We start from the raw sequence: 55216 nt of genomic DNA, 5'->3' as shown, positions 1-55216 counted from the left end.
TGATGTTCCTCGGCGAGCGTTTCGGCATTTCCCTCGAAGGCGACGATTTCGATTTCCAGGAACTGGCGACACCCGAAAGCCTCGTCCGCTTCGTTTCGCGGATGCGGATGTGACCGCGGCGCCCATCCTCCTCCACCATCTCCTCGTACCCCATGCCGAAAGCGGGCGGTGCGCGCTGGTCCACGGGGAAAGAACGCTCGATTATCGGGGCTTTAACATTGCGGTGGATCGCTTCGCATCGGCGCTGCTTGCGGCAGGGCTCGAGCGCGGGGATCGCGCCGCGATCTTCCTGCCGCGCGGCATGGAGGAATGCATCGCCATTTTCGCGGTAAGCCGCGCCAAGGGCGTCTTCGTGCCGGTCAACCCGCTGTTGCGGGGCCGGCAGATCAGCCACATCGTCGCCGATTGCGCCGCCCGCCTCGTCATCACCAGCCGCGCGCTTGCGCCGATGGTTGCCGAATGCCTTGAAGAGGCAAGCGGCGCGCGCATTCTCCTCGTCGAGGAGATGGCGGAGGCGGAGACGGTGCCGCTGAAGGACGGCAATATCGGCGAGGACCTCGCGGCGATCCTCTACACGTCCGGCTCGACCGGACGGCCGAAGGGCGTGATGGTGTCGCACCGCAATCTCCTCGCCGGCGCGCGCATCGTGCGCACCTATCTTGCCATCACGCCGGAGGAACGCATCCTTTCCCTCCTGCCGTTCAGTTTCGACTACGGCCTCAACCAGCTCCTGACCGCGGTGGAGCAGGGGGCGGTGACCGTCATCCTGACCTTCCGTTTCGGCGACGAGATCGTTCGCGCGCTGCGCGACCACGAGATCACCGCCCTTGCCGGCGTGCCGACCATCTGGGCGATCCTGACGAAGGCCGCGCCGCTTCTGCACAGGACCGCCTTGCCGCATCTGCGCTACATCACCAATTCCGGCGGCGCGGTGCCCTCGCAGACGGTGGCCGATCTCAGGCGGATGCTGCCGCAGACGAATGTCGTCCTGATGTACGGCCTGACGGAAGCCTTCCGCTCGACCTATCTGCCGCCGGAGGAACTGGACCGCCGCCCGACCTCCATCGGCAAGGCGATCCCGGAATGCGAGATCTTCATCGTGACGGAGGACGGCCGGCGCGCGAAGCCGGGCGAGCCCGGCATTCTCGTTCACCGCGGGCCGACCGTTTCCCTCGGCTACTGGAACCGGCCCGAGGAAACGGCAAGGGTGCTTCGCCAGAACCCCTTCCGGCCGCGGGACGAGGGCGGCGATATCGTCTGCTATTCCGGCGATCTGGCGGTGGAGGACGAGGACGGCTTCTTCAGCTTCATCGGCCGCAACGATGCGATGATCAAGTCCTCGGGCTACCGCATCAGCCCGTCCGAGGTCGAGGAAGCGATCATGAGCACCGGGCGCTTCCGCCAGGTCGCCGTCATCGGCCTGCCGGATGACTTTGCCGGGCAGAAGCTCCATGCGGTGGCCGTGGCGCTGGAGCCGGATGTCGACGTCGCGGCGGTGTTGCAGGCGGTCGCGGGCATGCTCGCGGCCTATATGGTGCCGCGGGACCTGGAACTGGTCGAGGCTCTCCCGGTGACGCCGAACGGCAAGGTGGACTACCGGAACCTTGTGAGGGAGCGCACGGAAAATGGCTGATCCCGCGGTCAAGGTGACGCGCCACGGCTATGCGCTTGCAGATGAGCTTTTCCAGGTGCGGGGCGACGACCTCCATGTCGGCGGCCTTTCCGTGCGCGAGATCGTCTCGCAACTGGGCTCGCCCGCCTATATCTATGACGGCGCCGTCATGCGCCGGGCCTATCGCCGGCTGGCCGCCGTGCTCGACGGTTTTGCCGCCATCTACTATTCGGCCAAGGCCAATCCGGCCCGCGGCGTCATCCGCCTGTTCATCGAGGAGGGCGCCGGCGTCGAGATCGCCTCGCTCGGCGAATACCATGCGGCCATCGCCGCCGGCGCGAAGCCGGAGCAGATCCTCTTCGCCGGGCCCGGCAAGCGCCATGCGGAACTTGCGGCGGTGATCGAGGGCGGCATCGGCGAGATCCATATCGAGGGGCTGGACGAGATCGCGCGGCTCCGCGCGATCGGCCGGCCCGTCCGTGCGTCGCTGCGCATCAATCCGGTCCCGGCCGTCCAGGTGGGCGCCATGCGCATGGGCGGCAAGGCGACCGCCTTCGGCTTCGACGAGGAGGACCTCGATGCGGCGATCGCCGCCGTTGCGGCCGTGCCGAACATCGAGCTCGTCGGCATCCATGTCTATGGCGGCACGCAGATCCTCGATGCGGCGGCGCTGATCGAAAGCTGGCGGCACGCCATCACGCTGGCCGCGCGCGTTGCCCGCACGATCGGAAGGCCGCTCGCCACGATCGATCTCGGCGGTGGCCTCGGCATCCCCTACTACGAGGGCGACAGGCCGCTCGATCTCGATGCCGTTGCCGCCGCCATTCCCGACCTTGCGGCATCGATGCGCTCCGAACCGCTGCTGGCCGGGGCGCGCGCCGTCGTCGAGCCGGGGCGCTTCCTTGCCGGACCGGCGGGCCTCTATGTCAGCGAGATCAACGCGGTCAAGACGTCCCGCGGCGTGCGCTTCCTCGTGCTGGAAGGCGGCATGAACCATCATCTGGCGGCCTCGGGCAATCTCGGCCAGGTCATCAAGCGCAACTATCCGGTCGTCGCCCCCGCGCATATGACTGCCACGCCGGACCAGCCGGCCACGGTGGTCGGTCCGCTCTGCACCCCGCTCGATACGCTTGCGCGCGACACGGGCCTGCCGGCGCTTGCCGCCGGGGACCTCGTGGCCGTGCTGCAATCCGGCGCCTACGGCCTGACGGCGAGCCCGGGGCATTTCCTCTCCCATCCGGCCCCGGCGGAAGCGCTCGTGGAAGACGGCCGGATCGAGCGCATCGCGCGGTGAGGGGGCGTTACAGCTCTTCCAGCGTATCGCCGAAGCGCTCGATGCCGCGCAGGCGCGTGCGGCCGGCGGCGCCGGCGCGTTCGATGGCGCGCGTCGTGATGAGGTGGCAGACCGCCATGACCGAGACGTGGTTGAACAGCGGCCCCGGCGCCAGCGTCTGACAGCGGAAATGCCAGGTGGCGCTCGCCCGGTGGGTGACGCCTTCATCCGTGAGATAGAGCAGCTTGGCGCCGCTCTTCTCGATCGCCGTAAGGATCGTTTCCATCTGCGCCACGCGGCGGCGCAGGCCGAAGACGATGGCGACGTCCTTCTCCGTCACGCTGACGAGATGTTCGCCGAGCGTCTGGCCGGCGCCGGGAATGGCGACGATGTCCTCCACCACCTGCGTCATCTGCCATTGCAGGTATTCGGCAAAGGCGTGGCTGCTGCGAAAGCCCAGAACCCAGGTCTTGCGTGCGCCAAGGATCGCATCGGCGATCGCATCCACCTGCGCGTCGGTGATCGTGGAAAACGTGCCTTCGAGATTGGCGATGCCCTGCGCGACATGGGCGCCGACGGATTGGGCGCCAGCGGCATCCGAGGAGGTGGACAGGAACAGGCGCGAGCCGGTCTCCCGCTCGTCGCGCGCATGGCGACGCGCTTCCTCGTAGTTCTCATAGCCGAGCCGGCGGACGAACCGCGTCACGGTTGCATTGGAGACCTGGGCCAGCTTGGCAAGCTCCGAGGCCGAATAGCTCGCCAGCTCCCCCGGGAAGTCGCAGACGAAATCGCCGAGCCGCCGCTCCGCCGGATGCAGGTCGTCGAGCGCATCACGCACGCGAAACAGGAACGAACGATCCGTAGAGCCCATCGGAACCACCGCCTTTCACTTCGAAATCAAGCTTGTAACGGACTTGCCGGACTTCGCAAGAATGCCGTTTGGACACGGACACAAAGTTTCTTGAAAAACAGATTTCATATGTGTATTATAAGAAAATGAATTTTCATGCTGATGCCAAGAGGAGGAGACCATGGCAGCAGAAGGTATGGTGCAGTCCGGCACGTCATCGCCGGCCATCCGGCAACTGGAAGGCGCGCTCACCCGCATCGGGGTGACGCGCGCGCACAAGCAGATCATCGCGCTGGTGCTGATCGGCTGCCTGTTCGACAGTTTCGAGCAGAACACGATCGGCGTGTCCGGCCCGCTCCTGAGGGAGCACTGGGGCCTGACGGGCACGGATATCGGCCTGCTGAACACGATCACCTTCGGCAGCGCGGCCATCGGCCGCCTGCTTTCCGGCATCCTCGGCGACCGCTACGGCCGCCGCGTCATGCTGACTATCAACCTGCTGCTGTTCTCGCTGGGTTCGGCGGCCTGCGCGCTGGCGCCGGACTTCATGTTCCTGTGCATCGCCCGCGCCATCGTCGGCTTCGGCGTCGGCGGCGAGATTTCCACCGCCGTCACCATGCTGTCGGAATTCTGCTCGCCGAAGTTCCGCGGAACGGCGGCCGGGCTCGTCAATGTCGGCGCGGGCGGTTTCGGCAACTTCCTTGCCCCCGTCTACGGCCTGATGATCTTCAGCATCTTCCCGGGCGAGGATAGCTGGCGCTGGCTCTTCGCCTCGCTGGCGCTGCCGGCGCTGCTGGTCGTCTTCTACCGCCGCTATGTGCCGGAAACGCCGCGTTTCCTCGCCTCGCAAGGGCGGATCGACGAGGCGAACAAGGTGCTGTCGGTGCTGGAATCCGGTTCGCTCCGGCCGAAGAACCTCGTGGTGCGGGAATATCTCTCGAAGGAGAACGAAAAGGATGCGCCCCGCGCCAAGGGTGCCTGGAAGGAGCTCTTCCGCGCGCCGTTCCTCGGCCGCATCGTCCCGGTGTCCATCGCCATCCTGATGAGCTATGGCGCCCAGCTTTCCGTCCTGACCCTGATGCCGGTGATCTTCGTCTCGATGGGCTACACGCTGCAGGGCAGCCTGCTCTACAGCATGATCATCCAGAGCGGCAGCGTTCTCGGCGCCATCGCGGCCTCGATGTTCGGCTACTACTTCCCGCGCAAGCGCGTCCTGACCGTCGGCGCCATCTGCGCCTGCCTTGCCGCGCTCGCCATCATGTATCTCGGCACCACCATCCATCTGGTGCTGTTCTTCGGCGCGCTCTTCCAGTTCTTCGTGCTTCTCTTGAACACGTCGATCTGGATCTATGCGCCGGAACTCTTCCCGACCCGCATCCGCGCCTTCGGCGTCGCCTTCATCCTGGCGACGGGCTCGGCCGCCGGCTCGTTCGTTCCGACCATCTCGGGCGCCCTGTTCGACAGCTACGGCATGGGCGGCGTGTTCGGCCTTGCCGCGGCCATGTACGCCATCTTCGCCATCTGCATCCGCCTCGGGCCGGAAACCTACGGCATGTCGATGGAGGATATCACGCAGCGGGCGGACGCCACCACGGCAAGCGACAACCTCGTCGCCGAGCCCGCCAAAGCAGGAGCCTGAAAAGAGCATGACCGCGCATATCCTGTTGATCAATCCCAACAGCTCCGAGGCCACCAGCGAGATGATGCACGCCATCGCGCTGGCCTCCGCGGCGGGGCGGCTGGCGGTGAAGACCGTCACCGCGCGCCGCGCCCCGGGCATGATCGTCACCCCCGGGCAACTGGCCGCCTCCGCCGCCGAAGTGGTGGAACTCGGCACCGCGCACGGGCGGGATTGCGCGGGGATCATCGTCAGCGCCTTCGGCGATCCCGGCCTTGCCGAGCTTCGCCGCAAGGTCGCCGTCCCCGTGGTCGGCATCTGCGAGGCCTCGATGATCGAGGCCTCGCAGGGCGGCCGCGCCTTCGCCGTCGCCACCTCGACGCCGGATCTGGTCGAGGCCATCGACCAGCGGGCGCACGATCTCGGCCTTGCCCATCTCTACCGGGGCATCCGCTGCACCGAGGGCGACCCCGTTGCCCTTGCCGCCGATCCGGCGCTTCTCAGCGAGGCGTTGGCCGGGGCGGTGCGGGCCTGCATCGAGGAGGACGGCGCCGAAGCGGTCATCATCGGCGGCGGCCCGCTCGGCCAGGCGGCCGAAAAGCTCCGCCCGCGCTTCGACCAGCCCGTGCTGGGGCCGATCCCCTCGGCGGTGGAGCGCATCATCGGCCTCATCAGCGAGACCGGCAAGGCACCGCAGGCGATGGAAAGCTGAATCCATTCCAGCAAAAGCGCGCAGCGGTTTGCGTCCGGAATTGCGTTGAACCCTAGACCTCGACCGGCCGGGCATGCTCGGCCTTCGTGCCAAACACCCGGCGATACCGCTCGATTTCGGCGGGATCGCCGGTTGCTTTCAGGGGATTGTCCGAAAGCTTGACCGCCGGCCGGCCATTGGCGCTCGTCACCTTGCAGACGAGCGAGATCGGGTCGAGCCCCGTCCCGCCATCCGGATCGCAGCCGCGGAAATCGTTGGTGAGGTTGGTGCCCCAGCCGAAACTCATGCGCACGCGGCCATGGAAATGCCGGTACGTTTCTTCGATCGTGTCGACATCCATGCCGTCGGAGAAGATCAGCAGCTTTTCCCGCGGATCGCGCCCCTTGTCCTGCCACCAGCGGATGATCTGCTCGCCGCCGGCGATCGGCGGGGCGCTGTCCGGGCGGAAACCGGTCCAGTCCGCCACCCAGTCGGGCGCCTCGGCCAGGAAGGCGGTGGTGCCGAAGGCGTCGGGGAGCGCGATCAGCAGGTTTCCGTTATAATGCTGCCGCCATTCCTCCAGCACCTGGTAGGGCGCGGCGGCCAGCGCCGCATCGCTCTCGGCCAGCGCGGCGGCGACCATCGGCAGCTCATGTGCATTGGTGCCGATCGCTTCGAGATCGGCATCCATGGCGAGCAGCACGTTTGACGTGCCGATGAAGCGCTCGCCGAGCCCTTCCTTCAGCGCCTCCACGCACCAGCGCTGCCAGAGGAAGCCGTGCCGGCGGCGCGTGCCGAAATCGGAGATGACGAGATCGGGCAGGTGCCGCAGCCGCTCCACCTTCTCCCACAGCCGCGCCTTGGCGCGGGCATAGAGCACGTCGAGCGCGAAGAGCCCCTTGTCGCGCATCGCCGCGCGCGATTTCAGCTCGTTGATGATGACGAGCGCCGGGATTTCCCACATGCTCGTATGCGTCCACGGCCCCTCGAAATGCAGTTCGTACTGTCCGTCCACCTTGCGCAGGTCGTAGTCGGGCAGGCGGAAGGCGGCGAGCCAGGCGATGAAGTCGGGCCCGAACATGCGCGCCTTGCCGTAAAAGCTGTTGCCGGCCAGCCAGATCAGCTCCTTCTTGGTGAAGCGGAGCCCGCGGGCATGGTCGAGCTGGGCGCGCAGTTCCCCCTCGTCGATGATCTCGGCAAGCCGCACGCTCTTCGTTCGGTTGATCAGCGAGAAGGTCGCCGCGACATCCGGATGCAACTGGCGGATCATCTGCAACATCAGCAGCTTGTAGAAATCCGTGTCGAGCAGGCTGCGCACGATCGGGTCGAGCCGGAAATTGTGGTCGTAGGTGCGGGTCGCGAAATCGGTGACGGCCATCCGGCTCCTCCTGAACGATGCTGGTTCCGGGTATAGCGCATCATCCCCACCCTGCGCCAAGCCCCTGGGCGTGAAAGCCAGCGAGATCATTTCCAAAAACTATGAAGTGTATTTTATATATCTATTTGCGAAATGCATGGGCTTGCCGACATAGTTGCCGGCAAGGGCGTCATTGCTGCCGCGATGGTCCTGAACCAAAAAGGGGAACCAACATGTTGAAGACCATTCTGTCCTATGCCGCGGCCACCGGCCTTGCCTTCTGCGTGGTCGCGACGCCGCTTTCGGCAAGCGCCGACGACCTTGAAACCATCAAGGCCGCGGGGGAATTCAAGTTCGCCAACAGCGGCGCCTATCCGCCCTTCAGCTTCGTCGACGACAGCAATCAGGTCGTCGGCTTCGACGTCGATATCGGCAACGAGATCGCCAAGCGCCTCGGCGTGAAGGGCGCCGGCGTCAGCACCGCCTGGGACGGCATCATCGCCGGCCTGCTTGCCGGCAAGTACGATTCCGTCATCGGCAGCATGACCATCACCCCGGAGCGCGAAAAGGCCGTCGATTTCGTCGGTCCCTATTACAAGTCGGGCCGCGGCGTCTTCGTCACCGAGGGGTCCGAGATCAAGTCGATCGACGATCTCAAGGACAAGACCATCGGCGTGACGCTCGGAGAGACCCACGAGAAATGGGCGCGCGAGCGCGGCGGCTGGGAAATCCGCACCTACAAGGGCCTGCCGGAACTCTTCCTCGAGCTGAAGGCCGGCCGCATTCAGGCGATGATCGTCGATGCCGTGCCGGTGTCGATCGCCGTCAAGGAGACGGTCGAGAAGGTCGCCAAGCTCGACGTGCCGGAATTCGCCGGGACCGAGGACCAGATCGGCATCGCCATCCGCAAGGGCAATCCGGAGCTGAAGGCCGCCATGCAGAAGGCGCTGGACGACATGATGGCCGACGGCACCTACGAGGCCATCGCCATGAAGTGGATCGGCGCGGATATCCGCTGATCTCTCCCCGCCTGTCAAAGGGCCGGCCCGGCAGGAGACTGCCGGCCGGCTGACCGATCGCCGAGGATCCGGCAATGGATATCGCTCTCATCGGCCGCATTGTCCCAGTCTTCGTCCAGGCGGCCTGGACGACCGTCGAGCTTTCCCTGCTGTCGCTTGCCCTCGGCCTTGCCGTGGCGGCGCTGGTCGCGATGCTCCGCCTCTCGCATGTCGCGGCCCTGCGCTTCGCCGGCGCGGCCTATGTCAGCGTCTTTCGCGGCACGCCGGCACTCATCCAGATCTTCCTGCTCTATTTCGGCGGGCCGCAGGTCGGCATCCAGTTCGAACCCTTCGCCGCGGGCGCCATCGCGCTCGGCCTCAACATCGCGGCCTATATGGCCGAATCGATCCGCGGCGGCGTGCTCTCGGTCGATCGCGGGCAGATGGAGGCGGCGCGCTCGCTCGGTTTCGGCGAGGGCCAGTCCATGCGCTGGATCGTGCTGCCACAGGCCGCCAAGCTGATGATCCGCCCGCTCGGCGTCAATGCCGTGGCGCTGGTCAAGGGCACGGCGCTCGTCGCCACCATCTCGGTGGTGGAGCTCACCTATACGGCGCAGCGCTTCATCGGCTCCACCTACAAGCCCTTCGAGATCTTCGCGGTGACGGCGGTGCTCTACATGATCATGGTCTACGGCCTGACGCTCCTCATCGACCGTCTCGACCGCGCCTATGCCGGGGAGGCGTGAAGATGCAGGGTCTCGATTTCAGCATCGTTCCCGAATACTGGCCGCTGATCGGCAAGGGCCTGTGGTGGACCGTCGTCATCTCCACCGCCTCCGCCGTGCTCAGCGTTCTCGCCGGCATCGGCTTTGCCCTTCTCGTGCTCTATGCCTCGCCGGTCGTGCGTTATCCGGTGCGCCTCTTCATGTGGCTCTTCATGGGCACGCCGCTGCTCCTGCAGCTCTTCCTCATCTATTTCGGCCTCGTGCAGATCGGCATCGACATTCCGGCCATCTGGTCGGGCATCATCGCCCTCAGCCTGCATTTCGCCGTCTACAATGCCGACATCTTTCGCGCCGGCATCGCCGCGCTCGACAAGGGGCAGACGGAGGCGGCGCGCTCGCTCGGCTTCGGCGCCTGGCGGACGCGGATCTACATCGTCGTGCCGCAGGCGGTGCGGGGTACGGTGCCCGCCGTCGGCAACATGATGATCGCGCTCCTGAAGGAATCCTCCATCGTCTCGATGATCGGTATCGCCGAACTGGTGCACAGCGCCCAGCTCGTCATCAGCGAGACCTACCGGCCCTTCGAATTCTACCTGACGGCCGCCGCCCTCTATTATGGTCTCAATCTCATCCTCGAAGCGGTCCTCAGGGGGATCGAACGGAAAGTGGAGCTTTCGCGATGAACGATACCCGTCCGATGATCGAGGTGCGCGGCGCCAGGAAATTCTTCGGGCCGCTGGAGGTGCTGAAGGGCATCGATTTCAGCGTGGCGCGGGGCCAGATCGTCGCCGTCATCGGCCCGAGCGGCTCGGGCAAGAGCACGCTGCTGCGCTCGATCAACCATCTCGAAACGCTCGACGGTGGAGAGGTCTGGCTCGATGGTGTGCAGGTCAATCAAAAGCTTGACCGTCGTTCCTTCGAGCGGCACATCAATGGCGTGCGCCAGCAGATGGGCATGGTGTTCCAGCACTTCAACCTCTTCCCGCACCTGAACGTCGCGGAAAACATCACCATCGCCCCGATCAAGCTGAAGGGCATGGCGAAGGCCGAGGCGCGGGCGCTCGCCCTGAAGATGCTCGACAAGGTGGGCCTTGCCGACAAGATCGACGCCTTCCCGGCGCGCCTTTCGGGCGGCCAGAAGCAGCGCGTGGCGATCGCGAGGGCGCTGGCCATGCAGCCGAAGGTCATGCTCTTCGACGAGGCGACCTCGGCGCTCGACCCGGAGCTGGTGGACGAGGTCAATCTCGTCATGAAGCAGCTTGCAAGCGAGCACATGACCATGGTGATCGTCACGCACGAGATGCGTTTTGCCGCCGAAGTCGCCGACCGGGTGATCTTCATGGCCGACGGCGCCGTGGTGGAGGAGGGCAGCCCGGCCGAGTTCTTCCGCAATCCGAAGCAGGAGCGCACCCGCAGCTTCCTGAAGAAATTCCTCAACGGCTAGAATTTTCCGGCCGCTGAAAACCGCATCCTCCTTTCATGGATCGATCATGAGCCAGCACCAGACCGCGACGGGCGAACGCCCGGCATCCCACCTCTTCTACCAGTCCCGCATGCGCCGGCCGCTCGCCGACCGGGCGGAGGGCATCTACATCTGGGACGAACATGGCCGGAAGGTCATCGACGGGTCCAGCGGGGCGATGGTCGTCAACATCGGCCATTCCAACCGCAACGTGCTCGACGCCATGAAGCGCCAGATGGACAAGGCGACCTTCGCCTATCGCCTGCATTTCGAGAACCAGCCGGCGGAAGACCTGGCGCGGCGCCTTTCCGGCTACATGCCGGAGGGCCTCGACCGGGTGTTCTTCGTCTCCGGCGGCTCGGAGGCGGTGGAATCCTGCCTGAAGCTCGCCCGGCAATGGGCGCTCGCCACCGACCAGCCGGAGCGCTGGAAGGTGATCTCGCGCTTCCCCTCCTATCACGGTTCGACCCTCGGCGCGCTCGCCGTCACCGGTTATGACGCGCTGAAGAAACCGTTCCTGCCGATGCTGCGCGACATGCCGCACATCAAGGCCCCCACCGCCTATCTCGACCGCGACAACCTCTCGATGGAGGAGCGCGGCATCCGCTATGCCGACATGCTGGAGGAGAAGATCCTGGAGGAGGGGGCGGAAAGCGTGCTCGCCTTCATCATGGAGCCGATCGGCGGCGCCTCCACCGGTGCGCTCGTCGCGCCCGACAGCTACTATCCGCGCATCCGCGAGATTTGTGACAAGCACGGTATCCTGCTGATCCACGACGAGGTGATGAGCGGGGCCGGCCGCACCGGCCGCTATCTCGGCGGCGACCATTGGAATTGCCGGCCGGATATCGTTGCGCTTTCCAAGGGCCTCGGCGCCGGCTATTGCCCGCTGGGCGCGATGATCGCCCATTCCCGGCTGGTGAAGCCGGTGCTCGACCGCGGCGGCTTCGCCCATGGCTACACCTATGCCGGCAACCCGCTTGCCTGCGCCGCCGGCCTTACCGTGCTCGACGAGATCGAGCGGCAGGATCTGCTCGGCAACGCCACCCGCATCGGTGCGCTTCTGAAGGCCGAGCTGGAGGGCCTTGCCGAACGTTACCCCTTCATCGGCGACGTGCGCGGCAAGGGCCTGCTGCTCGCGGCCGAATTCGTCTCCGACCGCAACACCATGGCGCCGTTGCCCAAGGCATTGGAGGCACACCAGCGCGTCGTCGACATCGCTTATGAGCGCGGCCTCATCATCTATTCGCGCCGCACGCGCGGCGGCGTCGAGGGCGACCATTTCCTCGTCTGCCCGCCGATGATCACCACCGAGGCTCAGGTCGGCGAGATCGTGACGATCCTCGATGCGACGCTGGCGCAGCTCGCCGGCGAACTTTCGCTGCCGGTCGGCAGATAGGAGCCGGCCATGAAATCGAACAAGGTCATCATCACCTGCGCGGTGACGGGCTCGGTGCACACGCCCTCCATGTCGCCCCATCTGCCCTACAAGCCCGAGGACATCGCGTCCGAGGCGATCGCGGCGGCGGAGGCGGGCGCCTCGATCCTGCACCTGCATGCCCGCGACCCGGAAGATGGCCGCCCGACGGCAGACCCGAAGGCCTTCATGCGCTTCCTGCCGGTCATCAAGCAGGCGAGCGATGCGGTGATCAACATCACCACCGGCGGCTCCTCCGTCATGACGCTGGAGGACCGGCTGGCGGCGGCGCTCGCCGCCGAGCCGGAAATGTGCTCGCTCAACATGGGCTCGATGAATTTCGGCCTCTACCCGATGCTCGACCGGCCGCGGGCGTGGAAACACGCCTGGGAGCCCGAGCTTCTGGAGGCGACGCGCGGCACGATCTTCCGCAACACCTTCGCCGATATCGAGACGGTCCTCAAACGTCTCGGCGAGGGCTGCGGCACGCGTTTCGAGTTCGAATGCTACGATGTCGGGCATCTCTACACGCTCGCCCATTTCCGCGACCGCGGGCTCGTTCCCGGCACGCCCTTCATGCAGTTCGTCTTCGGCGTGCTCGGCGGCATCGGCGCGGATCCGGAAAACCTCGTCCATATGAAGCGCATCGCCGACAAGCTGTTCGGCGAGGACTACCGCTTCTCGGTGCTTGCCGCCGGGCGCAGGCAGATGCCGATGATCACCATGGCCGCGACCATGGGCGGCAGCGTGCGCGTTGGCCTGGAGGACAGCCTTTTCGACGGTCGCGCGCTTGCGGCCTCGAATGCCGATCAGGTACGACGCATCCGTGCGATCCTTGAGGGCCTTTCGCTGGAGGTCGCGACGCCGGACGAGGCGCGCGCCATGCTCGGCCTCAAGGGCGGCGATCGCGTCGCATTCTGAGGAGGGGACATGCAGGACGACATCACGATCCGGCCGGCCGTCGCGGAAGACGCGGAGATCATCCACGCGGCACTGAAGACGATGGCCGTGGACATGGGCGCGGAGGCGAAGTTCGTCTCGACCGTCGAGGACGTGCGCCGCCACGGTTTTGGCGAAACGCCGGCCTTCGAGGTGCTGATCGCCGAGGCGGGGGCGGCGTTTGCCGGCCTGTGCCTGAGCTTTCCGAGCTTTTCCACCTGGATGGGCGAGCCCGGCCTTTATGTGCAGGACCTCTTCGTCGCCGATGCCTTTCGCGGACGGCGGATCGCCGAGCGGCTTTTGCGCGCCACCGCGCAGCGCGGCCGGACGCGGGGCGCTCATTACATGCGCCTGTCGGTCGACGTGGACAATCTCCGCGCACAAGGCCTCTACGATCGCCTCGGGATTCGCCATTCCCGCAGCGAGCAGATCCACATGATCAAGGGCGCGGATTTCGACGCATTCGCCGAGGGAGAGCCATGAAGACCTTTTTTGCCGAAGAACAGAAACGCCACGATCCGAGCTTCTTCCTCTCCAGCGGCGCGCCGCAGCCGAACCCCGAGCAGCCCGAGCGCGTCGAGCGCCTGCTGGCCGGCGCGCGGGCGGCGGGCATGGAGATCGTGCGGCCGAAGGACCACGGCCTCGCGCCGGTCTCCGCCGTGCACACGCCGGAATACATCGATTTCCTGAACCGGATCCACGAGCGCTGGCAGCGCATCGAGGGCGCCTCGGCCGAGGTGATCCCCAACATTCACCCGATCGCCCGCACCGGCAGCTATCCCGCCTCGGCGGTCGGACAGGCCGGCTATCACATGGCCGATACGTCCTGCCCGATCTCCGAACACACCTTCGAGAGCGCGCGCTGGAGCGCCTCCACCGCCGTTTCCGCCGCCGAGGCCGTCATGGCCGGCGAGAGGTGGTCCTACGCCCTCTGCCGCCCGCCGGGCCACCACGCCTTCCGGGATGTCGCCGGCGGCTTCTGCTTCTTCAACAATTCCGGCATCGCCGCCCAGCATCTGCTGCGGCAGGCGAAACGCGTCGCCATCCTCGATGTCGATCTGCACCACGGCAACGGCACGCAGGGCATGTTCTACGAGCGCGCCGACGTGCTGACCGTCTCGATCCATGCCGATCCGGTGCGCTTCTACCCCTTCTTCTGGGGCCATGCCGACGAGCGGGGGGAGGGGCTCGGCCTCGGCTACAATCTCAACCTGCCGCTGGCGCGCAAATCCGGCGACGACGTCTATCTGGAGGCGCTGGCCGCCGCCATCCGCCGGGTCGAGGCCTTCTCGCCCGATGCGCTCGTCGTGGCGCTCGGCCTCGATGCCTTCGAAAAGGATCCGTTCGGCGGTCTCTCTGTCTCGACGCCGGGTTTTGCGCGCATCGCGGAAGTGATCGGGGCACTGCGCCTGCCGACGGTCGTCGCGCAGGAGGGCGGTTATCTCTGCGACGCGCTTGGCGACAACCTGACGTCCTTCCTCACCGGTTTCGGTGCTAGGAACGGCTAGGCGGGATAGGTCCTTTGCGCGAAGGGTATCGTGGCGATCGCCTGGCGCAGTTCGGCAAGCAGGATCGTCTCGGCGCGGCTGCGGCGGGCCGTGCCGTCATAGACGAGGTGCACGTCGATGACCGGCGGATCCTCATAGGGCGGCAGGCGCCAGAGGCGGCCGGCGCGCACGTCCTCCTCCACCACATGGATCGGCAGCGGCCCGAAGCCGAAGCCGGCGATGATCAGCCGCTTGACCTCCTCCAGATGCGAGGAGGTGCCGACGGTCTGGCCCTCGAACCCCTCCTGCTGACGCAGCAGCGCGACAGGCCAGAGTGCGCCAGACATCTGGTCCGTCTTGAAGGAGACGTAGGGCTCCTGGCGCAGCGCCTGCAGCGGCAGGTCCGCCACGCCGAACAGCGGATGCCGCGCGCCGCAGAAATAGCCGAAACTCTCCCGGTAGAGCACGTCGTATTCGAGCTTCGGATGCCGCTCCTGCATCAGGCAGACGCCGAAGCCGGCATCGCGGTTGAGCACGGCGGCCATCACCTCCTGGCTGGAGGCGACGGAGAGCGACAGCGTGACCTGCGGAAAGGTCGTGTGGAAGCCGGCCAGCACCTCGTCGAGGAACGGGCAGACGACGTGGCTGGCCAACGCGATCTCGATATGGCCGGTAAGGTCGCCGGGCTGCTCCTCCATCTGCTGCGGCAGCCCGGAAACGATCTCGAACAGCGCGATGCACTCGTTGAACAGCCGCTGGCCGGCCGGCGTGACGGCGAAATGCGAGGCGTTCCGCTCGACGAGCCGGCAGCCCATATGGGTTTCCAGCCGCTTCAGCGCATTGCTGACGGTCGGCTGTTTCAGGGAGAGCTTTTCGCCCGCTGCCGTCAGCCCGCGCTCCTGCACGATCACCATGAAGGTCCTGAGCAGGTTCCAGTCGATTTCCCAGACGAAACGCCGTCTTTGCCGCGCCATGTGCATTCCCCGGAATTATGCTTCGGACGGCAACTATTGCATGCGCCTATCGGGCGTCAAAGGGTTCAACCGGACAAAGGAGATCCGCCGTGCCGCTTCTGACCTATCAGGGCGTCGTCTATCCCGCGCAGTGCGATGCGATGGGGCATATGAACGTGCAATATTACATCGCCGCCTTCGACCAGGCATTCTGGCATCTCATCGCCGCGGCCGGCTATTCGGCGACGTGGATTGCCGAGCGGCAGGAGGGCTGGGCGGACCGCCGCTACGAGATCGATTTCCGCCGGGAGCTGCCGGTCGGCAGCCTGTTCGAGGTCCGCAGCGCCGTCGTGAAGGTCGGGCGCACCTCGCTCACCACCCGCCACCGGCTGACGAACAAGGCGGACGACCAGCTTTGTGCCGAGCTCATCGCCGTCTCGGTCTATTTCGACCTCGCGCGACGGGAGGCCCGCCCCCTGCCGGAGGTGCTTCTGAGCGGTGTTCGTCCCCTTGCCGAGACGGACAGGGAAGGCCCTGACGGCGTATAGCCGGAGGAAGGCCGCGCCCTCAGCCGAAGCGCCGGAGCGCCGCGACGAACAGGTCCGTATCGACATTGCCGCCGGAGGTCACGGCAATCACCGCATCGCCTTCGATCGCGGCACCATGGAACAGCGCCGCCGCAAGGGCGACGGCTCCGCCGGGCTCCACGACGATCTTCAGCCGCTTGAAGGCGAGCGCCATGGCGCGGAGCACCTCCTCCTCCGTCACGGCGATGCCGGCCCCGGCCAGACGCTGTAGAATCGGAAAGGTGATCCTGCCCGGTTCCGGCGTGACGATCGCGTCGCAGATCGAGCCCGTCATCGTGGCGTTCCGCACGATCTCCCCGGCCGCCAGCGAGCGCGTGGTGTCGTCGAAACCTTCCGGCTCGCAGGGGCGCACGGTGAAGCCCGGCGCGGTGGCCTCGAGGGCAAGGGCGATGCCCGAGCTGAGCCCGCCGCCGCCGCAGGGCACCAGCACGTCGGCTGTCTTTATGCCTTCCTCTTCCGCCTGTTCCGCGATTTCGAGGCCGGTCGTGCCCTGGCCGGCGATGACCAGCGGCTCGTCGAAGGGCCGGATCAGCGTCAGGCCGCGCTCTTCGGACAGCCGCGCGCCGATGGCGTCCCGGTCTTCCGTGCCGCGGTCGTAGAGAACGACCTCGGCCCCGAAGGCGCGGGTGTTCTCGATCTTCAGCGTCGGCGCGTCGGAGGGCATGATGATGACCGAGGGAACGCCGTGCCGCGTGGCGGCGAGGGCGACGCCCTGGGCGTGATTTCCCGACGAAAAGGCGATCACGCCGTGCGTGCGCACCTCCTGCGCCAACCCCGAAAGGGCGGACCAGCCGCCGCGGAACTTGAAGGAGCCGGTGTGCTGCAGGCATTCCGCCTTCACGAGGACGCGCCGCCCCGCCATCTCGTCCAGGAAGGGCGAGGACAGGAGCGGTGTCCGCCGGGCATGGCCCTGCAGGCGGGATCTGGCGGCGACGATCATTTCGATGGATGTCATGGAGCAGGCTTTCGGCTGATGCGGTGCCATCTCATAGAATGCCGCCGCCCGCTTGAGAATGTCCGTTCTTGTCATGGTGACAGGAGCGTCTGCGCCTCGAACGGCACCATGCAGCAGAAGGACGCACCCTCTTGAAATTGCCGCATTGAACGGCCAATTGCAGGTCATGTGCATGGAAACGTCCGTCAGAATTTCGAGGCTTCGCGATCAAGCGCGCTCCCTGACCCGGAGCCGGCTGTCTTGACCCTGTAACGCCGCCGCAGATCCCGCCGCTCCGGGAACCCACACGATCCAACAGTGCGGTTCATGTCGTCTCGCCCTTGCGGCGTTCCGATGGAGCATTTCCATGTCCTTGTCTCATTCCCTCAAAATCTGCCTCACCTGCGACCGGCATCTCCCGCGCGCGGCCAGCCGCTGCCCCTGGTGCAAGGCGCCCGTTCTCGTACGCGCCGTTTCCGGCGTCCGCCATGGGCACGGCGCGATGGTTTCCTTACGGCCGGGCGAGGGGAGGAGGGGATGATGGACAACGCAGCGTGCACCGGCACTCCCTCCGTCCAAGATGGTCCGGACGAATTGCAGCAAGTCGGGGTGCTCCCCTGGCGCCTGCGGCGCGATGGCGAGCCGAAGATATTGCTCATCACCTCGCGCCGGCGCGGTCGATGGATCGTGCCGAAGGGATGGCCGATGAAGGACCGCCCGGCAGGCGCCGCGGCATCCCGGGAAGCCTTCGAGGAGGCCGGCGTCATCGGTGACGTCTCGCCGTCGCCGGTGACCTGCTACCGCTACATGAAGGCGCTGGACGACGGCTCGCAGGTTCCCTGCCGCGTCCTGGTGTTCGGCATGAAGGTGCGCGGCACGCTGAGCCACTGGCGCGAGAAGGGGCAGAGGCAGCGGCGCTGGTTCTCCCTCGCCGCGGCGGCCGACCGGCTCAACGACGCGGAGCTCGCCGCCTTCGTGCGCACGCTCTACACCGCGCCGCAGGTGCTCGGTCCGTCTGGCGGATGGAAGCATCCGCCCGGCGAGCCGCTGGCCGGTGGACGGTGAGGTAGCGCGATGGTTCCGCCCCGCCCGGCCCGCCGCCACGTTCCCGCCCGTCTCTTTCACAGGATCAGCGCCGACTGCTGACGGCCTGGCGCTGCTGACTGCGAATGCAAGAGCGGCGCCAGGATATCGCCTCCCGATCCAAGATGAAAACCTGCGGAGCAAGGCCGGCCGCATCTCTGCGCCGCCGCCTTGCCCCTGTTCAGAAAGAGCCGAAATGAGCTTCCGATACAGCCATACCTTCCCCATCAGCGGCCCGAACAAGCTGCCCCGTTTCAGGCAATGGGCGGCCGAGAACCTGCCGGGCATCGCCTTCTCCCTGCCGCCGCAGGTTCCCGTGAAGAGCACGGCCCTGACGGTGCGCCTGCAATCCATCGAGGATCGCAACGCGCTGACGGAAAAACTGGTGGGCGCAAGCTTCTAAAGCAGGTCCAGCCGAAGCGGCACCGCTTCGGCGTCGGATGAAATATCCAGGGCAATTCCGGTGGACCGCATTCCATCGGAATTGCCGACTGGCATGGGGTGCGGCGGACGACCGCTTTTACCGTCCGGTAAACATCTGCTGACACAAAGATGTGGTACCGGCACGGTGGCGTCGTTCGCCGCATTCCCTCCAGTGAACGCCCGGTCACATCGATCTCCCACGATACCAGCGATTTTCGGACCAGAAACATGGTAAAGGCCCTCGTCTCCAATCAGCGTTATGCTGTGTTCTTCCTCGTCGGGGTGGCCGCGCTCGCCTCTCTCGGCGGTGCCCTGCTCTACAACGGCTGGCTGTTCCTCGTCGCCGCGATCTGCGGCGCGTTGTTCCTTCTCGGCATTCACGACCTGCGCCAGCGCAGGCACGCGATCCTGCGCAACTATCCGGTGGTCGGGCACCTGCGCTTCCTTCTGGAGAGCATCCGGCCGGAGATCCGCCAGTACATCATCGAAAGCGACAATGACGCGGTTCCGTTCAACCGGCAGGATCGCGGCCTCGTCTACCAGCGCGCCAAGGGGGAGGAGGACAAGCGGCCGTTCGGCACGATCGAGAATGTCTACGGCTCCGGCTATGCCTGGCTCACCCATTCGGCAACGCCGGTCACCATCGCCGATACGGATTTCCGGGTGCGCGTCGGCGGCCCGGCCTGCCGGCAGCCCTACGATGCCAGCCTCTACAACATCTCGGCCATGAGCTTCGGCTCGCTGTCGGGCAACGCCGTCCTCGCCCTCAATACCGGGGCGCGCAAGGGCGGGTTCGCGCATGATACGGGGGAGGGCAGCATCAGCCGCTACCACCGGCAGGGCGGCGGCGACCTGATCTACCAGGTCGCGTCCGGCTATTTCGGTTGCCGCGGCGAGGACGGCCGCTTCTCGCCGGAAAAGTTCGCCCGGCTTTCCGCCGACCCGCAGATCAAGATGATCGAGATCAAGCTGAGCCAGGGGGCGAAACCCGGTCATGGGGGCATGCTGCCGGCCTCGAAGATCTCGCCTGAAATCGCCGAAGCGCGCGGCATCCCGATGGGTATCGACTGCATTTCGCCAGCCGCACACAGCACGTTTTCGACACCGGTCGGCCTGATGCAGTTCGTCGGGCAGTTGCGCGAGCTTTCCGGCGGAAAGCCGGTCGGCTTCAAGCTGTGCATCGGCCACCGGCGTGAATTCATGAGCATGGTCAAGGCCATGCTTCGGACGGGTATCGTTCCCGATTTCATCGTGGTCGACGGTGCGGAAGGCGGGACGGGCGCCGCCCCGGTGGAATTCGCCAACCGCGTCGGGATGCCGATGCTCGAAGGGCTGACCTTCGTGCACAACACGTTGCGCGGCGCCGGTATCCGCGATCAGGTCCGCATCGGCGCCGCGGGCAAGATCGTCTCCGCCTTCGACATCGCCCGCACGCTGGCCCTCGGTGCGGACTGGTGCAACGCCGCCCGCGGCTTCATGTTCGCCATCGGCTGCATCCAGGCACAGTCCTGCCACACCAATCGCTGCCCGGTCGGCATCGCCACCCAGGACCCGGTACGCCAGCGTGCGATCGACCTCGGTGACAAGAGCGACCGCGTCGCGCGCTTCCATCGCAACACCATGCGGGCTCTGGGAGAGATCGCCGGAGCGGCCGGCCTCGCCAATCCAAGCGACTTCATGCCGTACCACTTCATGTTCCGCCAGAAGGACAACGAGTTCCTCGACGGCAACGAAGCCTATCCCTATCTGCCCGAGGGCTTTCTCGTCGTCGGCAGGGAAATTCCGGAGCTCGCCGACTGGCATGCCCGCTGGGACCGTGCCAGTGCCGAGAGCTTCGCCCCGCCGGAAATTCCGCACGGGCCGTTCCGCAAGCGCGAGGCCGCGTGAGGCGCCTGGCGCCCCGGATAATCCGGGGCGCAGCCGCCCAGGCACTGGCTGGGGCAAGAATGGGCGCCGTCGATTATTTGTGTTCCATAATTCAGCTTATGTGACTTTGGCGCCCGCATGTGTCACTCGGCCCTCCTCCAGGGATCGAAGCCGCCTGGCTACAGCGTCTGCGGCGCGACGAACTGGTAGTAGGCCCACACGAGCGCGATCGCGACAAGGACGGCGATCCAGATCAGGCCCTTCTTCGGTGGCGGCGTCTTCGGCTTGTTCTTGTCGTCCTGCTGCGGCTTCCGGCGTTCGAATTTCAGAACATTGTCGTCCTTCATGGCATCCTCCGGTGCGCAGGCGTGGCAGTCGCCGAGAGCTTTACCGGCGATTTGCCCCTTTCGGCAAGCGCCTGCGGAAGAAGAACGCGGATGTGATCGCCCGTCGGGCGCGTTGCCGTCAGCCCGCCCTCCTCGCGATGCCCCTCTGCTCGAAATGCTTGTGGCCGAGATGCCCCGTGCCGTCGCGGATATCCGCGGCGATCGCGGCCTTGAGCGCTTCCGCATCGCGCGCGACGATGGCGTCGAGCGCTTCGGCATGGCGGTCGATCTGGTAGGTCGTGAACAGGGTCTCGCCCGCCCGGCACATGAAGGGGGCGAGGCGCAGCCAGAGGGATTCGATCAGCGGCAGGATCACAGTGCCGGGCCGCGCCTCGTAGAGGCAGCGGTGAAAGTCGAAATTCGCCTCTACCAGACGGCCGAAATCGCGCCGTGCCAGCGCCTCGTCGGCCTGCCGGTCGAAGGCGCGAAGACGGGCGAGACGCCCCTCGTCGATGAAGGGCATGGCGCGTTCCGCCGCGCGGGTTTCGAGCGCGATGCGGGCCTCCAGCACCTCCTCGAACTGCTGCGGGTCGAGGTCGGGCACGCGCACACGGCGGTTGTCGAGCAGTTCGAGGGCCCCATCGGCGACCAGCCTGTGCAGCGACTCGCGCACCGGCATGGCGCTGACGCCGAGGGTTTCGGCCAGCCCGTTGATCGTTACCGGATCGCCCGGCTCGAACTGGCCCGTCATGACGGCCCGCCGCAGCACGCGGTAGACCCATTGCTTGGCGGATTCGGACGCTTCGCGACCGGCTGCAACCAGCATGCTGAAACCCTCCCCTCTGTCGATCCGGTCTAGGCCGGTTTATCGTCCCTGGGCTGAATTCTGCGGCCCTTGCACGCAGGGCGGATAAAATCGCAAAGCTCAAAATGGCCCTTTACAGATTTGATCAAATTATGATTTGTTGTGATCATAAGCAAGATAAGCCTATCACATGAGAGCCGTGATCAGCGGCCGGACAGAGGACAGCCGGCGCTCTGGGCGGAGGAAGCTCGGGACGCCGGACGATAAACGGGGAACCGATGACTGAGACCCGAACGACCGCGGCCCATGGCGGTGCCATCGGCATGCATGGCATCAAGAAATGGTTCGGCAATTTCCAGGCTGTCGACGACGTGACGCTGGATATCCGGTCGAACGAGTTCTTCACCCTTCTCGGCCCGTCCGGCTGTGGCAAGACCACGCTTCTGCGCATGATCGCCGGCTTCGAACTGCCGACCGAGGGGCAGGTCCTGCTCGACGGTGTGGACATTTCCAGCCTTCTGCCGAACCAGCGGCCGGTCAACACGGTCTTCCAGAACTACGCCCTCTTCCCGCATCTGACGGTGGCCGAGAACATCGGCTTCGGCCTCAAGATGCTCGGCAAGCCCCGTTCGGAAATCGACAGCGTCGTCAAGGACATGCTGAAGCTCGTGCATCTGGAGGGGCGCGGTGGCAACCCGGTCACGCAGCTTTCCGGCGGCCAGCAGCAGCGCGTGGCGCTCGCCCGGGCGCTGGCGCCGCGGCCGAAGGTGCTCCTGCTCGACGAGCCGCTTTCCGCGCTCGACCTGAAATTGCGCAAGTCCATGCAGATGGAGCTGAAGCGCCTCCAGACCGAAACCGGTATCACCTTCGTCTTCGTCACGCACGACCAGGAGGAAGCGCTCACCATGTCCGATCGCATCGCCGTCATGTCGACGGGCACGGTGCGCCAGGTGGGCTCGCCCTGGGACATCTACGACCGCCCGGCCGAGCGTTTCGTGGCCGACTTCATCGGCGAGACGAATTTTCTGGAGGCCGAGGTTGTCGCGGTTTCCGGCGACCGGGCGCGCGTGCGGCTCTCCTCCGGCGCGGAGATCCCGGCGACCTTCCCGGCGGACGTGACGCCGGGCGGCAAGGTGACGGTCGTCATCCGTCCCGAACATGCCCAGGTCGGTACGCCCTCTCCCGCCTCCGTGCTGCGCGGCATCATCCGCGAGATCGTCTATCTCGGCACGGACACGCATTTCCACATCCGCCTCGAAGACGGCACGACCTTCACCGTGCGCCAGCAGAATGCCCGCAGCGGGTCCTGCGGCTTTTCCAAGGACGACGCGGTCGGCATCAGCCTCAGCGACGACGTCGCCCAGATCCTGAGGGATTGACGATGAGCGGCGCACAGGAAGCCGCTCTGGCGGTGCAGAAACAGGATATCCGCTCCCGCTGGCTGCTCAGCGCGCCGGCCCTGCTCATCATCTTCTTTGCGGCGGTCGGCCCGCTGCTCGTGATGCTGCTCTACTCCTTCATGGCGAAGGGCGATTACGGCGACGTCAGGTTCGGGGAGTTCTCGCTCGACGGCTGGGTCTCGGTCTTCTTCCAGCGCGACATATTCGACGACACGCTCGGCCTTGCGGATGCGCATCTGTCGATCATTTGGCGCTCGCTCCAACTGTCGTTCTTCACGACGCTCCTCACCCTGATCCTCGGTTTTCCGACCGCCTATTTCATCGCGACGCGGCCGCCGCACAGCCGCGAGATCTGGGTTTTCCTCGTCACGATCCCGTTCTGGACCAACCTCCTGATCCGCACCTTCGCCATGCAGCAGGTCATCCGCAACGAGGGCCTCCTGAACAATGCCCTGATCTGGCTCGGCGTGATCGAAAGGCCCCTGCAGATCATGTATACGGACACGGCCAACCTGCTCGGCATGACCTATGTCTACCTGCCGCTCATGGTGCTGCCGCTCTATGCCTCGATCGAGAAGCTCGATTTCCGGCTGGTGGAGGCGGGATACGATCTCTATGCGAGCCGCCTGCAGGTCCTGCGCCGTATCGTGATCCCGCTTGTCAAACCCGGTATCATCGCCGGCTCCATCCTCGTCTTCATCCCGTCGCTCGGCGCCTATGTCATTCCGCGCGTGCTTGGCGGCGGCAAGAACATGATGCTCGGCAACCTCATCGAGATGCAGTTCGGGTCGGGCCGCAACTGGCCGCTCGGCGCCGCCATGTCGATCACCCTGATGGCCCTGGTGATGGTCGCGCTGATCTTCTACGTGCGCAATGCCTCGCGTGGAGGTTCGAGCCATGTTTAAGTCGCATTTCGACATCCGCTCGCAACCCGGCTTCGGGCTCATCACCCTCTTCACCTTCTTCGCGCTCTACCTGCCGATCGCCGCGCTGGTCATCTACTCCTTCAACGGGGCGGAATCCCTGTCGCGCTGGGATGGGTTCTCCGCGCGCTGGTTCGTTGCGGCCTGGCAGAACGCGGCCGTCCAGGATGCGGCCATCCGGTCGCTGGTCATCGCGATCTGGGCGGCCTTCCTCGCCACGATCGCCGCCACCATGGCGGCCCTTGCGACGACACGCACGACGCCCTATCGCGGCCTCACCTTCAAATATGCGCTGATCAACCAGCCGCTCATGGTGCCGGAGATCGTCACGGCCGTGGCACTGCTCATCGTCTTCTCGCGCATCAAGGTCTGGACCGGCTATTCGGGCCTCGGTTACCTGGTCGTCGCGCACACGGCCTTCTGCATTCCCTTCGCCTACCTGCCCATCCGCGCCCGGCTGGAGAGCATGGACCTGACGCTGGAGCGGGCGGCGGCCGATCTCTACGCCACGCGCTGGCAGACCTTCCGGCACGTGACCCTGCCCCTGCTGCGTCCGGCGGTCATCGCCGGCTTCATGCTGGCTTTCGTCATCTCGCTGGATGACGTGGTCATCACGGAATTCGTGAAATCCGGCGGACAGGACACCCTGCCGACCTATATGCTGGGACAGCTCCGGCGCGAGACGACACCCGAGATCAATGCCATCGCAACGGTCTTCCTGGCGCTTTCGACGGCGCTCGTCGTGGTCTTCTTCTTCATCAACCGGAAAAAACAGTAATCATCTCGACGAACAACGACAGAGAGGAACAGAGAATGAAAACGAAATGGATGACGACGACAGCAACGGCGGCGATTGCCATGCTGTTTGCGGCGAATGCCGCTTCGGCGGCCGGCCAGCTCAACATCTACAACTGGGGCGACTACACCAATCCGGAATTGATCAAGAAGTTCGAGGAGAAGTTCGACGTCAAGGTCACGGTCACCGACTACGATTCGAACGACACGGCGCTCGCCAAGGTCCGCGCCGGCGGCCACGGCTTCGATGTCGTCGTGCCCTCGGCGAACTACGTGCAGATCTGGATCAAGGAAGGCCTGCTGCAGGAAGCCCGGCCGGACCAGATGGAGAACTTCAAGAATGTCGACGAGCGCTGGGTCGACGTGCCGTGGGATCCGGGCCGCCACTACACCGTTCCGTGGCAGTGGGGCCTGACCGGCATCGGTGTCAACACCTCGGTCTACAAGGGCGACATCAACACCTCGGCGATCTTCCTCGATCCGCCGGAGGAACTGGCCGGCAAGATCAACGTCGCGCCGGAGATGAACGACGTCCTCTTTGCCACCATCAAGTATTTCGGCGGTGACTGGTGCACGACGGACAAGGACGTCTTGCGCAAGGTTCGCGACAAGCTCGTCGAAGCGAAGACGAAATGGCTCGCCATGGACTACAGCGTGACCGAGAAGCTGCCGGCCGGCGACTATGCCGCCGTCTACTACTGGAACGGCGCCATCATGCGCTCGCGCATCAAGAATGCGGACATCAAGTTCGGCTACCCGAAGGAGGGCTTCCCCTACTTCATGGACAGCGTCGCGCTCCTCAAGGACGCAAAGAACACCGAGAACGCCAAGCTGTTCATGAACTTCATCATGGAGCCGGAGAATGCGGCCCTGATCTCCGCCTTCGCCAAGTATTCCAACGGCGTCAAGGGATCGGAGCAGTTCCTGCCGGCCGACATGCAGGATGCGCCGGAACTGGTCGTGCCGGCTGAATTCCAGCCCGCGGGCGAGTTCCTCGCAAGCTGCGAACCCGACGTACAGCAGCTCTATACCAGGATCTGGACCGAACTGCAGAAGTAAGCGGCAAGGCCGCAAGGAAACGAGGACGGCCGTACGCGGGAGGGCCTGGCGCCTTCCCGCGCTTCGGTTGGATATGCCATGATCAAGACGTTCAAGGACAGGCACGGTTTTGCACGTGCGGATATCACGCTCGCCAACTGGCGCACCGCGCCCTATAGCCGCTGGACCTTCCAGAATGTCCGCGATCTCGTGCCGACGGCGGTGATCGCGGCCGAGGTGCCGGCCGCCGAAGTGCCGCTCGCCAGCGACGCCTTTCTCGATGCGGCGATGGAGACCGGCCTTGCAGGCGCCGCGAGCGCCCGCGCCTTCCTCGACTTTGCCCATACGGACGCCTTCGTGATGATGCGCCGGGGCGAGATCGTCGCGGAATATTATGCCCCGCATGCCGACCCGGATGCGCCGCATCTCGTCTTTTCCATCTCGAAGTCGCTGACGGCCGTCGTCTCCGGCATCCTGGAGGCCGAGGGGCTGATCGATCCCGACCGCCCGGTGACGGATTATCTGCCGGAGGCCAAGGGCAGCGTCTACGGCGACTGCACCTATCGCGACGTGCTCGACATGCGCGTCAGCCTCGATTTCGAGGAAGCCTATCTCGACCCGCACGGCGCCTTCGCGCGCTATCGCCGCGCCATGCTGTGGAACCCGCCGGAACCGGACATCGCGCCGGAGACGCTCGCCTCTTTCCTCGTCACCCTGCAGAAGGCCGAGCGGCCGCATGGCGGGCCGTTCTACTATGCCTCGCCGAATGCCGACCTGCTCGGCGTCGTTATCGAGCGCGTCACGGGCGCGCGTTTTTCCGACCTCGCCTCCGATCTGCTCTGGAAGCCGATGGGCGCGAAGGGCAATGCCGATATCACGGTGGACGCGATCGGCACGCCGCGCACCGCGGGCGGCGTTTCCATGACGGCGCGTGACCTTGCCCGCCTCGGCGAACTGCTGCGGAACCACGGCGTGCGCAACGGCCGGCAGATCGTGCCGGAAGGCTGGATCCGCGACATGCAGGAGAACGGCGACCGGGAAGCCTGGCGAGAGGGCCGCAATGTCGACCTGCCGAACGGGCGCTACCGCAGCCAATGGTACCAGTCGGGCGAGGCCGACGGCGCCTTCTGCGCGATCGGCATCCATGGCCAGTGGCTCTATGTCGATCCGAGCACCGAGACCGTCATCGTCAAGCTCTCCTCCCAGCCGGAACCGCTGGGCGACGAGGAGAACCAGGACGTTTTCTCCTTCTTCCGGGCGCTCTGCCGCCGGGCAATCTGAACGCAACTCGAGGACACGCCATGCAGACGGAAGCGAGCTTCATCATCCGCAACGCGCGGGTGCTGACGATGGACGCGGCGAACCCGCGGGCGAACGCGGTTGCCATTGCCGGAAACCGAATCCTGGCCGTCGGCTCGGAAGCCGAGATAGACGCCTTTTCCGGACCCGACACCCATGTGATCGATGCTCGCGGCGGCACGGTGCTGCCCGGCTTCAACGAAGCGCATATGCACATCTTCGGCGGTTCGGCCGAGCTCAGCGAACTGTCGCTGGCCGGCGTCAAGGGGTTTGACGCGCTGGAGAAGGCGGTGAAGGCCTATGCGGCCGAATATCCGGAGCGCCGGCTCCTCATCGCGCAGCAGGCCGATTACACGATCCTGTCCGACGACGAGCGCATGACGCGCCATCATCTCGACCGCATCCTGCCGGATCGGGCGCTCCTGATCGTCGCGCCCGACCACCACACGGCCTGGGCCAACACGACGGCCCTCACGATGGGCGGCATCCTGGAGGGCCGGGATGTCGGCGTCGGCAACGAGATCGTCATGGGCGAGGACGGCCTTGCGAGCGGGGAACTGCGCGAGAGCAACGCCATCCGCCCGGTTTCCGCCTTCGGCGAGACCGGCGGGCGCGAAATGCTCGGCGTCGGCACCGGCGGCGACCCGGAGCATGTGACGGCGGAAGAGCGCGCGGGCGACATCGAGGTCATCAAGCGGGGCCTTGCCTATGTCGCCTCGCTCGGCATCACCTCGCTGCAGAACATGGACGGCAGCCTCTACCAGCTCGAAATGCTCGACGAGATCGAGCGCACGGTGGGCCTGCCGGTGCGCGTGCGCATGCCCTTCCACATGAAGAACTTCATGCCGCTCTCGGACCTCGAGACGAAGGCCGCCGCCTGGCGCGAGCGCTTCGACACGGATCGCCTGCGCTGCGATTTCGTCAAGCTCTTCATGGACGGCGTCACGGAATCGGGCACCGCCGTCTTCATCGACGACTATGCGCACCAGCCGGGCTGGAAGGGCGAGCCGCTGTTCTCGCAGGAGCATTTCGACAGCATCGCCATCGCCGCCGACAGGCTCGGCCTGCCGGTCGCGGTCCACGCCATCGGCGACGGCGCCGTGCGCATGGTGCTGAACGGCTACCAGGCCGCCATCAAGGCGAATGGCAAGCGCGACAGCCGCAACCGCATCGAGCATATCGAGGTCGTGCATCCCGACGATATTCCCCGCTTCAGGGAACTGGGCACCGTCGCCTCGATGCAGCCGACCCATCCGCCGGGCAGCGCCGGCCTGCCGGTCGAGCCCTACCTCTCCTATATCGGCGAAGACCGCTGGCCCTATGCCTTCGCCTGGCGCACGCTGGTCGATGCCGGGGCTGAGATCGTCTTTGCGACGGACTGGCCGGTCTCCCCGCTCGATCCGATGCACTGCATCCAATGCGCGATGACGCGCGGCTCGTGGAAGGAGGGCCTGAAGGACGAGCGGCTTTCGCTCGCCGAGACGCTGGCCGCCTATACGAAGAACGGCGCCTGGGTCGAGTTCATGGAAGACCGCAAGGGCATGCTGAAGCCGGGTTATCTCGCGGATATCGTCGTGCTGTCCGGCAATGTCGAGGCCGCGGACCATGCGAACCTCGCCGCGATCCGGCCCATCACCACCATGTGCGACGGGCGCATCACCTATCAGGCCTGAAGGTGGTCGGGCCGAGGCCGCGATAAGGGCAACAGAGCGACCCACGCGGCGGAATTTCCGCCCGTGGCTTTGTCAAAGAGCATTCGGACGGGGCGCTGGAGGCTGCCTCGACTGAATGTTTGTATGCGGCACCGTCCAGCGCCCCGTTCGGCGGTTTTTGCCCGCGACTTCGGCCTCTCTGCGATGGCGGGGTGCGTGGGAACGGTGGCGCGCCCTTCCGAAGAAAGGGTCATGCACGCCCTCAGGATTCACGGTGCCGCAGCCATGACTGCCGGTCGGCACCGTCTTCCACTGCGCCGCACGAACCGGGTCCGAACCCTCGGACGCCGCACGATGCAGCCGCCATGTTGTGTGCCACACAGGCACGCCCGGCGACGTGATCGGGGCAAAACGGCGGTCCGGTCCGACGCCCCGCCATTTCCCCCGTTTCGCCGGAGGGAGACCATTTTCCGCGCGCCCGGTGCGTCAAGGTTTGCGTCGCCCCCTCACGCCCCGCGCCGACCCCGCCTCGCCGCAACGCCTTGCGGTGTATCCGCGGCGGGATGGGGGATTGTAGGCATGGATTGAGCGGGCGGGGAAAATGGGGGGGTGTGTTTTTTGGTGGCGAGGGTGTGCCGTGGGGCGTGGGTCCTCGGGTCAAGCCCGAGGATGACGGAGGGGAGGAGAGGTTGCCAGCCCCTTGGCCGGTGCGGCACGCGGGCCCCTCTCTTTGTCTGACGCCCTCTCTTCTGTCGTCATCCTCGGGCTTGACCCGAGGATCCATAATCGCCGACATTTCCCGCATGACGGGATATGTCTATATCGTCACCAACCACAAGAACGGTACGCTCTATATCGGCGTGACGGCCGATCTCGAACGGCGCATTCATGAGCACCGGGAGAAGATCACGCCTGGATTCTCCTCGAAGCATGATTGCGTTCGCCTGGTCTGGTATGAAGAGCATGACAGCATCGGCACGGCCATCCAGCGCGAGAAATCGCTGAAACGCTGGTATTGGCAGTGGAAAGTCGAATTGATCGAGGCGATGAATCCGGATTGGCGGGATTTGTATCTGGAATTTTGGTGAGGGCGTGCCGTGGGGCGTGGGTCCTCGGGGCAAGCCCGAGGATCCATTCGGACACCGTCAGCCCTGCCGGGCGAGATCCACGAGATAGGTGTTCTCCGACCGCGACTTCGCATAGTCTTCGGGGCGGATTTCCGCGAAGAGCAGGGTTTCACCCTCTGCCGCCGCCTCGGCGAGCAGCTTGCCGTCGGGGGCTGCGATGCGCGACAGGCCGGCATAGGTGAAGTGGTCGTCGGCGCCGCAATGGTTGACATAGGCGACGAAGACCTGGTTCTCGAAGGCGCGCACCTGGATCATGTGGTTGGCGATGAAGGTGCCGGACGCGCCCTTCGGCAGCGCCGTGGGCACGATGACGAGATCGGCGCCGGCAAGCGCCAGGCGCCGGACATTCTCCGGGAACTCCACGTCGTAGCAGATCAGCATGCCGAGCCGGATGCCGCCGATTTCCACCATGATGGAGGCGGGCGCGGCGGCGCGGAAGGCGGCGCGTTCGTAGTCGCCGTAAAGATGGGACTTGCGATAGACGGCATTGGTGCCGATGCCGTCGGTGAACAGCGCGCTGTTATAGACATGCGCGCCTTCCCGCTCGGCAAAACCCGCGACGATGGCAAGCGTGTTGTCCCGCGCAATGGCGCCGAGCCGCGCGGCCACGTCTCCCGTGGCGGGTGAAGCGAGCCGGCCGAAGGCCGCCTCCCCTGCCCCATAGCCGGGAACGGCAAGCTCCGGCACGACGAGCAGCTTGGCGCCGCCCGATGCCGCATCCGCGGCCGCGGAGGCGATGCGCTCGATATTGGCCTCGCCGTCGCCGGCAATGGCGTGCATCTGGAGGGCGGCGATCCGCATGCGAGCTCCTGTCTGGTTTTGCGCCGTTCCGCTCGGCTATAGTACACCGTCGCCGGGCCGGCTGCTAATCCCGCGACGACATGGCGCCGAGCAGCTTCGGCAGGTCGCCGAAGCGGGCGACGAGGCCGAAGATGGTGGCGGCGATCGCGACGAAGAGGATCGTGACCGAGGCCATGGTCGGCGTGTAGCCATAGCGCAGGGCGTTGAAGATCTTGATGGGCAGCGTCTCCATCGTGAAGCCGACCGTCATGTAGGCCACGATATATTCGTTGAGCGACAGGACGAAGGCAAACGCATAGCCGGAGACCAGATAGGGCAGGATCAGCGGCAGGACCACCGTGCGGAAGATCGTGCGATCGTCGGCACCCATCGTCGCGGCCGCTTCCACAAGCGAGCGGTCGATGGAGGAGAAGCCGAGCGACAGCGTCACCAGCGGCAGCGTCACGAAGAAGATCGCATGGCTGATCACCGCGGTCGCCGGCTGGCCGTAGAAGCCGGTCGTTGCCCAGAAGGTGAGCAGGCCGAGCGCCGTGATGACCGGCGGCAGCGTGAAGGGCGCGACGCCGAGCAGTTGGAAGATGTTCGCCCAGGGGGCATGGCGCCGCCAGAGGAACCAGGCGAGCGGCAGGGCGATGAGAAGCGCCACCGCCGCCGAGAGGGCGGCCAGCGTGATCGAGGCGAAGAGCGCGTTGCGCCACTCGGCATTGGTGAAGATCTCGCCGTACCAGCCGAGCGAAAAGCCCTGCGGCGGGAAGGCGAGCGTCTGCTTCTCGTTGACCGAGACGCCGGCCACGACGATGATCGGCAGCGACAGGAAGAGGCCGACAAGGCCGAAATAGACCTTCTGCAGCAGCGCGTTCATGCGGCTTCTCCCTTGCGGCCGGCATAGACCGTGAGTGCGACGAGGCCGAGCGTGACGAGCACCAGGAACACGGCCATGGCGGCGGCGAACGGCATGTTGGACTGGTAGATCGCCTGGTCGGTGATGAGCACCGAGAGCGTCCAGTGCTGCGGCCGGCCGAGGATCTGCGGCAGCAGGTAGGAGCCGAGCGCGAAGATGAAGACCATGATCAGCGTGGCGACGATGGTGTTCCTGAGCGCCGGCACGACGACGGTGAAGAAGGCCTTGACCGGCGAGGCGCCGAGCGTGCGCGCGGCCTCCGTCAGGGTCGGGTCGAGCCGCACGAGGGCGGGATAGAGCACCAGCACCGTATAGGGCAGCGCCTGGTAGACCATGGCGGTCAGCACCGCGCCGAAGCTCGGATTGAGTGCCACCGCCTCGTTCATGATGCCGACCATCACGAGGAGGTTGGTGATGCCGGCGGTGCGCGAGAACAGCGTCGACCAGGCAAAGCCGATGATGACTTCCGACAGCGAGAGGATGGAGAGCAGCGCCACCAGCCAGAGCACCTGGGTCTTCCGCTTGGCGCGCGAGAGGAGGTAGGTGAAGGGCACGGCGAGCACGACGCAGCAGATGGCGACCGCGACGGCGAGGAACAGCGAGAAGCCGAGCACCTTGCCGAAGAACAGGCTCAGGAACCGGGCATAGTTGTCGAAGACGAAATCGGGCGAATAGAAGCCCGCCGGATCACGGCGGAAGAAGGAGACGGCGATCATCGTCGCGAAGGGCACGACGAAGAAGACGATCAGCATGCCCGCGGGGAAGAACAGCGGGCCGTAGTCGGCGAGTTTTTGCGGAGGCTCGCGTCTCATGACTTCAGCACCACGCAATCATCAGGGTTGAGCTGGAGGCCGACGGTCTGGCCGACGGCGACATCGGGCCGCGCATTCGGCATGGAGACGGCGACGACCTGCTTGCCGGCGGCTTCCACGAAGGTCTCGATCGTGCCGCCGAGATCGCGCACGAAGGTGACGGTGCCGGATATCGGCGCATTGCCGGGCGCGGTGAGGTGCACGTCTTCCGGGCGCACCGACAGGATGCCGGACTTGAGGCCTGCCGGAATGGCGAGGCCCGGCATCGAGGCGCCGAGCACGCTGGCGCCGGTCCCGTCTGCGGAAAAATCGATGAGGTTGGTCATGCCGATGAAATCGGCGACGAAGGTATCGGCCGGGCGGCGGTAGATCTCCACCGGCGGGGCGGCCTGGCGGATCTCGCCGCCGTTCATCACGACGACCGTGTCGGCCATGGTCATGGCCTCGCGCTGGTCGTGGGTGACGACGATGGTGGTGATGCCGAGACGCTGCTGGAGTTGGCGCAGCTCCACCTGCATGGCCTCGCGCAGCTTGGCGTCGAGCGCGGAGAGCGGTTCGTCAAGCAGGAAGAGTTTCGGCGAGATGGCGAGCGCGCGGGCGATCGCGACGCGCTGGCGCTGGCCGCCGGAGAGCTTTGCGACCGGGCGGTCGGCGTAGCCCGCAAGATGGATCATCGCGAGCAGCTCGTCGACGCGCTTCTTTTGTTCTTCCTTGCTCGCGCCGCGGATGCGCAGCGAATAGGCGATGTTCTCGCCGACCGTCAGGTGCGGGAAAAGCGCCAGCGACTGGAAGACCATGCCGAGATCGCGCTTGTGGGTGGGGACATTGGTGATGTCCTTGCCGTCGAGCCTGATCGCGCCGCTCGTCGGAAGGTCGAGGCCGGCGACCATGCGCATCAAGGTCGTCTTGCCGCAGCCGGAAGGACCGAGGAGGCAGACGAAGGTGCCGTGCGGCACGGTCAGCTCGACATTCCTGACGGCGGTGAAGGTGCCGAACTGCTTGACGATATTCTGGAGGGTCAATCCGGACATTGGGGCTCCGCTCGGCTTACGGTTTGGGGCCGGCCGGCTGATGTTCCAGCCGGCCGGTCGAATGGTGGACGACGCGGCTCAGCCGGCGATCATCTCCGTCCACTTCTGGTTCAGCCAGTCGGCCTTGGACGTGTAGAGGTCGTAGCGCGGGATGATCGGCTCGATGTCCGAGGAAACCGCGGCGAACTCCTCGGCCGTCAGGTCGAGAAGGTCGCGCTTGACGGTCGGGGCGGTGCCGACCTTGCGCGACAGCAGCGACTGGATCTGCGGCTGGCACATGTAGTTGATGAAGGTATGGGCTTCCTCGACCTTTTCCGAGGCGCGCGACAACGCCCAGCAGCCGGAATCCATGATGCCGCCTTCCTGCGGGAAGGTGGAACGGACCGGCTGGCCATCGGCGGCGGCAAGGCCCGTCACGTCGTGGTAATACTGGCCCATCGGGATTTCGCCCGACTTCAGCGACTGCTCGAACTGCGCCTCGTCGCGATACCACAGGCGCACGTTCGGCTTGACTTCGGCGAGCTTCTCGAAGGCCTTGACGAGGCCTTCCTCGGTGTCGAGCGCGTTGGTGCCGCCGAAATGGGTCTTGGCCGTCACTTCGAGCAGGAAGGAGTTGGAGACGAGTGCGAGCAGGCCGAGCTTGTCGGCGTTGGCCGGATCCCACAGCGCATTCCAGGAGGTCGGGGCTTCCTTGTAGACGTCCGTGTTGGTGACGAGCGTGATGTACCAGGCGACGGCGCCGATGCCGGCGATGCGGCCATCCGGATACTTGTTGACGAAATGGTCGATGAGGTTCGTCGCGTTCGGGATCTTGGCCGTGTCGAGGGCGGCCCAGAGCTCGGTCGACTGGCCCTTCAGCATGGCGACCTGCGACATCATCGAGACGTCGGCCGGCGCCTGGCCGGCCTTGGCGGCCTGTTCGAGCTGCACGAGCCAGGCCTCGCCGGTCGGCTCGGCGACCGACTCGATGGCGATGCCCGTCTCCTTGGTGAAATCGGCAAAGATGTTCTTGTCGAAGGAATCCTTGAAGTAGCCGCCATAGACGCCGACCTTCAGCGACTTGTCCTGGGCGCGCAGCACGGCCGGCATGGCCAGCAGCGAGGCACCGGCGACGCCGGCGCCCAGCACCGCGCGGCGGCTGACATTGGTCTTGAGGATGTCACGCATCGTCATCTTTCTCCTGTTAGACCAGCCGATCGATCCGGCCGGTGCGTTCCCGTTGTTGCTATTGTATGTCAGGCGGTCCGGGCCACGGAAGGGCTGAAAACCATCAGGCTCAGAATTTCGAACAGCACCTGCGCGCCGGCATGGGCGGTGTTGGTCGTCGCGTCGTATTGCGGGGCGACCTCCACGACGTCGCCGCCGACGAGGTTGATGCCCTTGAGGCCGCGGACCAGCTCCAGCACCTCGCGGCTCGTCAGGCCGCCGATCTCCGGCGTGCCCGTGCCGGGCGCAAAGCTCGGGTCGAGGCTGTCGATGTCGAAGGACAGATAGGTCGGCCCGTCGCCGACGATCGCCTTCGCCTTCTCGATGATGGCCGGGATGCCGAGGCCGCTCACCTCTTCGGCGTGGATGACGGTCATGCCGGACTCGTAGGAGAACTCCCAGAGATATTCCGACGAGCCGCGGATGCCGATCTGGATCGTGCGGGTCGGGTCGAGCACGCCGTCGAGCACGGCGTTGCGGAACGGACCGCCATGGTGGAACTTCGTCTGATCGAAGGCGCCGCCGGTATCGCAATGGGCGTCGATATGGATCATGCCGACCGGCTCTTTCTTGCCGAGGGCCTTCATGATCGGATGGGTGATCGAGTGGTCACCGCCGACGGCGAGCGGGATCACCCCGGCATCGACGATCTGGTTGAAGCGCTTCTCGATGTCGTCATGGCTGAGTTCCAGGCGGTAGCGGCTCTGGAAGGGCACGTCGCCGATATCGGCCACGCGCAGCTCCTGCACCGGGGCGCAGTCGAGCACGTGGTTGTAGGGGCCGATGCGCTCGATGGTGCGCATGGCGCGCGGCCCGAAGCGCGAGCCGGGGCGGTTGGTGACGCCGAGATCCATCGGCACGCCGGTGATGGCGACCTGGAGGTTGCCGAAATCCGGGTTTTCTGCATCGACCGGCATGTAGGGCGCGGAAAGGAAGGTCGGCACCCCGGCATAGGGGGCAAGGCGCGAGCCGCTCTTGGTGAAGATCTTGTCGGCGACCTTGCGGAAGGCGGGGTCGAACAGTTCGCCGCCGTGGCTCGCGCCGTATTTCGCCTTGAGTTCGTCGAGTTTGCTGTCGCCCATCGTCTCTACCTCACCTTTCGGAAATGCGGGCAGACCGGGGACCGGAGCAGAAGCGAGCCAAGTGAAGTTCCCCCGGGGCTTTGCCCTCGTTCTTCACAGTATCGTAATAAAACGGCTGGAAAAGCAATTGACATTGTTATAGCGGTTTGCGTGAGAAAAACTCACATATTGGAACCGCCCTCCATGGCCTCGCGCCTGCCGCCGCTCAATCCGCTTCGCGCCTTCGAGGCGACCGCCCGCCGGGGCGCGGTTTCGGCTGCCGCGCGGGAGCTGAACGTCACCCATGGCGCGGTCAGTCACCAGATCCGGGCGCTGGAGGAATCGCTGGGCACGGCGCTTTTCGAGCGCGGCGGCAAGCGGCTGAAGCTGACGCCGCAGGGCGCGCTGCTGCTGCCGGCCGTCACCAATGCCTTCGGCGAGATCGCCGCCGCGACAGCCTTGATGAAGCAGCCGGAGACCCGCGGCGACCTCACCGTCACCTGCGTGCCAGCCCTCTTGTCGCTCTGGCTCATCCCGCGCCTCAACACCTTCACCGACCAGTTTCCCGGCGTGCGCGTCACGCTGATCGCCTCCAACGATCCGGACAATCTGCGGTCGCTCGACACGGATGTCAGCGTGCTCTACGGCGACGGCAACTGGCCGGACTGCTGGACGCGGCTCTGGTCGCATCTCAAGCTCTTTCCGGTCGCCAGCCCCACGCTGCTCAACAGCCGGCCGCTGCGCTCGGTGCGCGATCTTTCCGACCACACGCTGTTCCACGGCGACGACGGGCGCGAATGGAACACCTGGCTGGCGGCCGCCGATGCGATCGACGTGGTGCGCGGGCGCCAGCATTTCATGAGCGATGCCCGCCTTTCCACCGAGGCGGCGCTGCATGGCCAGGGCGTCGCCCTCGGCGACACGATCACCGCCAGCCATCTCATCGCCCGCGGCGAACTGGTCGTGCCCTTCGACCTGACGGTGCCGGCGAACGACGCCTTTTACGTCGCCTGCCGGCAATCGGTGCGCCAGGCGCCGATCGCCAAGGTGTTCATCGACTGGCTCTTCGCCTCGCTCGAAGAGAGCCTGCCCGAGCCGCAGACCTCCGCCCGCATGATTTTGCGCAGCCGCAGCGGCCGGACGGGGGAAAACCACCACTCGGCCGCAATCCCGGCCAAGCGCCGCACGCCCTCCAACCCCCAGCGCAAAACCCGCGCCTGACCGCCACGGAAATGACCATGCCCCGCTTCAATCCGCTCGTCGAAACCCTCGCCGCCCCGCCGATCCCCTCCGTCTTCGCCTGGGGCAATGCCTATGACGGCCGCAGCGGCCCGATGATCGACCTGTCGCAGGCCGTGCCCGGCTATCCGCCGCATCCCGACATGCTGCGCCTGCTCGGCGAATATGCCGCCTCGCGTGCCTATACCGGCTACGGCCCGATCGAGGGCGAGGACAGCCTGCGCACGGCCTATGGGCAGCATGTGGCGGAAACCTACGGCGCGGCGATCGCGGCCGGCAACGTCCACATCACGTCCGGCTGCAACCAGGCCTTCATCTGCGCCGCCATGGCGATCGCCGGGGCCGGCGATGCGGTGCTGATGACCGATCCCTACTATTTCAACCAGGAAACGACGCTCGCCATGCTGGGCATCAAGACCCGGTTTGCCGCCTGCGACCCCGCCAACGGGTTCCTGCCGGATGTCGAGGCGCTGGCTTCCGCCATCACGCCGGACGTGCGCGCCGTTGCGCTCGTCTCGCCGAACAACCCGACCGGCGCCGTCTATCCGGCGGACCTGCTGGCGAGGATCTACGACCTCTGCGCCGCCCGCGGCATCTGGCTCATCCTCGACGAGACCTATCGCGACTTCCTGCCGTTGGGCGCCGGCCGGCCGCACGACCTGTTCGGCCGGCCGGGCTGGGAGGACACGCTGATCGGCCTCTACAGCTTCTCGAAATCCTTCTGCATTCCCGGCCATCGCCTCGGCGCGATCACGGCGGGTGCCGGCGTGGTCGAGCAGGTGGCGAAGATCATGGACAACCTGCAGATCTGCCCGCCGCGCTCCGCCCAGGCCGCCGTCGCCACGGCCCTGCCGCTCCTGGCCGGCTGGCGCGAGGAGAACCGCCGGGAGATCGCCCGGCGGGTGGACGCGCTGCTTGCGACCATGGCCGGCGCCCCGGCCTGGCGTGTCGGCGCGGTCGGCGCCTACTTCGCCTTCATCGGCCACCCCTTCGGCGAAACGCCCTCCGCGCGGGTCGCCGAAAAGCTGGCCAAGGAGGCGGGCATCCTCTGCCTGCCCGGCAGCTATTTCGGCGCACGGCAGGAAGGATATCTCCGTTTCGCCTTCGCCAATGCCGATGTGGCGACGATCGGGCTGCTGCAGGACCGCCTTAACCGATTCGCCCTGGATTGAAGGGGCGTCTACATTTTTGGTTGAGTAATGGAGTGTTCATATAAACCCCAGGCGTCGATGGGCGCCTGGAATTCGGCAAAACCATTCCTCGCCTCATGATTGCGTGAGAAAAATGCCGCAATCACGCAATTGTGGTCTTGCGTCCTTCCCGGTTGCTCCTATGGTCCTAAAGGTGCTGAGGGCCGGGACCCTTCCGGTCGCAGGCAGGGGGCGCCAAGCCATGGAAAAAATAAGCGAAACTTACGAAGCTCCGGCCTCGAACGCCCTCGATGCCTGCGCGGTGGCGCAAAGCGTGGCGCACCAGCTCCGGCGCGCGCATGGCCAGTTCACCCATCGTTTCCTCTTCTACTTTTCCCGCGTGAACCTGCGCCCGGGCGAGTTCACCGCCCTTGCCCTGATCGCGGAAGTGCCAGGGCGAAAGCAATCGGAGATTGCGGCGGCGATGGGTGTCCAGCGGGCGAATTTCGTGTCGCTGACGAATGTTCTCGAAGGGCGCAGCCTGATAGAGCGCCGCAATGCGCCGAACGACCGGCGGTCCCATGCCCTCTACATCACGCCCGCCGGGGCCAGCCTGCTTGCCGATGCCCGCAAGGCCGAGGCGGATTTCGAGGCCGATTGTCTGGAACGGCTCGGCGGCACCCGCGCGCGCGACCAGTTTCTCGTCCTTCTCTCGCGTCTTTTCGGCTGAGCGCCGCCCGGAACGAGCAGGCTTGACCTTGCCATGCGGGAAGGTTTCTGCTTGGCAAAGCAAATCAGGAGTTTCTTCATGCGTGGCAATGCCCCCCTCGCCTTCACCGTTCCGGACATGACCTGCGGTCATTGTGCCAAGGCGATCACCGGTGCCGTTCTTTCCGCCTATCCGGCCGCCAGGGTCGAGATCGATCTCGACGCCCAGCGCGTCTTGGTCGAAAATGCCGGCGACCGCGCCGCCGTCGCCTCCGTCATCGCGGCGGAGGGCTATTCGCCGGTCGATGCTGCCTGAGCGTCAAGAAGCCCTTGACCTTGACATGATAGGAAGGTGCACGATCTATCCGATAAAGGATGAAAGGTGCACCATGCTCACCACGGCAGACCGGCGGACGATCACGCTTTCCATCGCGGACAGGAATGGCGCGCCCTGGCGGCGCCGGGCGGAAGGGACCCGCGAGACGGCGCCGGGCGCGTTCGTCGTCGCCGATGCGCTGCGCCTGATGCGCTTCCGTCCCGCTTTCGGCAAGGGAGATCGCGCATGAACATCGGCGAGGCGGCGGAGGCGACGGGCGTCACCGCCAAGATGATCCGGCATTACGAGCAGATCGGCCTCGTTCGCGCGGCCGGCCGCACGGGGGCGGGCTACCGCGTCTACGGCCCGAAGGACCTCTCGACGCTCTCCTTCATCCGCCGGGCGCGCGATCTCGGCTTTTCCATCGCCCAGATCCGCGACCTCCTGGCGCTCTGGCAGGACCGCGCGCGCGCCTCCGGCGACGTCAAGCGCATCGCCAGCCAGCATGTCGCGGAGATGAAGGAAAAGATGCGCCTGCTGCAGGAGATGGTGCACACGCTGGAGCACCTCTCCGCCCATTGCCACGGCGACGACCGGCCGGACTGCCCGATCCTCGAACAGCTTGCGACCGGCATGGCCGAGGAGAAATGTTGCTGACTCAGGCCGCGGGCGACAGGTGCTCGTGGATCGCGAGCCAGCGGCCGGAGGGATCTCGGGTGAAAACGATGGTCTCGCGCTCGTTGTTCGTCACCGTCTCGCCGCCGATCGAAAGGTCGGTCTCGACGGCGTGGGTGAAGATCGCGGCGTCGCCGGCGAACTGCACGTTGCGATCCGTCGAGCGGCAGGCGAGCACGCGGAAACCGTCGCGCTCCTCCCAGAGGGTCCATTCGGCCTCGTAGGCGGCGCGGCTTTCGAGGCGGCGGTCGAGATTATAGAAGAGGAAGCTCGCCTCCTCGGCAAAAGCGGCGAAATAGGCCTTGCGGTCGTGCCGCGCGAAGGCGGCGACCAGCGCGTCGGCGGCGGCAAGGACGGCGGATTGCGGTTCGGTCATGCGGGAGGCTTCCTGTCGCTCAGACGATCTTGATGCTGCTGATGAGGGCGGCGATGGGCTCGTGCTGGGCGTTGACGCGGGCCTTCAGTTCTTCCAGCGCCATGGCGTCCACCTTGCAGAACTCGATGAACATCATGTTGAGATTGTTGAAGAACACCTCGCCCATCGCCCTGGCGTCGACGCCGGCCTGGACGACGCCGCGGGCCTGCAATGTCTCGACGAGGCGGATGACCTGCGCGCAGAGCTGGCCGTCGAGCTCGGTATAGCGCCGGGAGAGCGGCGTGTCGGGCTGCTGGATGGAGATCGCCATGGCGGTGCGCCACATCTCCTTGGAGAGATAGTAGAGCGAGTGGTCGTAATACTGCTCGATCAGCGTGCGCAGCGCCTCGGCCACGTTCAGCGGCGGATTGGCGACGATGCGCGCGCCACCCTCCAGCACCTCCGTCACCTCCATGGCGACGGTGGCGACCAGGATGTCGCCCTTGTTCTGGTAATAGTTGTAGAGTGTGCCGACGGAGACCTCCGCCATCTCGGCGATGTCCTCGATGCGCGCGCTGTCATAGCCTTCGCGGCGGAACAGCGTCGTCGCGGCTTCGAGGATGCGGCGTGTTCTGTCCGCCTTCTGTTTCGCGCGCAATCCGGCCATGGAACCTCCGTTGGAATCTCCTCAAAAATGAGATTGACTTAAAAAATGAACTCGTTCAATCTTTTTCTCAAGGCACCGTCAATGAGTGTCATCCGCCAGGCCGAAAGCCTGCAGCCAGAGGGAAAGACGATGAAGACAACCGTTTCGGGCGGGCTCGTCCGCCGCATGCTCCTTGCCACCGCCGCCGCCGTCACGCTGTCACCGGCCGGCGCCCTGGCGCAGGACGAGCTGAACGCGCTCGTCTGGTGCGACCACACCGACCCCGCGCTGGTCGAGCCGTTCGAGAAGGCCAACAACGTCAAGGTCAACCTCAAGGAATACGAGGGCACGGGCGCGGCGATCTCGATCATCGAGCAGTCCCGTCCCGGGGACTGGGACGTGCTGGTCATCGACGCCGTCGACGTGCCGCGCGCCATCGACATGGAGATCCTCGGCGAGATGCCGGCCGATAAACTGCCGCTCGGCGACCTCTTCCCGGAAGTGCGCATGGAGGAGACGACCACCAAGGACGGCAAGGTCTACGCCGTCACGGAAAAGTTCGGCTACAACACGATCTCCTACGACAAGACGAAGGTCGACCCCGCCGACATGGACGATCTCTCGGTCATCTGGTCGGAAAAGTACAAGGGCCGCATCGCGCTCTATGACTATTACCTGCCGATGGTCGGCCTCACCGGCGTCGGCATCGGCAAGAAGACGGCGGACCTGACGCAGGACGACCTGCCGGCGATCAAGGAAAAGCTGTTCGAGATGAAGAAGGTCGCCCGCCAGGTGAGCGACGTCGTCGCCTCGCAGACGGCGCTGGCGACCGGCGAGGTGGACATCGTCGTCGGGGGCGGTGAATGGCTGACGGCCGGCCTTTCGGCGGAAAAGCCGGACCTTGACTGGACGATCCCGAAGCAGGGCGCGTTGCGCTGGGCGCAGTCGATCGGCGTCTTCAAGGATTCCGGAAAGCCGGATCTCGCGCTGAAATTCGTGCAGTACATCGTCAGCCCCGAGGGGCAGGCACGGCTTGCCACCTCCTCCTGCTACTGGGCGATGCCGGCGAACGCCAAGGCGGGCGAGCACCTGACCGAACAGCAGAAGACGGCGCTGCGCTGGGACCGGCAGCCGGACTACCTGAAGAACTCGCAGCTCTATCCGGTCGCCGATGCCGACATGGATGCGGCGATGCAGGATGTCTGGACGGAGATGCTGCAGCAGTAAAAGGTCGAGGGGATGGGTGGATCCTCGGGTCGAGCCCGAGGATGACGGTGGGGAGGTGGGTGTCGCCTACCCATCGAACGGCGCGGCATGCTGTGCTGTCGCTCTAGCCGCCAAAACCCTCTCCTTTCGTCATCCTCGGGCTCGACCCGAGGATCCAGACCACACGGCGCGACCGGAACGAGGAACCACGACGATGACCGCCACTGCCCTCGAACGCGCGGAGCGCCGCAAGGCCTGGGCCTTTGCCCTGCCGGCGCTGCTCTGGACGGGCTTCTTCTTCCTCGTGCCCTTCGCCTACATGGCCGCGATCAGCCTGTGGACGCGGCAGGGGCGGGAGATCGTCGCGACCTGGACGCTCGACAATTACATCGCCTTCTTCGAGAAGGCGCATCTCTTCAAGGGGCTGGTCGTCTCGCTGGAGATCACGGCGGCCGTCACCGTCATCTCCGTCCTGCTCGCCTATCCGCTCGCCTGGATCATCGCCGAGCGGGTGCCGAAGAAATGGCAGCGTTTTGCCCTCGTCATGGCGATCCTGCCCTTCTGGACCTCCTATGTCGTACGCTCCTATTCCTGGCTGCTGGTGCTCTCCAAGGGCGGCGTCGTCAACCAGGCGCTTCTCGCCCTCGGCATCATCGCCGAGCCGCTGGAACTGTCGGCGAACCGCACCGGCACGATCATCGGCTTCGTGCATTTCTTCGTCATGCTGCTGACGCTGACGATCTATGCCAACCTCATCCAGCTTTCGCCGAACTATCGCCGCGCGGCGGCAGACCTTGGCGCGAACGCCTTCCAGACGTTCTGGCATGTCGTGCTGCCGCTGACGCTGCCGGGCATCATGGTCGGCGCCTTCCTCACCTTCGTCCTGTGCATCGGCGACTACATCACGCCGCAGATTCTCGGCGGCAACAATGAACTGGTCCTGCCGCAGGTCATCATGCTGCAGCTCGGCCGGCGGGCGGATTTCCCGATGGCGGCCGCGCTCTCGCTGGTGCTGATGGTCGTCGTCACGCTCGCCTACATCGCCTGCGCCCGCTGGCTGAAGATGGAGAGGACCTGACCATGCGGCATCTCACCACCGCGCTTGCCGCGCTCTATGCCGGCCTCCTCTATCTCTTCATCTTCCTGCCCGTCGTCGTGCTCGTGCTCTTCTCCTTCCAGGACGGCACGCTGCCCGTGCCGCCGCTGAACGGCCTGACGCTGCGCTGGTACGAGGCGGTCTTTTCCGACGGCAAGCTGATGGCTGCGCTCGGCAACTCGCTCGTCGTCGCCGTCGTCTCCTCGGCGATCGCCTGCCTGCTCGGCTTCCTCGCCGCCTATGCCTTCGCGCGCTACACGCTCCCCGCCTCCGCCCTCCTGCGCAGCCTCATCGTCGCGCCGATGACGGTGAGCACGCTGATCATCGGCCTCGGCCTGCTCTCGGTGCTGAACCTCACGGGCCTGCGCCTCTCGCTCGTCACGGTCGGCATCGGCCATGTGGTGATCAACCTGCCGCTCTGCTTTGCCATCATCTATGCCTCGATGGGCGGGCACCAGGTGAACATCGAGCGGGCGGCGCGCGATCTCGGCGCGCGGGACTGGCAGGTCATGCTGCTCGTCACGGCCCCCATGCTGCTGCCCTCGATCCTTGCGGCCTTCTTCCTCTCCGTCACCTTCAGTTGGGACGAGTTCATCGTCGCCTTCCTGCTGTCGCGCTTCGACGTGACGCTGCCGGTCGAGATCTGGAGCATGCTGCGCTCCGGCCTCGATCCCAGGACCAATGCCATCGGCTCCGTCGTCTTCCTCATCTCGGTCGCGTTCCTCATCGTCATGGAACTCGCCGTCTTCCGCAAAACCGGGAAATCCTCATGACCGCCGACGTCTCCATCCGCAATGCCACGAAGGTCTTCGGTGCTTTCCGCGCGCTCGACGACGTCTCGCTCGATATCGCCGCGGGCGAGTTCATCGTGCTGCTCGGCCCCTCCGGCTGCGGCAAGACGACCCTGCTCTCCATCCTCGGCGGCTTCGTCGAGCCGACCTCGGGCACGATCGCGATCGGCGGGCGCGACATGACGCATGTCTCCCCCGCGAAACGCCCGACGACCACCATGTTCCAGGATTATGCGCTCTTCCCGCATATGTGCCTGCGCGACAATGTCGGCTTCGGGCTGCGGATGCGCGGCATGGCGCGGGCCGAGCGGCACGAGAAGGCCTTCTCCTATCTCGACCTCGTCGGCCTCAGAGCCTCCTCGGCAAAAAAGCCGCACGAACTGTCGGGCGGCCAGCGGCAGCGCGTGGCGCTCGCCCGGGCGCTGGCGGTCGATCCCGACGTGCTGCTGCTCGACGAGCCGCTCGGCGCGCTCGACCTGAAGCTGCGCCGACAGATGCAGGACGAGTTGAAGGCCATCCAGAAGCGCGTCGGCACCACCTTCGTGCACGTCACCCACGACCAGGAGGAGGCGATGGCGATCGCCGACCGCATCGTCGTGATGAACAAGGGCCGCATCGAGGATGTCGGCACGCCCGCCTCGATCTACATGCGGCCGCGCTCGCTGTTTTCCGCCGGCTTCATGGGCGAGGTGAATTTCCTGCCCGCCAGGATGCGCGGCACGGCGGCAAACGAGGCTGAGGTTGAGACCGCCCTCGGCCGGGTCGCCCTGCCCGCGTCGGCCTTCGTGTCCGGCGTGCCGGCCGCGGGCCGCGACGTCACGCTCTGCATCCGCCCGGAACATTTCCGCGGTGCCGGCGCATCGGTGCCGACCGTCTCGCTCGGGCGCGGCCGCATCACCGGCAGCGCCTTCTTCGGCACGCATCACCGCTGCCATGTCGCGGCGGACGGCACGGTGCTCACCGCCCACCTGCCGCAGACGGACAATCCGGAGGTCGGCACGGAGCTTGACCTTCGGCTGAAGGCAGATAGCATCGTCGTGCTTCAGGACGGAGCGGGAGTTTGAGGATCATATGCAGCGCATCCGCCCGGAGGATTGGTACAGCGTGCGTCGCCTCGACGACGGCGTGACCGCGATAAGCGAGCCCTATATCCAGGAATTCTACCGCTGCAATGTCTGGCATGTGCGCGGCCGCGCCCGGGACATGCTGGTCGACAGCGGCATGGGCGTCGTCTCCTTGCGCGAATGGGTGCCGCTCGTCACCGAGCGCGACCTGATCGCGGTGGCGAGCCACACGCATTTCGACCATATCGGCTGCCATCACGAATTCGAGTGCCGGGCCGTGCACGCCGCCGAGGCCGATCTCCTCGCCGATCCGACGCGACAGAACACGCTCGCAGACCCCTATGTCACCGACGAAATCTTCGACGCGCTGCCGCCCGAGCCCTATTGCTCGAAATGCTACGCGGTGAAGAAGGCGCCGGCGACGCGCATCTTGGAGGACGGCGACGTCATCGATCTCGGCGACCGGCGGTTCGAGGTCATCCACACGCCGGGCCACTCCCCGGGTGGTATTGCGCTCTATGAGAAGGCGACCGAAATTCTCTTCTCGGGCGACATCGTCTACGATGGCCCGCTGATCGAGGATACCTACCATTCCGACGCGGCGGACTATCTCGCCTCGATGGAGCGCCTCCTGACCTTGCCGGTGCGGCTGGTGCATGGCGGCCATTTTCCAAGTTTCGGTGGCGATCGCTACCGCCAGCTCATCCGGGGCTGGCTCGATGAAAAACAGAAGTGACGGGAGAAAAGCATGCTCGACAAGCGCAAGTTCTACATCGACGGCCAGTGGGTGGACCCGCTGAAGCCCAACGACCTTCCGGTGATCAACCCGGCGACGGAACAGCCGATCGCGATCATCTCCATGGGCACCGCCGCCGATATCGACCGCGCCGTTGCCGCTGCCAAGAAGGCTTTCGCGACCTACAGCCAGACCAGCGTCGAGGAGCGCCTGGCGCTGCTCGAAAAGCTGCTGGAAATCTACAAGCGCCGCTATGAGGAGATGGCGCGCACCATCACGCTGGAGCTGGGTGCGCCGATCACCATGAGCACCGAGCAGCAGGCCGATGTCGGCGTCGGCCACCTGCAGGGCTTCATCGACGGGCTGAAGCGGCTGAAGAGCCGCGAGGTGCTGGCGAATGGCGACGTGGTGCGCCGCGAGCCGATCGGCGTCTGCGGCCTCATCACGCCGTGGAACTGGCCGATCAACCAGATCGCGTTGAAGGTGGTGCCGGCGCTGGCGACGGGCTCGACCTGCGTGCTGAAGCCGTCCGAATTCACCCCGCTCAACGCCCTTCTCTATGCGGAGATGGTGCACGAGGCGGGCTTCCCGGCCGGCACGTTCAACCTCGTCAACGGTGACGGCCCCGAATGCGGCGCGGCGCTTTCCAGGCACAAGGACGTCGACATGATGTCGTTTACCGGCTCCACCCGCGCCGGCATCGCCGTCAGCAAGGATGCGGCCGATACGGTCAAGCGCGTGACGCTGGAGCTCGGCGGCAAGTCGCCGAACCTCGTCTTCGCCGATGCGGACCTCGAAGACCGCGTCGCCGGCAGCGTGCGCGAGTGCTTCAACAATTCCGGCCAGTCCTGCGATGCGCCGACCCGCATGCTGGTCGAGCGCTCGGTCTATGACAAGGTGGTCGAGATCGCCGAGCGTACGGGGAAGGAAGCCACCGTCGGCAATCCGGAGGAGGAAGGCGAGCATATCGGACCGCTCGTCTCGCACATCCAGTTCGGCCGCGTGCAGGCGCTGATCGAGGCGGGCGTGGCCGAGGGCGCGCGCGTGCTGGTCGGCGGCCCGGGCAAGCCGGAGGGCTTCGAGACCGGCTACTTCGTCAAGCCGACGATCTTCGCCGACGTCAACAACGACATGCGCATCGCGCGCGAGGAAGTGTTCGGCCCGGTGCTCTCGATCATCCCCTTCGACACGGAAGAAGAGGCGATCGCGATCGCCAACGACACCGCCTACGGCCTTGCCGCCTATCTGCAGACCGGCGATCCGGAGCGCGCCGAGCGCGTCGCCGCCCGTCTTCGCGCCGGCATGGTGCACATCAACGGGGGGCCGCACCGCTACGGCAGCCCCTTCGGCGGCTACAAGCAGTCCGGCAACGGCCGCGAGGGCGGTCTGTTCGGCCTGGAGGATTTCCTCGAGGTGAAGACCGTGCATCGGCCGGACGCGGCCTGAGGCGCGAGGCGGCGCCCACAAAGAAAGACGTCATCCTCGGGCTTGACCCGAGGATTCACCGGCGTGACCGGAGCGTGGATGGTCGGGTCAAGCCCGACCATGACGGAGGAGAGGCTGGGTGAGTGTTGCCGGCGGAGAGAGCGGGTGGCTTTGGCATTTTTTGGGGGGGCGGGGTGCCGAAAGGGCGTCGCCTTTTCACATGCCCCAAACTTTTCCTCTAAATTAGCGCTGCCCGGCTGGTTGAAGCGGATGCGGTCTGATAGCTCGCTGCCACGACTGATATCCGGACCGCCGCCTTGTCGCCGATTACCGCCTCCCCGAAAAGCCGCCTTGCCGTGATCGCCCTCCTCGCCGGCGGGGTCGCCATCGGCGGTTCGCCGATCTTCGTGCGCCTCTCCGAAATCGGGCCGATGGCGACGGCGTTCTGGCGCGTCGCGCTGGCCCTGCTGCCGTTCCTGCTGCTCTGGCGGGCGACGAAGCAGGGCGAAGAGCGGCCGGCGAGGCCGCGCGACCACTTCTTCCTGCTGCTGCCGGGCGTGTTCCTCGCCGCCGACCTTGCCGCCTGGCACCTGTCGCTGCACATGACCTCCGTCGCCAATGCGACGCTCCTGGCCAATCTCGCGCCGGTCTTCGTGACGCTCGGCTCCTGGCTGCTCTTCCGCACGCGCATCACGCCGGTCTTCCTGGCGGGCCTCGGGCTGGCGCTGATCGGCGTGCTCGTCCTGAAGGGCGGGCCGTCGGCGCTCGGCGGCGGGCAGCTCGCCGGCGATGCCACGTCCATCGTCGCCGCCTTCTTCTACGCCTGCTACATGCTGTCGCTCGGCCATGTCCGCTCGCGGTTCTCCACGCTGCGCATCATGGTCTGGACGACCCTTTCCGCGGTCATCTGCATCCTGCCGGTCGCTGTGTTCTTCGAGGTCGACATGGTGCCTGCCACGCTTTTCGGCTGGGCCATGCTGCTCGGCCTTGCCTTCATCAGCCATGTCGGCGGGCAGGGCCTCGTCACCTATGCGCTCGCCTATCTGCCGACGGCCTTTTCCTCGCTGACACTGCTGCTGCAGCCGGTGGTCGCCGCCATCCTCGCCTGGATCCTGCTCGCCGAGCCCGTCGGCGCGATGCAGGCGGTCGGCGGGGCGATCGTGCTTGCCGGCATCCTCGTCGCCCGCCGCGGATAGCGTTCGGCCTCCGGCCTGTCCGGTAACCGGATATGGTTAGTGGTTGTGCCGCGGCGGCGTCTCGGCGATCCCGCGGAAGTCGGCCGCGCCGTCGATGACCGCGCCGTCCGAGAGCTGGGTGACGGTCCTGCGGTAGATCCGCTGCCAGGGCGTCGCATCGGCCGGCACCGGCGGAATGCCGTCCGCCTTGCGCCGTTCGATCTCCGCCGCCTCCACCAGCATGTCGCACCGCCCCTGCGTGAGGTCGATGCGGATGACGTCGCCGGTGCGCAGGAAGGCGAGACCGCCGCCGGCGGCGCTTTCCGGCGAGGCGTTGAGGATCGACGGGCTGTCCGCCGTGCCGGACTGGCGCCCGTCGCCGATCGTCGGCAGGCTGGTGATGCCGCGCTTGAGCAGGTGGTCCGGCGGCTGCATGTTGACCACCTCGGCCGAGCCCGGCCAGCCGAGCGGGCCCGCGCCGCGGATGACGAGGATGGTGCGCTCGTCAATGCCGAGCGCCGGATCGTTGATGCGCCTGTGATAGTCCTCCGAGCCGTCGAAGACGACCGCCCTCCCCTCGAAGATGCCCTCGCGGCCCGGCTCGCTCAGGTAGCGTGCGCGGAATTCCTGCGAGATGACCGAGGTCTTCATGATGGCGAAGTCGAAGAGGTTGCCCTTCAGGACGAGGAAGCCCGCCCGCTCCTTCAGCGGTTCGCCATAGGGGCGGATGACCTCGCGGTCGCTGGCCCCGCGCCCTTCGAGGTTTTCCGCCATGCTGCGCCCCGTCACGGTCGGACAGTCGCCGTCGAGCTTTCCGGCATCGAGCAGCTCGCGCATGATCGCCGGCACGCCGCCGGCCCGATGGAAGCGTTCGCCGAGGAAGCGGCCGGCCGGCTGCACGTCGGCAAGCAGCGGGATGTCGTAGCCGTGCACCTGCCAGTCCTCGGGTTCCAGCTCCACGCCGGCATGTTTCGCCATGGCCATCAGATGCGGCTGGGCGTTGGTCGAGCCGCCGATGGCCGAGTTGACGCGGATCGCGTTGAGGAAGACTTCTCGCGTCAGGATCGACGAGGGGCGGATATCCTCCAGCACCAGCTCCACCGCACGCCGGCCGGTGCGATAGGCCATCTGGCCGCGTTCACGGTACGCGGCGGGGATGGCCGCGCAGCCGGTCAGCGACATGCCGAGCGCCTCGGCGAGCGCGTTCATCGTCGAGGCGGTGCCCATTGTGTTGCAATGGCCGATGGAGGGCGCCGAATCCATCGCCGACTGCAGGAATTCCTCCTCGTCGATCGTGCCGGCGGCGAGCTTGCGGCGCGCGCGCCAGATCACCGTGCCGGAGCCGACGAGGTCGCCCTCGTGCCAGCCGTCCAGCATCGGCCCGCCGGAGAGCACGATCGCGGGAATATCGACCGTGGAGGCGGCCATCAGTGCCGAGGGCGTGGTCTTGTCGCAACCCGTCGTCAGGACGACGCCGTCGAGCGGGTAGCCGTAGAGGATCTCGACGAGGCCGAGATAGGCGAGGTTGCGGTCGAGCGCCGCCGTCGGCCGCTTGCAGTTCTCGAAGATCGGATGGGTCGGGAACTCGATCGGGATGCCGCCGGCATCGCGGATGCCGTCGCGCACGCGCCGGGCGAGCTCGACATGGTGGCGGTTGCAGGGCGTCAGGTCGCTGCCGCTCTGGGCGATGCCGATCACCGGCTTGCCGGACCGCAGCTCCTCCGGCGTGATGCCGTAGTTCATGAAGCGCTCGAGATAGAGCGCCGCCATGTCGACATGCTCGCGGTTGTCGAACCAGTCCTGAGAACGCAGCCGCCGTTTGCCCGTCTTTTCGTCCGTCATGAAATGAACCTCGTCAAGAATATCGAGCCGCACTCTTCCACCGCCGCTTCGTGCAATCAACCGGCCGGCGATGCAGTGCGTTGCTTTATGCAGCTATCAATATTGCTGACTGGATCGGCCGGGCGGAATGTGTCACAGCCCTTCCATCTCAGTTCCCGGGTTTCCGCCATGACCGACATCACCGCCTCCTCCCCCGCCACGGGCACCGCCCGCCTCGGCGTGCTCCTGATGCTGCTCGGCATGGTGATGTTCTCGCTGAACGACGTGCTCGGCAAATGGCTCGTCGCGACCTATTCCGTCGGCCAGCTCATGCTGATCCGCAGCCTTGCCGCGATGGTGGTGCTCGCGCCGTTCTTCTGGAAGGTCGGCTGGCGGCGGCTGGTGGATGTCGAGCGGCCGAAGCTGCATCTCCTGCGGTCCGGCCTCTTCGCCTTCGAGGCCTCCGGCTTCTACTTCGCCGTCGCCTACATGCCGCTTGCCGACGCCATGACCTACTGGCTCGCCGCGCCGATCTACGTCGCCGCCATGTCGCCGCTGCTGCTCGGCGAAAAGGTGGGCTGGCGGCGCTGGACGGCGATCATCGTCGGCTTCGTCGGCGTGGTGGTCGCGCTGGAGCCGTCGAAGGACACGTTCACCCTGCCGGCCCTCATCGCGCTTGCCGGCAGCCTCGCCTTCAGCTTCGCCATGGTGCTCGGCCGCACGCTGCGCGCGGCGCCGGACACGACGCTGGTCTTCTGGCAGGTGGCGGGTGCGGCGATCTTCGCCGGCGTCTGGTGCCTTGCCGACCCGGCCGGCTGGGCGCCGGTCAGCGGCGTCGATTTCGGCCTCCTCAGCCTGCTCGGCATCGTGGCGATGGGCGCGCACATGCTGGTCAACCGCTCGCTGAAGCTGGCGGATGCGGCGACCGTTGTGCCGCTGCAATACTCGCTGCTGCTCTGGGCCGTCGTCTTCGGCTGGATGTTCTTCGGCGATGCGCCGCGCCCGGCCATGCTGGTCGGCGCCGGCTTCATCGTCGCCTCGGGCCTCTTCATCTTCTTCCGCGAGCAGCAGTTGAAGCGCCGCGGCCGCGCCTGAGCGGCCGGCCCGTCACAGCGGCAGTTCCGTGGTGTATTTCACGCTCTTCAGCGCGAAATGCGAGGAGGAGTTGGCCACCGCCTCATGCGTCAGGATCGCCTGCATCAGCAATTGTTCGTAGTCGCGCACGTCCTTGACCACGACGCGGATCAGGTAGTCCCACTCGCCGGACATGGAATAACATTCCAGCACCTCCTCATGGGTCTGCACGAAGCGCTCGAAATCGCGCCGGGCCCCCGGATCGTGCGATTTCATGCGCACCTGGCAGAAGACGTTGAGGCCGCGGCCGATGCGGTCGGGATCGAGCAGCCGCACGGTCGGGCCGAGCACGCCGGCTTCCTCCAGCGCCTTGATGCGCCGCCAGCAGGAGGCGCTGGAGGCGCCCACCTCTTCGGCGAGCGCCGCATGGCTGATGTCGCCTCGCCGCTGCAGTACCTTCAGGATCTTCTTGTCGATGGCGTCGAGCTGAATGGAATTCATCGAAAATCCCATGAATGTGATGAGTATGTTTCATTCCTATCGCAAAACACCGCCTGTTTGAAACGATTTTTCGGCTGAGGCGGCCTATACTTTCCACCACTGTATATCTGCGGGAGGAAACCATGGCGCAGGTCGCACTCAAAACCGTCGTCAGGTCCGCTGCCAGGAATGCGCCGGATGATACCGTCGACTGGAAGCGCATCGCCTATCTCGTGCATCTGTCGCGCGCGCTCGACGAGATGGAGGAAACCCGCCTCGTGCCGGAAAGGAAGGTGCTCTACCAGTTTTCCGCGCGCGGCCACGACATGGCGCAGATCATGCTCGGCTGTCTCCTGACCGACCGGCATGACGCGACCTGCGGCTATTATCGCTCCCGCCCGCTGCTGCTGTCGCTCGGCGTCGATCCCGCGGATGCGCTCGGTTCCGCCATGGGCCGGGCCGGTGGCTATTCCGACGGGCGCGACATCGGCGTCGTCTTCAACCATCCGAACCGCGACGGCGCCTCCGCCCTGCCGATGTGCGGCGGCGTCGGGGCGCAGTATACGCCGACGGCGGGCTGGGCGCAGGCGGTGAAATATTATGCCGAGACGCTGGGCAAGGCGGACTACGAACGGAGCATCGCCGTGGTGCTCGGCGGTGACGGCTCGGTCGCCTCGAACGGCTTCTGGTCGGCGCTGACCATCGCCACCACGCAGACCCTGCCGATGCTGTTCTACATCGAGGACAACGGCTACGGCATCTCCGTTCCCTCGACGATCCAGACGCCCGGCGGCAATATCGCGGCCAACCTTTCCGGCTGGCAGAACCTGACGATCTTCGAGGGCGACGGCACCGATCCGGCCGCCGCCGCCCGGCTGACCGCCGCTGCGGTCGAGCATGTGCGCGAGGCGCGCGCGCCGGCGCTGCTGCGCCTTACCGTGCCGCGCCTTCAGGGCCACAGTTTCCAGGATACGCAAGCCTACAAGAGCGAGGCGGTCGTGCGCAGCGAATGGGCGCGGGACCCGTTGCCGCGCCTGAAGGACCATATCGTGCCGGCCGTGCTCAGCGAGGCGGAATGGGAGACGGCGGATGCGGATGCAAGAGCGGCGGCGGAAACCGCGCGCATCGCCGCCGAGGCACGCCCGGCGGCCGTTCCCGAGACGGTGACGCGGCATGTCTTCTTCGAGGGTGAGGTGCAGGCGATGGGCGGGCAGGTGCGCCATGGCTACACGCCGCCGCAAACCACCGCGGTGGCGGCATCGGAAGGCCAGCGTATCAACATGGTCACGGCCATTCGCCGCACGCTCGACCATGAGCTTTCGATCAACGAGCGCGTCGTGCTGTTCGGCGAGGATATCGGCCCCAAGGGGGGCGTGCATGCGGTCACGCTCGGCCTCCAGGAAAAGTTCGGCCGCGCGCGGGTGTTCGATACGTCGCTGTCGGAGGAAGGCATTGTCGGGCGGGCGGTGGGCATGGCGCTGGCGGGGCTGATGCCGGTGCCGGAGATCCAGTTCCGCAAATATGCCGAGCCCGCCACCGAGCAGATCAACGATTGCGGCACGATCCGCTGGCGCACCAACAACCGCTTTGCCGCGCCGATGGTGCTGCGCATGCCCGGCGGCTATTTCAAATGCGGCGACCCGTGGCACAGCCAGACGAACGAGGTGGCCTTCGTGCACCAGCCCGGCTGGAAGGTGGCGGTCCCCTCCAATGCCGCCGATGCGGTCGGGCTGCTGCGCACCGGCCTTCGCGGCAACGATCCGGTGATCTTCTTCGAGCACCGCGCCATGCTGGACCATGCCTGGGCGCGGCGGCCCTATCCGGGCGACGATTTCGCGCTGCCCTTCGGCAAGGCGAGTTTCACGCGCCGCGGCGAGGCGATCACGCTCGTCACCTGGGGTGCCATGGTGCATCGCTGCGAGGACGCGGCGGAGGGCATTTCCGCCGATGTCATCGACCTGCGCACCCTGGTGCCGTGGGACAGGGAGGCCGTGCTGTCCTCCGTCCGGCGCACGCGCCGCTGCCTCATCGTGCACGAGGATCTCGGCACCGCCGGCTTCGGCGCGGAGATCGCCGCCGTCGTCGCCGACGAGGCCTTCATGGATCTCGATGCGCCCGTCTCGCGGCTGACGATGCCGGACATACCGAGCCCGCACAATCCCGTCCTGCTCGACTGGGCGGTGCCCTCTGCGGGGCGGATCCGGGCCAAGATCGATGCCCTGCTGGAGTTCTGAACGATGGCGGGGGTGATGATCGACGTTCTCGCGCCTGCCGAGCAGGAAGGCACCAAGGCGGTCGTGCGCAACTGGCTGAAGGCGGTGGGCGAGAGGGTGGCGCCCGACGATCCGCTCGTGGAGCTCGAAACCGACAAGGTGACGCAGGAGATCCCCGCGCCCGTCGCCGGCATCCTCAGCGAGATCCTGATGCAGGGCGGCGAAAAGGCCGAACCCGGCGCCGTGCTCGGCCGCATCCGGCAGGAAGAGGCTGGTGCCTCCGAGCCCGTTGTCGCTGCCGCCCGGCCGGAACCCGGGAGGATGCCGGCGGCCGCGGACCATTATTCACCGGCCGTGCGGCGCGCGGCGGAGGAATACGGCATCGACCCTGCGACGGTGGACGGCTCCGGCAAGGGCGGGCGGGTGACGCGGGCCGACATGGATGCCGCGCATGAGGCGGCGCGCGGGGCGCGGCCTTCGCCGGCGCCCGTCATGCCATCCAGGCCGGAGACGCCGCCTGTCGAAGGGCGCTCGCGGGCGATCCGGCATTCGCCGATGCGGCTTGCCATCGCCGAGCACATGCAGATGTCCGTCTCGACCGCGCCGCATGTCACGGCGGTGTTCGAGGCGGATTTCACCGCCGTCATGCGGCACCGCGAGACGCACCGGCAGGCCTTCGCCGCGTCCGGCGTGTCGCTCTCCTACACGGCCTATATCGTCTCGGCCTGCGTGGCGGCGATGAAGGTGGTGCCGGAGGTCAACAGCCGCTGGTTCGATGACCGCCTGGAGGTGTTCGACAACGTCAATATCGGCATCGGCACGGCGCTTGGCAATGACGGGCTGGTGGTGCCCGTCATCCGCGCGGCGCAGGACCTTTCGTTTTCCGGCATCGCCGCGCGGCTGCAGGACCTCACGGCCCGCGCCCGGGCGAAGACGCTGACGCCGGCCGACATGCGCGGCGGCACCTTCACCATCTCCAACCACGGCGTCTCCGGCTCGCTTCTCGCCACGCCCATCATCATCAACCAGCCGCAATCGGCGATCCTCGGCGTCGGCAGGCTGGAAAAGCGCGTGGTGGTGCGCGAGGTCGACGGCGTCGATGCGATCCAGATCCGCCCCATGGCCTATGTCTCGTTGACCATCGACCACCGCGCGCTCGACGGCCACCAGACCAATGCATGGCTCACCCGCTTCGTCGCGGCGCTGGAAGGCTGGCCGCAATGAATGTTTCCGGCGACTATGACGTGCTGATGATCGGCGGCGGTCCCGGCGGCTATGCCTGTGCGATCCGTGCCGCGCAACTCGGCCTGAAGACGGCCTGTGTCGAGGCGCGGCCGACGCTCGGCGGCACCTGCCTCAATGTCGGCTGCATTCCCTCCAAGACACTGCTGCATGCGACGCATCTGCTGGAGCTCGCCCGCGACGGCCATATGGCCGGCTTCGGCATCGACACCGGGCCGGTCTCCATCGACCTCGCACGGCTGATGGCGCGCAAGGAGGCGACCGTCGCCTCGCTGGCGGGTGGAATCGACTTCCTGTTCCGCAAGAACGGCGTCGCCCGCCTGTCGGGGCGCGCGCGCCTTGCCGGGCCGGGGCGTGTCGATATCGGCGGCA

57 protein-coding genes (2 of these 57 cut by a window edge) are annotated in these 55216 nt (G+C 66.2%); 41 read left to right on the top strand and 16 right to left on the bottom strand.

The window, feature by feature from the left end; all coding sequences use genetic code 11:
* The 3 genes in view from EV665_RS24985 to EV665_RS24975 are tightly spaced (each overlapping or abutting the next) and all read left to right on the top strand, a layout consistent with a single transcriptional unit that may run on beyond the window.
* Positions 1-113, top strand: the end of a protein-coding gene (locus tag EV665_RS24985; protein ID WP_133036119.1) for an acyl carrier protein. The gene continues 145 nt to the left of window position 1, outside the view; the window shows 113 of its 258 coding nt (coding positions 146-258); the start codon falls outside the window, past its left edge; it ends in the stop codon at positions 111-113.
* On the top strand, positions 110-1633 hold the full coding sequence (locus EV665_RS24980) for an AMP-binding protein (protein WP_380687839.1): 1524 nt from the start codon (positions 110-112) through the stop codon (positions 1631-1633). The genes EV665_RS24985 and EV665_RS24980 overlap by 4 nt, the downstream gene beginning before the upstream one ends.
* Positions 1626-2906 (top strand): type III PLP-dependent enzyme, encoded by a 1281-nt coding sequence (locus EV665_RS24975; protein WP_133036118.1) that lies wholly within the window; start codon positions 1626-1628, stop codon positions 2904-2906. The genes EV665_RS24980 and EV665_RS24975 overlap by 8 nt, the downstream gene beginning before the upstream one ends.
* Positions 2907-2913: 7 nt before the next feature.
* Here the strand turns inward: EV665_RS24975 and EV665_RS24970 are convergent, their stop codons facing one another.
* The gene (locus tag EV665_RS24970) at positions 2914-3756 is read right to left on the bottom strand and encodes a MurR/RpiR family transcriptional regulator (RefSeq protein WP_064333209.1); all 843 of its coding nucleotides are present in this window, start codon (positions 3754-3756) and stop codon (positions 2914-2916) included.
* Positions 3757-3916: 160 nt separating this feature from the next.
* Between EV665_RS24970 and EV665_RS24965 the strand changes: the two genes are divergently transcribed.
* Both EV665_RS24965 and EV665_RS24960 read left to right on the top strand, forming a co-directional pair.
* Positions 3917-5374: an MFS transporter gene (locus EV665_RS24965; protein ID WP_162853156.1), complete on the top strand. Its 1458-nt coding sequence runs from the start codon at positions 3917-3919 to the stop codon at positions 5372-5374.
* 7 nt (positions 5375-5381) lie between these two features.
* Complete coding sequence (locus tag EV665_RS24960) at positions 5382-6065, top strand: aspartate/glutamate racemase family protein (protein ID WP_133036117.1); 684 nt, start codon at positions 5382-5384, stop codon at positions 6063-6065.
* Between the two features lie 52 nt (positions 6066-6117).
* Here the strand turns inward: EV665_RS24960 and pncB are convergent, their stop codons facing one another.
* Positions 6118-7422 carry a nicotinate phosphoribosyltransferase gene (gene pncB, locus EV665_RS24955; protein WP_133036116.1) on the bottom strand — a complete coding sequence of 435 codons (1305 nt, stop codon included), beginning with the start codon at positions 7420-7422 and terminating at the stop codon, positions 6118-6120.
* A gap of 212 nt (positions 7423-7634) precedes the next feature.
* On the opposite strand from pncB, the gene EV665_RS24950 reads away from it, so the two are divergent.
* From EV665_RS24950 to EV665_RS24915, 8 genes are all read left to right on the top strand, one after another.
* A complete protein-coding gene (locus EV665_RS24950) occupies positions 7635-8420 on the top strand; it encodes an ABC transporter substrate-binding protein (protein WP_133036115.1) in 786 nt (261 codons plus the stop codon).
* Positions 8421-8494: 74 nt separating this feature from the next.
* Positions 8495-9145: an amino acid ABC transporter permease gene (locus EV665_RS24945; RefSeq protein ID WP_133036114.1), complete on the top strand. Its 651-nt coding sequence runs from the start codon at positions 8495-8497 to the stop codon at positions 9143-9145.
* A 2-nt stretch (positions 9146-9147) separates the two neighbouring features.
* On the top strand, positions 9148-9807 hold the full coding sequence (locus tag EV665_RS24940; protein ID WP_133036113.1) for an amino acid ABC transporter permease: 660 nt from the start codon (positions 9148-9150) through the stop codon (positions 9805-9807).
* Positions 9804-10568 (top strand): amino acid ABC transporter ATP-binding protein, encoded by a 765-nt coding sequence (locus EV665_RS24935; protein ID WP_133036112.1) that lies wholly within the window; start codon positions 9804-9806, stop codon positions 10566-10568. The genes EV665_RS24940 and EV665_RS24935 overlap by 4 nt, the downstream gene beginning before the upstream one ends.
* Before the next feature lie 46 nt (positions 10569-10614).
* A complete protein-coding gene (locus EV665_RS24930) occupies positions 10615-11985 on the top strand; it encodes an aminotransferase family protein (RefSeq protein ID WP_133036111.1) in 1371 nt (456 codons plus the stop codon).
* 9 nt (positions 11986-11994) lie between these two features.
* Positions 11995-12924 carry a 3,5-dioxohexanoate:acetyl-CoA acetone transferase gene (gene kce, locus EV665_RS24925; RefSeq protein ID WP_064333218.1) on the top strand — a complete coding sequence of 310 codons (930 nt, stop codon included), beginning with the start codon at positions 11995-11997 and terminating at the stop codon, positions 12922-12924.
* A gap of 9 nt (positions 12925-12933) precedes the next feature.
* Positions 12934-13425, top strand: a complete 492-nt coding sequence (locus EV665_RS24920; protein ID WP_133036110.1) for a GNAT family N-acetyltransferase — start codon at positions 12934-12936, stop codon at positions 13423-13425.
* On the top strand, positions 13422-14450 hold the full coding sequence (locus EV665_RS24915) for a histone deacetylase family protein (protein ID WP_133036109.1): 1029 nt from the start codon (positions 13422-13424) through the stop codon (positions 14448-14450). Before EV665_RS24920 ends, EV665_RS24915 begins: the two co-directional genes overlap by 4 nt.
* Here EV665_RS24915 and EV665_RS24910 read toward each other — a convergent pair.
* Positions 14447-15403: a LysR family transcriptional regulator gene (locus EV665_RS24910; protein WP_133036108.1), complete on the bottom strand. Its 957-nt coding sequence runs from the start codon at positions 15401-15403 to the stop codon at positions 14447-14449. The two genes, EV665_RS24915 and EV665_RS24910, sit on opposite strands and share 4 nt — an antisense overlap.
* Before the next feature lie 89 nt (positions 15404-15492).
* Here EV665_RS24910 and EV665_RS24905 point away from each other — a divergent pair, with 89 nt between their 5' ends.
* Positions 15493-15930, top strand: coding sequence for an acyl-CoA thioesterase (locus tag EV665_RS24905; protein ID WP_210234671.1), 438 nt, complete (start codon positions 15493-15495; stop codon positions 15928-15930).
* Positions 15931-15949: 19 nt separating this feature from the next.
* Here EV665_RS24905 and EV665_RS24900 read toward each other — a convergent pair whose 3' ends face one another.
* Positions 15950-16924: a threonine ammonia-lyase gene (locus tag EV665_RS24900; protein WP_133036106.1), complete on the bottom strand. Its 975-nt coding sequence runs from the start codon at positions 16922-16924 to the stop codon at positions 15950-15952.
* 519 nt (positions 16925-17443) lie between these two features.
* Between EV665_RS24900 and EV665_RS24895 the strand changes: the two genes are divergently transcribed.
* The 3 genes from EV665_RS24895 (at position 17444) to EV665_RS24885 (ending at position 20296) form a co-directional block, all read left to right on the top strand.
* A complete protein-coding gene (locus tag EV665_RS24895; RefSeq protein ID WP_245507815.1) occupies positions 17444-17968 on the top strand; it encodes an NUDIX hydrolase in 525 nt (174 codons plus the stop codon).
* Positions 17969-18182: 214 nt separating this feature from the next.
* Positions 18183-18389, top strand: a complete 207-nt coding sequence (locus EV665_RS24890; RefSeq protein ID WP_064333221.1) for a hypothetical protein — start codon at positions 18183-18185, stop codon at positions 18387-18389.
* A 248-nt stretch (positions 18390-18637) separates the two neighbouring features.
* Positions 18638-20296 (top strand): FMN-binding glutamate synthase family protein, encoded by a 1659-nt coding sequence (locus EV665_RS24885; RefSeq protein ID WP_133036104.1) that lies wholly within the window; start codon positions 18638-18640, stop codon positions 20294-20296.
* A 158-nt stretch (positions 20297-20454) separates the two neighbouring features.
* On the opposite strand, the gene EV665_RS32455 is transcribed toward EV665_RS24885, so the two are convergent.
* Together EV665_RS32455 and EV665_RS24880 are read right to left on the bottom strand one after the other, a co-directional pair.
* Positions 20455-20622, bottom strand: coding sequence for a hypothetical protein (locus tag EV665_RS32455; protein ID WP_162853155.1), 168 nt, complete (start codon positions 20620-20622; stop codon positions 20455-20457).
* A gap of 118 nt (positions 20623-20740) precedes the next feature.
* Positions 20741-21427 carry a GntR family transcriptional regulator gene (locus EV665_RS24880; protein WP_133036103.1) on the bottom strand — a complete coding sequence of 229 codons (687 nt, stop codon included), beginning with the start codon at positions 21425-21427 and terminating at the stop codon, positions 20741-20743.
* A gap of 257 nt (positions 21428-21684) precedes the next feature.
* On the opposite strand from EV665_RS24880, the gene EV665_RS24875 reads away from it, so the two are divergent.
* The 7 genes from EV665_RS24875 (at position 21685) to EV665_RS24845 (ending at position 29601) form a co-directional block, all read left to right on the top strand.
* The gene (locus EV665_RS24875; protein ID WP_064333223.1) at positions 21685-22785 is read left to right on the top strand and encodes an ABC transporter ATP-binding protein; all 1101 of its coding nucleotides are present in this window, start codon (positions 21685-21687) and stop codon (positions 22783-22785) included.
* 2 nt (positions 22786-22787) lie between these two features.
* Complete coding sequence (locus EV665_RS24870; protein ID WP_133036102.1) at positions 22788-23711, top strand: ABC transporter permease; 924 nt, start codon at positions 22788-22790, stop codon at positions 23709-23711.
* Positions 23704-24507 (top strand): ABC transporter permease, encoded by an 804-nt coding sequence (locus EV665_RS24865; RefSeq protein WP_064333225.1) that lies wholly within the window; start codon positions 23704-23706, stop codon positions 24505-24507. The genes EV665_RS24870 and EV665_RS24865 overlap by 8 nt, the downstream gene beginning before the upstream one ends.
* A 35-nt stretch (positions 24508-24542) precedes the next feature.
* On the top strand, positions 24543-25583 hold the full coding sequence (locus tag EV665_RS24860; RefSeq protein WP_064333304.1) for an ABC transporter substrate-binding protein: 1041 nt from the start codon (positions 24543-24545) through the stop codon (positions 25581-25583).
* A gap of 78 nt (positions 25584-25661) precedes the next feature.
* Entirely contained in the window at positions 25662-26843 is a 1182-nt protein-coding gene (locus EV665_RS24855; RefSeq protein WP_133036101.1) for a serine hydrolase domain-containing protein, read from the top strand.
* Positions 26844-26863: 20 nt separating this feature from the next.
* Complete coding sequence (locus EV665_RS24850; RefSeq protein ID WP_133036100.1) at positions 26864-28534, top strand: amidohydrolase; 1671 nt, start codon at positions 26864-26866, stop codon at positions 28532-28534.
* 782 nt (positions 28535-29316) lie between these two features.
* A complete protein-coding gene (locus EV665_RS24845; protein ID WP_133036099.1) occupies positions 29317-29601 on the top strand; it encodes a GIY-YIG nuclease family protein in 285 nt (94 codons plus the stop codon).
* A gap of 57 nt (positions 29602-29658) precedes the next feature.
* On the opposite strand, the gene EV665_RS24840 is transcribed toward EV665_RS24845, so the two are convergent.
* From EV665_RS24840 to speB, 6 genes are all read right to left on the bottom strand, one after another.
* On the bottom strand, positions 29659-30441 hold the full coding sequence (locus EV665_RS24840) for a carbon-nitrogen hydrolase family protein (RefSeq protein WP_133036098.1): 783 nt from the start codon (positions 30439-30441) through the stop codon (positions 29659-29661).
* A 64-nt stretch (positions 30442-30505) separates the two neighbouring features.
* Positions 30506-31303 carry an ABC transporter permease gene (locus EV665_RS24835; protein WP_064333230.1) on the bottom strand — a complete coding sequence of 266 codons (798 nt, stop codon included), beginning with the start codon at positions 31301-31303 and terminating at the stop codon, positions 30506-30508.
* Positions 31300-32154 carry an ABC transporter permease gene (locus EV665_RS24830; protein ID WP_133036097.1) on the bottom strand — a complete coding sequence of 285 codons (855 nt, stop codon included), beginning with the start codon at positions 32152-32154 and terminating at the stop codon, positions 31300-31302. The genes EV665_RS24835 and EV665_RS24830 overlap by 4 nt, the downstream gene beginning before the upstream one ends.
* Entirely contained in the window at positions 32151-33185 is a 1035-nt protein-coding gene (locus EV665_RS24825; protein WP_133036096.1) for an ABC transporter ATP-binding protein, read from the bottom strand. Before EV665_RS24825 ends, EV665_RS24830 begins: the two co-directional genes overlap by 4 nt.
* Before the next feature lie 78 nt (positions 33186-33263).
* Positions 33264-34352: an ABC transporter substrate-binding protein gene (locus EV665_RS24820; protein WP_064333305.1), complete on the bottom strand. Its 1089-nt coding sequence runs from the start codon at positions 34350-34352 to the stop codon at positions 33264-33266.
* 68 nt (positions 34353-34420) lie between these two features.
* Positions 34421-35473, bottom strand: coding sequence for an agmatinase (gene speB, locus EV665_RS24815; protein ID WP_133036095.1), 1053 nt, complete (start codon positions 35471-35473; stop codon positions 34421-34423).
* Between the two features lie 183 nt (positions 35474-35656).
* On the opposite strand from speB, the gene EV665_RS24810 reads away from it, so the two are divergent.
* The 6 genes from EV665_RS24810 to cueR all read left to right on the top strand — a co-directional run bounded on the left by EV665_RS24810 (position 35657) and on the right by cueR (position 39502).
* A complete protein-coding gene (locus tag EV665_RS24810) occupies positions 35657-36673 on the top strand; it encodes a LysR substrate-binding domain-containing protein (RefSeq protein WP_064333234.1) in 1017 nt (338 codons plus the stop codon).
* A gap of 17 nt (positions 36674-36690) precedes the next feature.
* Positions 36691-37863, top strand: coding sequence for an aminotransferase (locus EV665_RS24805; RefSeq protein ID WP_133036094.1), 1173 nt, complete (start codon positions 36691-36693; stop codon positions 37861-37863).
* Positions 37864-38083: 220 nt separating this feature from the next.
* The gene (locus EV665_RS24800; protein ID WP_162853154.1) at positions 38084-38551 is read left to right on the top strand and encodes a MarR family winged helix-turn-helix transcriptional regulator; all 468 of its coding nucleotides are present in this window, start codon (positions 38084-38086) and stop codon (positions 38549-38551) included.
* Positions 38552-38629: 78 nt separating this feature from the next.
* A complete protein-coding gene (locus tag EV665_RS24795; protein ID WP_133036092.1) occupies positions 38630-38845 on the top strand; it encodes a heavy-metal-associated domain-containing protein in 216 nt (71 codons plus the stop codon).
* Positions 38846-38918: 73 nt separating this feature from the next.
* Positions 38919-39095 carry a hypothetical protein gene (locus tag EV665_RS32450; protein ID WP_162853153.1) on the top strand — a complete coding sequence of 59 codons (177 nt, stop codon included), beginning with the start codon at positions 38919-38921 and terminating at the stop codon, positions 39093-39095.
* Complete coding sequence (cueR, locus tag EV665_RS24790) at positions 39092-39502, top strand: Cu(I)-responsive transcriptional regulator (protein WP_133036091.1); 411 nt, start codon at positions 39092-39094, stop codon at positions 39500-39502. Before EV665_RS32450 ends, cueR begins: the two co-directional genes overlap by 4 nt.
* A 1-nt stretch (position 39503) precedes the next feature.
* Here cueR and EV665_RS24785 read toward each other — a convergent pair whose 3' ends face one another.
* The gene (locus tag EV665_RS24785; RefSeq protein WP_133036090.1) at positions 39504-39896 is read right to left on the bottom strand and encodes a YybH family protein; all 393 of its coding nucleotides are present in this window, start codon (positions 39894-39896) and stop codon (positions 39504-39506) included.
* A gap of 19 nt (positions 39897-39915) precedes the next feature.
* Positions 39916-40542: a TetR/AcrR family transcriptional regulator gene (locus tag EV665_RS24780; RefSeq protein WP_064333241.1), complete on the bottom strand. Its 627-nt coding sequence runs from the start codon at positions 40540-40542 to the stop codon at positions 39916-39918.
* A gap of 129 nt (positions 40543-40671) precedes the next feature.
* Between EV665_RS24780 and EV665_RS24775 the strand changes: the two genes are divergently transcribed.
* The 7 genes from EV665_RS24775 (at position 40672) to EV665_RS24745 (ending at position 48035) form a co-directional block, all read left to right on the top strand.
* Complete coding sequence (locus tag EV665_RS24775; protein ID WP_133036089.1) at positions 40672-41748, top strand: ABC transporter substrate-binding protein; 1077 nt, start codon at positions 40672-40674, stop codon at positions 41746-41748.
* Positions 41749-41941: 193 nt separating this feature from the next.
* Positions 41942-42805: an ABC transporter permease gene (locus EV665_RS24770; protein WP_133036088.1), complete on the top strand. Its 864-nt coding sequence runs from the start codon at positions 41942-41944 to the stop codon at positions 42803-42805.
* A 2-nt stretch (positions 42806-42807) separates the two neighbouring features.
* Positions 42808-43596: an ABC transporter permease gene (locus tag EV665_RS24765; protein WP_210234670.1), complete on the top strand. Its 789-nt coding sequence runs from the start codon at positions 42808-42810 to the stop codon at positions 43594-43596.
* Positions 43593-44678: an ABC transporter ATP-binding protein gene (locus tag EV665_RS33305; RefSeq protein ID WP_064333243.1), complete on the top strand. Its 1086-nt coding sequence runs from the start codon at positions 43593-43595 to the stop codon at positions 44676-44678. The genes EV665_RS24765 and EV665_RS33305 overlap by 4 nt, the downstream gene beginning before the upstream one ends.
* A gap of 7 nt (positions 44679-44685) precedes the next feature.
* Positions 44686-45414 (top strand): MBL fold metallo-hydrolase, encoded by a 729-nt coding sequence (locus EV665_RS24755; protein WP_133036086.1) that lies wholly within the window; start codon positions 44686-44688, stop codon positions 45412-45414.
* A gap of 12 nt (positions 45415-45426) precedes the next feature.
* A complete protein-coding gene (locus tag EV665_RS24750) occupies positions 45427-46860 on the top strand; it encodes an aldehyde dehydrogenase family protein (protein WP_133036085.1) in 1434 nt (477 codons plus the stop codon).
* 296 nt (positions 46861-47156) lie between these two features.
* Entirely contained in the window at positions 47157-48035 is an 879-nt protein-coding gene (locus EV665_RS24745) for a DMT family transporter (RefSeq protein WP_245507814.1), read from the top strand.
* A gap of 36 nt (positions 48036-48071) precedes the next feature.
* Here EV665_RS24745 and EV665_RS24740 read toward each other — a convergent pair whose 3' ends face one another.
* A complete protein-coding gene (locus EV665_RS24740) occupies positions 48072-49856 on the bottom strand; it encodes an IlvD/Edd family dehydratase (RefSeq protein WP_133036084.1) in 1785 nt (594 codons plus the stop codon).
* Between the two features lie 168 nt (positions 49857-50024).
* Between EV665_RS24740 and EV665_RS24735 the strand changes: the two genes are divergently transcribed.
* On the top strand, positions 50025-50930 hold the full coding sequence (locus EV665_RS24735; RefSeq protein WP_133036083.1) for a DMT family transporter: 906 nt from the start codon (positions 50025-50027) through the stop codon (positions 50928-50930).
* 12 nt (positions 50931-50942) lie between these two features.
* On the opposite strand, the gene EV665_RS24730 is transcribed toward EV665_RS24735, so the two are convergent.
* On the bottom strand, positions 50943-51410 hold the full coding sequence (locus EV665_RS24730) for an Lrp/AsnC family transcriptional regulator (RefSeq protein ID WP_133036082.1): 468 nt from the start codon (positions 51408-51410) through the stop codon (positions 50943-50945).
* Positions 51411-51532: 122 nt separating this feature from the next.
* Between EV665_RS24730 and EV665_RS24725 the strand changes: the two genes are divergently transcribed.
* The 3 genes in view from EV665_RS24725 to lpdA are tightly spaced (at most 15 nt apart) and all read left to right on the top strand, a layout consistent with a single transcriptional unit that may run on beyond the window.
* Entirely contained in the window at positions 51533-53623 is a 2091-nt protein-coding gene (locus EV665_RS24725) for a transketolase C-terminal domain-containing protein (RefSeq protein WP_133036081.1), read from the top strand.
* Positions 53624-53638: 15 nt separating this feature from the next.
* On the top strand, positions 53639-54826 hold the full coding sequence (locus tag EV665_RS24720) for a dihydrolipoamide acetyltransferase family protein (protein WP_245507813.1): 1188 nt from the start codon (positions 53639-53641) through the stop codon (positions 54824-54826).
* Positions 54823-55216, top strand: the 5' end (the start) of a protein-coding gene (gene lpdA / locus EV665_RS24715) for a dihydrolipoyl dehydrogenase (RefSeq protein ID WP_133036079.1). 1010 nt of this gene lie beyond the right edge of the window; the window shows 394 of its 1404 coding nt (coding positions 1-394); it begins with the start codon at positions 54823-54825; the stop codon falls past the right edge of the window. The genes EV665_RS24720 and lpdA overlap by 4 nt, the downstream gene beginning before the upstream one ends.

Origin of the sequence: Shinella granuli (assembly GCF_004341885.1) — a bacterium.
In the GTDB taxonomy this organism is placed as follows: domain Bacteria; phylum Pseudomonadota; class Alphaproteobacteria; order Rhizobiales; family Rhizobiaceae; genus Shinella; species Shinella granuli.
This window is presented reverse-complemented; position numbering and strand designations above follow the sequence as displayed.

Bases quoted from the DNA above. Each gene is read 5' to 3' on its own strand.
- EV665_RS24975 (WP_133036118.1), top strand. From the start codon at position 1,626: ATGGCTGATCCCGCGGTCAAGGTGACGCGCCACGGCTATGCGCTTGCA.
- EV665_RS24970 (WP_064333209.1), bottom strand. From the start codon at position 3,756: ATGGGCTCTACGGATCGTTCGTTCCTGTTTCGCGTGCGTGATGCGCTC.
- EV665_RS24965 (WP_162853156.1), top strand. From the start codon at position 3,917: ATGGCAGCAGAAGGTATGGTGCAGTCCGGCACGTCATCGCCGGCCATC.
- EV665_RS24960 (WP_133036117.1), top strand. From the start codon at position 5,382: ATGACCGCGCATATCCTGTTGATCAATCCCAACAGCTCCGAGGCCACC.
- pncB (WP_133036116.1), bottom strand. From the start codon at position 7,422: ATGGCCGTCACCGATTTCGCGACCCGCACCTACGACCACAATTTCCGG.
- EV665_RS24950 (WP_133036115.1), top strand. From the start codon at position 7,635: ATGTTGAAGACCATTCTGTCCTATGCCGCGGCCACCGGCCTTGCCTTC.
- EV665_RS24945 (WP_133036114.1), top strand. From the start codon at position 8,495: ATGGATATCGCTCTCATCGGCCGCATTGTCCCAGTCTTCGTCCAGGCG.
- EV665_RS24940 (WP_133036113.1), top strand. From the start codon at position 9,148: ATGCAGGGTCTCGATTTCAGCATCGTTCCCGAATACTGGCCGCTGATC.
- EV665_RS24935 (WP_133036112.1), top strand. From the start codon at position 9,804: ATGAACGATACCCGTCCGATGATCGAGGTGCGCGGCGCCAGGAAATTC.
- EV665_RS24930 (WP_133036111.1), top strand. From the start codon at position 10,615: ATGAGCCAGCACCAGACCGCGACGGGCGAACGCCCGGCATCCCACCTC.
- kce (WP_064333218.1), top strand. From the start codon at position 11,995: ATGAAATCGAACAAGGTCATCATCACCTGCGCGGTGACGGGCTCGGTG.
- EV665_RS24920 (WP_133036110.1), top strand. From the start codon at position 12,934: ATGCAGGACGACATCACGATCCGGCCGGCCGTCGCGGAAGACGCGGAG.
- EV665_RS24915 (WP_133036109.1), top strand. From the start codon at position 13,422: ATGAAGACCTTTTTTGCCGAAGAACAGAAACGCCACGATCCGAGCTTC.
- EV665_RS24910 (WP_133036108.1), bottom strand. From the start codon at position 15,403: ATGGCGCGGCAAAGACGGCGTTTCGTCTGGGAAATCGACTGGAACCTG.
- EV665_RS24900 (WP_133036106.1), bottom strand. From the start codon at position 16,924: ATGACATCCATCGAAATGATCGTCGCCGCCAGATCCCGCCTGCAGGGC.
- EV665_RS24895 (WP_245507815.1), top strand. From the start codon at position 17,444: ATGGACAACGCAGCGTGCACCGGCACTCCCTCCGTCCAAGATGGTCCG.
- EV665_RS24890 (WP_064333221.1), top strand. From the start codon at position 18,183: ATGAGCTTCCGATACAGCCATACCTTCCCCATCAGCGGCCCGAACAAG.
- EV665_RS24885 (WP_133036104.1), top strand. From the start codon at position 18,638: ATGGTAAAGGCCCTCGTCTCCAATCAGCGTTATGCTGTGTTCTTCCTC.
- EV665_RS32455 (WP_162853155.1), bottom strand. From the start codon at position 20,622: ATGAAGGACGACAATGTTCTGAAATTCGAACGCCGGAAGCCGCAGCAG.
- EV665_RS24880 (WP_133036103.1), bottom strand. From the start codon at position 21,427: ATGCTGGTTGCAGCCGGTCGCGAAGCGTCCGAATCCGCCAAGCAATGG.
- EV665_RS24875 (WP_064333223.1), top strand. From the start codon at position 21,685: ATGACTGAGACCCGAACGACCGCGGCCCATGGCGGTGCCATCGGCATG.
- EV665_RS24870 (WP_133036102.1), top strand. From the start codon at position 22,788: ATGAGCGGCGCACAGGAAGCCGCTCTGGCGGTGCAGAAACAGGATATC.
- EV665_RS24865 (WP_064333225.1), top strand. From the start codon at position 23,704: ATGTTTAAGTCGCATTTCGACATCCGCTCGCAACCCGGCTTCGGGCTC.
- EV665_RS24860 (WP_064333304.1), top strand. From the start codon at position 24,543: ATGAAAACGAAATGGATGACGACGACAGCAACGGCGGCGATTGCCATG.
- EV665_RS24855 (WP_133036101.1), top strand. From the start codon at position 25,662: ATGATCAAGACGTTCAAGGACAGGCACGGTTTTGCACGTGCGGATATC.
- EV665_RS24850 (WP_133036100.1), top strand. From the start codon at position 26,864: ATGCAGACGGAAGCGAGCTTCATCATCCGCAACGCGCGGGTGCTGACG.
- EV665_RS24845 (WP_133036099.1), top strand. From the start codon at position 29,317: ATGACGGGATATGTCTATATCGTCACCAACCACAAGAACGGTACGCTC.
- EV665_RS24840 (WP_133036098.1), bottom strand. From the start codon at position 30,441: ATGCGGATCGCCGCCCTCCAGATGCACGCCATTGCCGGCGACGGCGAG.
- EV665_RS24835 (WP_064333230.1), bottom strand. From the start codon at position 31,303: ATGAACGCGCTGCTGCAGAAGGTCTATTTCGGCCTTGTCGGCCTCTTC.
- EV665_RS24830 (WP_133036097.1), bottom strand. From the start codon at position 32,154: ATGAGACGCGAGCCTCCGCAAAAACTCGCCGACTACGGCCCGCTGTTC.
- EV665_RS24825 (WP_133036096.1), bottom strand. From the start codon at position 33,185: ATGTCCGGATTGACCCTCCAGAATATCGTCAAGCAGTTCGGCACCTTC.
- EV665_RS24820 (WP_064333305.1), bottom strand. From the start codon at position 34,352: ATGCGTGACATCCTCAAGACCAATGTCAGCCGCCGCGCGGTGCTGGGC.
- speB (WP_133036095.1), bottom strand. From the start codon at position 35,473: ATGGGCGACAGCAAACTCGACGAACTCAAGGCGAAATACGGCGCGAGC.
- EV665_RS24810 (WP_064333234.1), top strand. From the start codon at position 35,657: ATGGCCTCGCGCCTGCCGCCGCTCAATCCGCTTCGCGCCTTCGAGGCG.
- EV665_RS24805 (WP_133036094.1), top strand. From the start codon at position 36,691: ATGCCCCGCTTCAATCCGCTCGTCGAAACCCTCGCCGCCCCGCCGATC.
- EV665_RS24800 (WP_162853154.1), top strand. From the start codon at position 38,084: ATGGAAAAAATAAGCGAAACTTACGAAGCTCCGGCCTCGAACGCCCTC.
- EV665_RS24795 (WP_133036092.1), top strand. From the start codon at position 38,630: ATGCGTGGCAATGCCCCCCTCGCCTTCACCGTTCCGGACATGACCTGC.
- EV665_RS32450 (WP_162853153.1), top strand. From the start codon at position 38,919: ATGCTCACCACGGCAGACCGGCGGACGATCACGCTTTCCATCGCGGAC.
- cueR (WP_133036091.1), top strand. From the start codon at position 39,092: ATGAACATCGGCGAGGCGGCGGAGGCGACGGGCGTCACCGCCAAGATG.
- EV665_RS24785 (WP_133036090.1), bottom strand. From the start codon at position 39,896: ATGACCGAACCGCAATCCGCCGTCCTTGCCGCCGCCGACGCGCTGGTC.
- EV665_RS24780 (WP_064333241.1), bottom strand. From the start codon at position 40,542: ATGGCCGGATTGCGCGCGAAACAGAAGGCGGACAGAACACGCCGCATC.
- EV665_RS24775 (WP_133036089.1), top strand. From the start codon at position 40,672: ATGAAGACAACCGTTTCGGGCGGGCTCGTCCGCCGCATGCTCCTTGCC.
- EV665_RS24770 (WP_133036088.1), top strand. From the start codon at position 41,942: ATGACCGCCACTGCCCTCGAACGCGCGGAGCGCCGCAAGGCCTGGGCC.
- EV665_RS24765 (WP_210234670.1), top strand. From the start codon at position 42,808: ATGCGGCATCTCACCACCGCGCTTGCCGCGCTCTATGCCGGCCTCCTC.
- EV665_RS33305 (WP_064333243.1), top strand. From the start codon at position 43,593: ATGACCGCCGACGTCTCCATCCGCAATGCCACGAAGGTCTTCGGTGCT.
- EV665_RS24755 (WP_133036086.1), top strand. From the start codon at position 44,686: ATGCAGCGCATCCGCCCGGAGGATTGGTACAGCGTGCGTCGCCTCGAC.
- EV665_RS24750 (WP_133036085.1), top strand. From the start codon at position 45,427: ATGCTCGACAAGCGCAAGTTCTACATCGACGGCCAGTGGGTGGACCCG.
- EV665_RS24740 (WP_133036084.1), bottom strand. From the start codon at position 49,856: ATGACGGACGAAAAGACGGGCAAACGGCGGCTGCGTTCTCAGGACTGG.
- EV665_RS24735 (WP_133036083.1), top strand. From the start codon at position 50,025: ATGACCGACATCACCGCCTCCTCCCCCGCCACGGGCACCGCCCGCCTC.
- EV665_RS24730 (WP_133036082.1), bottom strand. From the start codon at position 51,410: ATGAATTCCATTCAGCTCGACGCCATCGACAAGAAGATCCTGAAGGTA.
- EV665_RS24725 (WP_133036081.1), top strand. From the start codon at position 51,533: ATGGCGCAGGTCGCACTCAAAACCGTCGTCAGGTCCGCTGCCAGGAAT.
- EV665_RS24720 (WP_245507813.1), top strand. From the start codon at position 53,639: ATGATCGACGTTCTCGCGCCTGCCGAGCAGGAAGGCACCAAGGCGGTC.